At 61.5% G+C, this 40,828-nt stretch carries 39 protein-coding genes and 1 pseudogene (1 of these 40 running past the window's edge); 22 read left to right on the top strand and 18 right to left on the bottom strand.

The features are described 5' to 3' along the window. The coding region (locus tag HBJ59_RS31305; RefSeq protein WP_218585953.1) for a hypothetical protein at positions 1–235 on the top strand (235 nt) is incomplete at its 5' end. Positions 236–465: 230 nt separating this feature from the next. Here the strand turns inward: HBJ59_RS31305 and HBJ59_RS24540 are convergent. Then, positions 466–906 (bottom strand): hotdog fold domain-containing protein, encoded by a 441-nt coding sequence (locus HBJ59_RS24540; protein ID WP_076013837.1) that lies wholly within the window; start codon positions 904–906, stop codon positions 466–468. Positions 907–1,048: 142 nt separating this feature from the next. Here HBJ59_RS24540 and HBJ59_RS24535 point away from each other — a divergent pair, with 142 nt between their 5' ends. Next, positions 1,049–1,666, top strand: a complete 618-nt coding sequence (locus HBJ59_RS24535; RefSeq protein ID WP_167665029.1) for a TetR/AcrR family transcriptional regulator — start codon at positions 1,049–1,051, stop codon at positions 1,664–1,666. 13 nt (positions 1,667–1,679) lie between these two features. Here HBJ59_RS24535 and HBJ59_RS24530 read toward each other — a convergent pair whose 3' ends face one another. After that, positions 1,680–2,129, bottom strand: a complete 450-nt coding sequence (locus tag HBJ59_RS24530) for an Rrf2 family transcriptional regulator (protein ID WP_167665020.1) — start codon at positions 2,127–2,129, stop codon at positions 1,680–1,682. Positions 2,130–2,273: 144 nt separating this feature from the next. Between HBJ59_RS24530 and HBJ59_RS24525 the strand changes: the two genes are divergently transcribed. Next, the gene (locus tag HBJ59_RS24525) at positions 2,274–3,161 is read left to right on the top strand and encodes an NAD(P)/FAD-dependent oxidoreductase (protein ID WP_167665019.1); all 888 of its coding nucleotides are present in this window, start codon (positions 2,274–2,276) and stop codon (positions 3,159–3,161) included. 2 nt (positions 3,162–3,163) lie between these two features. Here the strand turns inward: HBJ59_RS24525 and gudD are convergent, their stop codons facing one another. Both gudD and HBJ59_RS24515 read right to left on the bottom strand, forming a co-directional pair. Continuing rightward, positions 3,164–4,513: a glucarate dehydratase gene (gudD, locus tag HBJ59_RS24520; protein WP_076013841.1), complete on the bottom strand. Its 1,350-nt coding sequence runs from the start codon at positions 4,511–4,513 to the stop codon at positions 3,164–3,166. A gap of 10 nt (positions 4,514–4,523) precedes the next feature. Beyond that, positions 4,524–5,873 (bottom strand): MFS transporter, encoded by a 1,350-nt coding sequence (locus tag HBJ59_RS24515; RefSeq protein WP_076013989.1) that lies wholly within the window; start codon positions 5,871–5,873, stop codon positions 4,524–4,526. A 288-nt stretch (positions 5,874–6,161) separates the two neighbouring features. Between HBJ59_RS24515 and HBJ59_RS24510 the strand changes: the two genes are divergently transcribed. Together HBJ59_RS24510 and HBJ59_RS24505 are read left to right on the top strand one after the other, a co-directional pair. Continuing rightward, the gene (locus HBJ59_RS24510) at positions 6,162–6,872 is read left to right on the top strand and encodes a FadR/GntR family transcriptional regulator (RefSeq protein ID WP_167665018.1); all 711 of its coding nucleotides are present in this window, start codon (positions 6,162–6,164) and stop codon (positions 6,870–6,872) included. A gap of 85 nt (positions 6,873–6,957) precedes the next feature. Next, entirely contained in the window at positions 6,958–7,545 is a 588-nt protein-coding gene (locus tag HBJ59_RS24505) for a LysE family translocator (protein ID WP_076013843.1), read from the top strand. A gap of 1 nt (position 7,546) precedes the next feature. Here HBJ59_RS24505 and HBJ59_RS24500 read toward each other — a convergent pair whose 3' ends face one another. The 5 genes from HBJ59_RS24500 to HBJ59_RS24480 all read right to left on the bottom strand — a co-directional run bounded on the left by HBJ59_RS24500 (position 7,547) and on the right by HBJ59_RS24480 (position 13,515). Next, positions 7,547–8,380, bottom strand: a complete 834-nt coding sequence (locus tag HBJ59_RS24500) for an AraC family transcriptional regulator (RefSeq protein WP_167665017.1) — start codon at positions 8,378–8,380, stop codon at positions 7,547–7,549. A gap of 75 nt (positions 8,381–8,455) precedes the next feature. Further along, the gene (locus HBJ59_RS24495; protein ID WP_167665016.1) at positions 8,456–10,924 is read right to left on the bottom strand and encodes a TonB-dependent receptor; all 2,469 of its coding nucleotides are present in this window, start codon (positions 10,922–10,924) and stop codon (positions 8,456–8,458) included. 96 nt (positions 10,925–11,020) lie between these two features. Beyond that, the gene (locus tag HBJ59_RS24490; protein WP_167665015.1) at positions 11,021–11,980 is read right to left on the bottom strand and encodes a FecR domain-containing protein; all 960 of its coding nucleotides are present in this window, start codon (positions 11,978–11,980) and stop codon (positions 11,021–11,023) included. Then, positions 11,977–12,507 carry a sigma-70 family RNA polymerase sigma factor gene (locus tag HBJ59_RS24485; RefSeq protein ID WP_167665014.1) on the bottom strand — a complete coding sequence of 177 codons (531 nt, stop codon included), beginning with the start codon at positions 12,505–12,507 and terminating at the stop codon, positions 11,977–11,979. Before HBJ59_RS24485 ends, HBJ59_RS24490 begins: the two co-directional genes overlap by 4 nt. Positions 12,508–12,603: 96 nt before the next feature. Further along, positions 12,604–13,515 (bottom strand): LysR family transcriptional regulator, encoded by a 912-nt coding sequence (locus HBJ59_RS24480; protein ID WP_076013847.1) that lies wholly within the window; start codon positions 13,513–13,515, stop codon positions 12,604–12,606. Between the two features lie 110 nt (positions 13,516–13,625). Between HBJ59_RS24480 and HBJ59_RS24475 the strand changes: the two genes are divergently transcribed. Next, on the top strand, positions 13,626–14,471 hold the full coding sequence (locus HBJ59_RS24475) for an oxidoreductase (RefSeq protein ID WP_167665013.1): 846 nt from the start codon (positions 13,626–13,628) through the stop codon (positions 14,469–14,471). A gap of 27 nt (positions 14,472–14,498) precedes the next feature. Here HBJ59_RS24475 and HBJ59_RS24470 read toward each other — a convergent pair whose 3' ends face one another. The 7 genes from HBJ59_RS24470 to gloB form a co-directional block, all read right to left on the bottom strand. Beyond that, positions 14,499–16,103, bottom strand: a complete 1,605-nt coding sequence (locus HBJ59_RS24470; RefSeq protein WP_076013849.1) for an ABC transporter ATP-binding protein — start codon at positions 16,101–16,103, stop codon at positions 14,499–14,501. A gap of 1 nt (position 16,104) precedes the next feature. Next, on the bottom strand, positions 16,105–17,124 hold the full coding sequence (locus tag HBJ59_RS24465; protein ID WP_076013850.1) for an ABC transporter permease: 1,020 nt from the start codon (positions 17,122–17,124) through the stop codon (positions 16,105–16,107). Position 17,125: 1 nt separating this feature from the next. Then, positions 17,126–18,199 (bottom strand): microcin C ABC transporter permease YejB, encoded by a 1,074-nt coding sequence (locus tag HBJ59_RS24460; protein ID WP_017477557.1) that lies wholly within the window; start codon positions 18,197–18,199, stop codon positions 17,126–17,128. Between the two features lies 1 nt (position 18,200). After that, positions 18,201–20,039, bottom strand: a complete 1,839-nt coding sequence (locus HBJ59_RS24455) for an extracellular solute-binding protein (protein WP_167665012.1) — start codon at positions 20,037–20,039, stop codon at positions 18,201–18,203. Beyond that, positions 20,036–21,865: an extracellular solute-binding protein gene (locus HBJ59_RS24450; RefSeq protein WP_167665011.1), complete on the bottom strand. Its 1,830-nt coding sequence runs from the start codon at positions 21,863–21,865 to the stop codon at positions 20,036–20,038. The genes HBJ59_RS24455 and HBJ59_RS24450 overlap by 4 nt, the downstream gene beginning before the upstream one ends. Positions 21,866–22,074: 209 nt before the next feature. Beyond that, positions 22,075–23,487, bottom strand: coding sequence for a lytic transglycosylase domain-containing protein (locus tag HBJ59_RS24445; protein WP_076013853.1), 1,413 nt, complete (start codon positions 23,485–23,487; stop codon positions 22,075–22,077). A gap of 98 nt (positions 23,488–23,585) precedes the next feature. Then, positions 23,586–24,353, bottom strand: coding sequence for a hydroxyacylglutathione hydrolase (gene gloB / locus HBJ59_RS24440; protein WP_167665010.1), 768 nt, complete (start codon positions 24,351–24,353; stop codon positions 23,586–23,588). Positions 24,354–24,418: 65 nt separating this feature from the next. Here gloB and HBJ59_RS24435 point away from each other — a divergent pair, with 65 nt between their 5' ends. From HBJ59_RS24435 to dnaQ, 3 genes are all read left to right on the top strand, one after another. After that, the gene (locus HBJ59_RS24435) at positions 24,419–25,177 is read left to right on the top strand and encodes a methyltransferase domain-containing protein (RefSeq protein ID WP_076013855.1); all 759 of its coding nucleotides are present in this window, start codon (positions 24,419–24,421) and stop codon (positions 25,175–25,177) included. A 101-nt stretch (positions 25,178–25,278) separates the two neighbouring features. Continuing rightward, entirely contained in the window at positions 25,279–25,731 is a 453-nt protein-coding gene (gene rnhA, locus HBJ59_RS24430; protein ID WP_053255695.1) for a ribonuclease HI, read from the top strand. Positions 25,732–25,801: 70 nt separating this feature from the next. Continuing rightward, entirely contained in the window at positions 25,802–26,542 is a 741-nt protein-coding gene (gene dnaQ, locus HBJ59_RS24425) for a DNA polymerase III subunit epsilon (RefSeq protein WP_167665028.1), read from the top strand. A 10-nt stretch (positions 26,543–26,552) separates the two neighbouring features. Here dnaQ and HBJ59_RS31700 read toward each other — a convergent pair. Both HBJ59_RS31700 and HBJ59_RS24420 read right to left on the bottom strand, forming a co-directional pair. Next, a pseudogene (locus HBJ59_RS31700) lies at positions 26,553–26,666 on the bottom strand (outer membrane lipoprotein carrier protein LolA); the annotation flags it as partial. Continuing rightward, positions 26,663–27,523 carry a LysR substrate-binding domain-containing protein gene (locus tag HBJ59_RS24420; protein ID WP_371916612.1) on the bottom strand — a complete coding sequence of 287 codons (861 nt, stop codon included), beginning with the start codon at positions 27,521–27,523 and terminating at the stop codon, positions 26,663–26,665. The gene HBJ59_RS24420 and the pseudogene HBJ59_RS31700, both read right to left, overlap by 4 nt. Before the next feature lie 240 nt (positions 27,524–27,763). Here HBJ59_RS24420 and HBJ59_RS24415 point away from each other — a divergent pair, with 240 nt between their 5' ends. The 13 genes from HBJ59_RS24415 to HBJ59_RS24355 all read left to right on the top strand — a co-directional run. Beyond that, positions 27,764–28,600: a transporter substrate-binding domain-containing protein gene (locus HBJ59_RS24415; RefSeq protein ID WP_167665009.1), complete on the top strand. Its 837-nt coding sequence runs from the start codon at positions 27,764–27,766 to the stop codon at positions 28,598–28,600. Positions 28,601–28,603: 3 nt separating this feature from the next. Continuing rightward, positions 28,604–29,410 carry a transporter substrate-binding domain-containing protein gene (locus HBJ59_RS24410; RefSeq protein ID WP_167665008.1) on the top strand — a complete coding sequence of 269 codons (807 nt, stop codon included), beginning with the start codon at positions 28,604–28,606 and terminating at the stop codon, positions 29,408–29,410. Then, positions 29,403–30,824, top strand: coding sequence for an FAD-binding oxidoreductase (locus tag HBJ59_RS24405; protein WP_167665007.1), 1,422 nt, complete (start codon positions 29,403–29,405; stop codon positions 30,822–30,824). Before HBJ59_RS24410 ends, HBJ59_RS24405 begins: the two co-directional genes overlap by 8 nt. Further along, positions 30,821–32,032: an aminotransferase class I/II-fold pyridoxal phosphate-dependent enzyme gene (locus HBJ59_RS24400; RefSeq protein WP_167665006.1), complete on the top strand. Its 1,212-nt coding sequence runs from the start codon at positions 30,821–30,823 to the stop codon at positions 32,030–32,032. The genes HBJ59_RS24405 and HBJ59_RS24400 overlap by 4 nt, the downstream gene beginning before the upstream one ends. After that, positions 32,029–32,763 (top strand): amino acid ABC transporter permease, encoded by a 735-nt coding sequence (locus tag HBJ59_RS24395; RefSeq protein ID WP_076013862.1) that lies wholly within the window; start codon positions 32,029–32,031, stop codon positions 32,761–32,763. Before HBJ59_RS24400 ends, HBJ59_RS24395 begins: the two co-directional genes overlap by 4 nt. Further along, entirely contained in the window at positions 32,753–33,445 is a 693-nt protein-coding gene (locus HBJ59_RS24390) for an amino acid ABC transporter permease (RefSeq protein WP_167665005.1), read from the top strand. Before HBJ59_RS24395 ends, HBJ59_RS24390 begins: the two co-directional genes overlap by 11 nt. Next, entirely contained in the window at positions 33,432–34,256 is an 825-nt protein-coding gene (locus tag HBJ59_RS24385) for an amino acid ABC transporter ATP-binding protein (protein ID WP_076013864.1), read from the top strand. The genes HBJ59_RS24390 and HBJ59_RS24385 overlap by 14 nt, the downstream gene beginning before the upstream one ends. A gap of 16 nt (positions 34,257–34,272) precedes the next feature. Next, on the top strand, positions 34,273–34,869 hold the full coding sequence (locus HBJ59_RS24380) for a cysteine dioxygenase (RefSeq protein WP_167665004.1): 597 nt from the start codon (positions 34,273–34,275) through the stop codon (positions 34,867–34,869). A gap of 135 nt (positions 34,870–35,004) precedes the next feature. Continuing rightward, positions 35,005–35,652 carry a glutathione S-transferase family protein gene (locus HBJ59_RS24375; protein ID WP_167665003.1) on the top strand — a complete coding sequence of 216 codons (648 nt, stop codon included), beginning with the start codon at positions 35,005–35,007 and terminating at the stop codon, positions 35,650–35,652. A 25-nt stretch (positions 35,653–35,677) separates the two neighbouring features. After that, positions 35,678–38,392 carry a cystathionine beta-lyase gene (gene metC, locus HBJ59_RS24370; protein WP_167665002.1) on the top strand — a complete coding sequence of 905 codons (2,715 nt, stop codon included), beginning with the start codon at positions 35,678–35,680 and terminating at the stop codon, positions 38,390–38,392. Between the two features lie 108 nt (positions 38,393–38,500). Then, the gene (tpx, locus tag HBJ59_RS24365; RefSeq protein WP_003207496.1) at positions 38,501–39,001 is read left to right on the top strand and encodes a thiol peroxidase; all 501 of its coding nucleotides are present in this window, start codon (positions 38,501–38,503) and stop codon (positions 38,999–39,001) included. Between the two features lie 231 nt (positions 39,002–39,232). Further along, positions 39,233–40,540, top strand: a complete 1,308-nt coding sequence (locus tag HBJ59_RS24360; RefSeq protein WP_167665001.1) for an MdtA/MuxA family multidrug efflux RND transporter periplasmic adaptor subunit — start codon at positions 39,233–39,235, stop codon at positions 40,538–40,540. Beyond that, a protein-coding gene (locus HBJ59_RS24355) for an MdtB/MuxB family multidrug efflux RND transporter permease subunit (protein WP_167665000.1) crosses the window boundary here: on the top strand, positions 40,537–40,828 show its start. The gene runs 2,810 nt beyond the window's last position; only the first 292 of its 3,102 coding nucleotides appear in the window; the start codon lies at positions 40,537–40,539; the stop codon falls past the right edge of the window. The genes HBJ59_RS24360 and HBJ59_RS24355 overlap by 4 nt, the downstream gene beginning before the upstream one ends.

Genomic DNA, 40,828 nt, shown 5'->3' with positions numbered 1-40,828 from the left:
ACCTGAGAACGCCGTGTTGAATCAGGATGCCCGCGTCATCGTTAACGACCTTCGCGAGCAAGCCCGCTCCCACATTTGGACCGTGCCCGCTTTAGCTTCTGATCTTGCTGTTGCTGTTGCTTCACCACACTTAAGCCGGCCTGTAGGCCGCTGTGCCCTTGATCTGCTTTTGATCTTGATCTTAGGCGCCCCGTTAAACCACGCTGGCCGAACGCAGGCTTTGGAGCGTGGGTAACCCGGCAGGACGCCGGGTTAGCCGCGCTGGGCCAAGGATGGCCCATCGCGGCGGCCCACGCTCCAAAGCCGGAGTGAGGGCACACCGAGCCCAAGCGAGGTGCCGAGTGGTGGGGCAAGAGCGTTTTGCTTACTTTTGCGCTGTTCAAAAGTGAGCCGCTGTAAGAGCGGAACCCATATCAGCCATAACCGAAGAAACGGATATGCCCCCCGTCCCAACCACCAACACCATCACCCCAATTTCACGTTCATGATAATCCGCGCGGTAAACACCAATTTCCCCTCCGCATCCAGCATCTCCACCGGCACTACCTTGTCACCCGCCGTTTGCCAGTCAATCCCCTCACCACTGGCCGTCGCCGTCACGCTGCTTTTAGCCTTGGCCAAGTACTCCACCGTCATCCCCTTGGGAATCCACCGCGCACCCGGCGGCACGGATACGTCGGTCATCGTCCCCGCCGCCAGTTCCGCAGCGTTGCACATGGCAATCGCATGCACTGTTCCCAGGTGATTAGTGATTGCCTTGCTGAACGGCACCTCCACCGAAGCAAACCCCGGACGCAACTGGGTCATCAACGGATTGATCGTGCTGAAGTAGGGCGCCATCTGGCACGCCAGTTTGCTGAACGCTTCGGGACCGACACTATTGAACATGCTAAGAGCCTGACTCATGGTGCTGCCTCATTCTGGTAAGGTTACGGAATATTGTTCCAATACAGAATAATGTTCTGTAACGGAACAGTATTCTGCCCATGGGAAATCTGTCAAGCTGCCCAGGCTTATCCTTTCTTCAACGATTGAGTTCGTGTTCAGCATGCAAACCCCGGATCTGCTCCAGCGTTGCTTCCCTGGTCGAAGGGCCGAATTGAAGCGCGATATATTCAAGTCAGCCCTCGACCTGTTCAACGAACAGGGCCTTGAAGCCACCACCATCGAGATGATCCGCGCACGCTGCGACACCAGCGTCGGCGCGATCTATCACCACTTCGGCAACAAGGAAGGCCTGGTCGCCGCGCTGTTTTTTACCGCGCTGGAAGATCAAGCCGAATTGCGTGGGCGCTATCTTGAATCGGCCGAAACGGCAAAGGAGGGCGTGTATGCGCTGGTCCACAGCTATGTCGATTGGGTGGACAGCGAACCGCAATGGGCGCGTTTCCAGTACCACGCGCATTTCGCCGTGACCAAGGGGCCATTCGCCGCCGAGCTGGAAAGCCGCAACCAGGCGCGCAATGCAGTGCTGAAGGATTGGATGGGGCTACCTGGGCGTGCTGATCAGCTTAATCAGGTACCGGCCGAGCTGCTGCCGGCACTGATCATCGGCCAGGCCGATACCTACTGCCGCGCCTGGCTGGCCGGGCGGGCGACCAGCAGCCCGCGACTCTATCGCGAGACCCTGGCCGAGGCCGCGTGGCGTTCGGTGGGCGGCGCTTAGGGCGCCGAAGGCATTACGCGCACGGCGCTGGTGTCATCGCTACCTTGTAGCGCTCGTCAAAATCATCCGCCAACTGCGCCAGCGTCACCTCTCCCAAACGCTGCAGCAGCAACGCCTGGGCGTCATCAAACGCCTGGTTCAGCGCCGCGTTGACGGCCTGTTCTACCAGGCATTGCGGGTGATCAGTGGATAAGCCGACGGCAAAGATCGACGACGTGCCGAGGGCGTTGTGGATGTCCAGCAACGTGATCTCACTCAAGGGTTTGCCCAGGCTCCAGCCGCCCTGATGGCCTTTTTCAGAACGCACATAACCCTTCTCCTTGAGCAGGCCGAGGGTGCGGCGCACCACCACCGCGTTGGTGCCGAGCATCTGCGCGATGGTCTCCGAGGTGGCGCGTTCCTCGTGGCGGCCCATGTGGATCAGCACGTGGAGCATGCGCGAAAGTCGGGTGTCGTTTCTCATCTGCAAGCCTCTGGATTTCCTGCCCGAAAGTATCGTTCGTAACGATTAGAGTTGCGAGACTCTTGACGAGGTATTTTTACGTAACTTATGGTGTGTCGTGAGTGCCCGGCAATCGATGCAAGGGCCACCAGAGAGGTCATCTTCATGGTTTACGACGTGATTATCGTGGGCGGCAGCTACGCCGCAATGTCTGCCGGCCTGCAACTCGTGCGGGCTCGGCGCAAGGTGCTGGTGATTGACGCCGGGCAGCGGCGCAATCGGTTTGCGGCCACCTCCCATGGTTTCCTCGGCCAGGATGGTCAGCCGCCGGAGCTGATCGCCGCCGAAGGGCGAGGGCAGTTGATGGAGTATCCGACGGTGACCTGGGTGCAGGACACGGCCCTTGAAGCGATTCAAAACCAGGGCGGTTTCGTGGTGCAAACCCGCTGCAACGGTGATTTCAACGCTAAGCGCCTGATTCTCGCCACCGGCGTGGTGGATGAGTTGCCCGAGGTCGAGGGGCTGAAAGAGCGCTGGGGCAAGCAGGTGTTCCATTGCCCGTATTGCCACGGCTATGAGTTGAATCAAGGCCGCATCGGCGTGCTGGCGACGTCACCGCTGGCGATGCATCACGCCATGATGCTGCCGGACTGGGGCACCACCACGCTATTTACCAACGGCGTGTTTGTGCCGGATGCCGAACAGCAGGCGCAACTGGATCGGCGCGGGGTCAGCGTCGAAAGCCAGGCGGTGCGGCGGATTGTCGGTGAGCGGGCGGATGTGGAGTTGGCAGACGGCCGGGTGATCGCCCTGGACGGTATGTTCACCATGTCCCGAACGCGCATGGCCAGCCCGCTGGCCGAGCAGTTGGGGTGTGAGTTTGTCGAAGGACCGACCGGACCTTATCTGCTGACCAACGAGACGCGCCAGACCACGGTGCCCGGCGTGTTTGCCTGTGGTGACGCCAACCTGGCCGGCGGTTCGGTAGCGCTGGCAGTAGGCGAGGGCGTGCGCGCCGGGGTGGGCGCGCACTTTTCGATGATCTTCAACTGAGGTCAGCGCACCAGGCACGGCCGCTTGTTATCGAACGTCCAGCCCTGAATCATGAACTGCATCGCCACGCTGTCATTACGCGCACCCAAACCCATGCCTTTGTACAGTTCGTGGGCGTGGGCCACGGCGTCCATGTCGATGTCTATGCCCAGGCCCGGTTTGGCCGGGACCTTGATATGCCCGTCGACGATCTTCAATGGAGCCTTGGTCAACCGCTGGCCGTCCTGCCAGATCCAGTGGGTGTCGATGGCAGTGATTTCCCCCGGCGCGGCGGCGGCCACCTGGGTGAACATCGCCAGGGAAATATCGAAGTGGTTGTTGGAATGCGAGCCCCAGGTCAGGCCCCATTCGTGGCACATCTGCGCCACGCGCACGGAGCCTTGCATGGTCCAGAAGTGTGGATCGGCCAGCGGAATGTCCACGGACTGCAACTGGATCGCGTGCCCCATTTCCCGCCAGTCGGTGGCGATCATGTTGGTGGCGGTCGGCAGCCCGGTGGCACGGCGGAATTCGGCCATGACTTCACGCCCGGAGTAACCGTTTTCCGCACCACAAGGGTCTTCGGCGTAGGCCAGCACATGGTGCTGGTCGCGGCACAGCGCAATGGCCTCTTTCAGCGACCAGGCGCCGTTGGGGTCCAGGGTGATGCGCGCATCGGGGAAGCGTTCGGCCAGCGCCGTGACCGCTTCGATTTCTTCGGCGCCGCGCAGTACGCCGCCCTTGAGTTTGAAGTCATTGAAACCGTATTGCGCCTTGGCCGCCTCAGCCAGGCGCACGATGGCTTCGGGGGTCATGGCCTGTTCGTGCCGCAGGCGGAACCAGTCCTCGGCATTGTCTTCACTGCGATAGGCCAGGTCGGTTTGCTGGCGATCACCGATGTAGAACAGGTAGCCGAGCATCTTCACCGCATCGCGCTGCTGGCCTTCACCCAAGAGTGCAGCGACCGGGACTTCGAGGAATTGGCCGAGCAAATCCAGGAGCGCGGCTTCCATCGCCGTGACGGCATGGATGGTGACGCGCAGGTCAAACGTCTGCAAACCCCGGCCCGCCGAATCCCGCGCGGCGAAGGTCTGGCGCATGGCATTGAGGATGCTCTGGTACTGGCCGATGGGCTTGCCGATCACCAGGCTGCGGGCGTCTTCGAGGGTTTCGCGGATGCGTTCTCCACCCGGTACTTCACCGACGCCGGTACGGCCGGCGCTGTCGGTAAGGATCACGATATTGCGCGTGAAAAACGGCCCGTGGGCGCCGCTGAGGTTGAGCAGCATGCTGTCGTGGCCGGCCACCGGGATGACTTGCAGGCCGGTAACGACCGGGGCGCCGTTGGCGTGGTGCTGGTGTTCTGTGTTCATCGTGTAGTCCTTATTTGCTCAAGACGGGGGCGGGTTGCAGCACGCTGCTGGTGGTCGGTGCAGGCAGTGTCCTGGCAAAAAACACCAGGATCGCCGCAAGGATCGAAGTGCCCGCCAGGCCATACAAACCGCCCTGGATCGAACCGGTGGTCTGTTCCAGGAAACCAAAGGTGGTGGGTGCGACAAACCCGCCGAGGTTGCCGATGGAGTTGATCAACGCAATCACTGCCGCCGCGATCCGCGCATCCAGGTAACCCTGGGGAATTGGCCAGAACAGCGAGGACGCCGACTTGAAGCCAATCGCCGCAAAGCAGATCGCGATAAAGGCAAAGATCGGCCCGCCGGTGGTGGACAGGAACATCCCGACGGCAGCGATCAACAGTGCCGCCGCGACCCACGCTTGCTGGAACTTGAACTTGCCCGCCAAGGCAGCGAAGGCATACATCGCGATGATGGAAATCAACCACGGGATCGAGTTGTAGAAGCCCACCTGAATGTCGCTCAGGTCGCCCATCTTTTTGATGATGCTCGGCAGCCAGAAAGTGGCGGCGTAGATGGTGAGCTGGATGCAGAAGTACAGGGCACAGAACAGCATGATCTGGCGGTCCTTGAGCAGCTTGCCCAGGGTCGGCTTGACCGTGGTGGCGGCGTCACGCTCGCGCTGTTCGCGGTCGATCTCGCCCACCAGCGCATCCTTTTCTTCAAGGCTGAGCCATTTGGCGTCGTGGGGCTTGGAGTCGAGCCAGAACCACACGAAAAAGCACAGCAGCACCGAGGCCATGCCTTCGATGATGTACATCCACTGCCAGCCGTGCAGACCAAGGCCGGTGATTTGCAACAGCACGCCCGACAAGGGGCCGGAGATCAGCGAGGCGAGGGCCGAGCCGCTGAGGAAAATCGCAATCGCCTTGCCGCGTTCGACACCGGGCAACCAGCGGGTGAAATAGTAGATCACCCCGGGGAAGAAGCCGGCTTCGGCCACGCCCAGCAGGAAGCGCAGGATGTAGAAGTGGGTTTCATTCTGGATGAAGGCCATCAACGTCGCGGTGATGCCCCAGGTGAACATGATGCGTGTCAGCCAGATGCGCGCGCCGACTTTTTGCAGGAGCATGTTGGACGGCACTTCGAACAGCGCGTAGCCGATGAAAAACAACCCGGCGCCGAAGCCGTAGGCGGCCGCACCGATGCCCAGGTCGTGTTCCATATGGGTACGCACAAAGCCGATGTTGACGCGGTCGATGTAGTTGACGATGAACATGATCACGAAGAGCGGGAGCACGTGGCTCTTCACTTTCTTGATCGCGCGGGCCAGGACCGGGTCGGTGGCAGGCGCAGCTGTCGCAGGGCTGGAAGAGGTCACGAGGTAAAACTCCCACTGATTATTGTTGTGCGGGGAACTGCTTGGGTTACCAGAGATGTCTGACAACTTGATAGACATCATACAACTGCAATTTCAGAGATGGCAACACTTTGTAGGAGCGAGCTTGCTCGCGAAAATCCTCAACGATTACGCGGTAATGTTGAAGGTTTGCGGTGTGGCTGGCTTTTTCGCGAGCAAGCTCGCTCCTACAGGTATTTGTTTGTTGTCATACAAGTTAGGGCTTATAAGAATGCTAGTATTGCCAGGCGCCCCTGAACGGAATTCCTGATGCAAAACCCCACCTCGGCACTTAATCGCAAGCGCTCCCCGGGCCTTGCCCACGATATCGTCACCGCATTGACCCAGCAGATTCTCCTGGGCCAGATGGCGCCGGGTGAGAAGCTGCCGTCCGAGTCCGCTATCGTGGGTGAGTACGGTGTCAGCCGCACGGTGGTACGCGAAGCACTCTCCAAATTGCAGGCCGCCGGGCTGGTGGAAACCCGCCACGGTGTCGGCACCTTTGTGCTGGAGCGCGACGAACGCCAAGGCCTGCACCTGACCCACGACACCGCGGCCAGCGTGCGCGGCATTCTTGAGCTGCGCATGGGCCTGGAAACCCAGGCAGCGGCGTTGGCAGCCCTTCGCCGTACCGACGAACAACTGCAGCAGATGCGCCAGGCACTGGATGATTACCAGGACTCACTGGCCAATAACGACAGCGCCGTTGAACCCGACGTGCGCTTCCATCGCCTGATCGCCCAGGCCACCGGCAACACCTATTTCACCGACGTGATTTATCACCTGGGCAACTCGGTAATTCCGCGCACCCGAATCAACGCCGAAGAGCGCGGCGACGCGGACCTGATGGAGTTGGGGCGCCTGGCGAACCTTGAGCACGAGGCGATCCTGAAAGCCATTCGCCGCCAGGACCCGGATGCCGCCAGAGCCGCCATGCTGCTGCACTTGAGCAACAGCATGGAGCGGATGACAGGGGAGTAGGCTCGCCAGGGGCATTTTCTTCAATACCGCGATCCGTCTTCCCCTTAAGGTTCAGCTCATACCTGCATAACAACAAGGAACTGCAATGAGCTTGATCATTTCCATGGCCGCCTTCGCCCTGGCCACTTCCATCACGCCGGGACCGGTGAATGTCGTGGCCATCAGCTCCGGGGCGCGCTTTGGGTTTGCCGCCAGCCAAAAACACGTGGCCGGGGCGGCGCTGGGATTCACCTTGCTGTTGGTATTGATTGGCCTGGGGCTGCACGAGGTGCTGGTGCGCTGGCCGCTGCTGACCCAGTTGATTCAATGGGGCGGGGTGGCTTTCCTGTTGTACATGGCCTGGAAGCTGGCGGTGGACGATGGGCGACTGGACGCTGAAGGCACGGCCACGGCGCCCTCGATGCTCTACGGCGCGATCATGCAGTGGCTCAACCCCAAGGCCTGGTTGGCGTGCGTGGCAGGCATGGGGCTGTTTGTCGCCGATGGCGATGCACAGCAAGTCTGGCTGTTTGCGGCGATCTACCTGGTGATTTGCTACCTGTCGGTGGCGTGCTGGGCCTACGCCGGGACCTTCCTGCGACGCTACCTGAGTAACCCCCAGGGCATGCGCCTGTTCAATCGCTCGATGGCGGCGTTGCTGGTGGCCAGCGTGGGGTATTTGCTGCTGGCGTAAGTCAGCCGCGGTATTGCCCGGGCGTGGCCGCCAGATGTTGTTTGAAGGTGCGTTGGAAATGCGCCTGATCGGCGAAACCGGCGGCCAGTGCCACGTCGGCAATCAGCTCGCCATTGCGCAGTTGTGCGCGCGCAAACTGGATGCGGCGGTTGACCAGGAACGCATGGGGCGTCATGCCGTAATACTGCTTGAATGCGCGGATCAGGTACGACGGCGACAGCTCGGCGACTTGGCAGATAGCCTCCAGTTTCAGGGCCTCGGTGCAGTGCTCACGAATGTACTCGGCCGCCCGTTCCAGCTTTTGATTCACCTCACGCAACGGTGTCGTCGAGGGGTTGAGCCGTTGCTGGACCTCGGTAAAGAAACTCACCGCGGCGCTCTGCTTGTGCAGGTGTTCCGCTTGCTCGTCCACCAATACCTCATACAGCTCGATCAAACCGCTATACAGCACGACGTCGCGAGTATGAGTGGCAGTGAACGGGCGAAAACCCAGCTCGGTACTGAAGCCCAACTGGTGCTGCAGGTCCGTCAGCCAGGCCGTGTCGATGTACAGCATGTGATACGACCAGGGCTGGTCGTAGAGAGGATTGCAGGCGTGGACATCGCCAGGGTTCATCAGCACTACGGTGCCGGCGCTGATCTGGAAGGTGGACACACCATGGAGGTACAGGCTCTTGCCGGCGGTGATTGCGCCGATGGAAAAATGCTCATGGGAATGCCGGGTATAGCAGACTTTGCGCCCGTCAGAGATGGTCCGCGCCTCGATAAAGGACAGGGTTTCGTCGCGCCAGAAGCGCGGTGCCCGTGACAGTTGATCAGTGGCGTTCAGCGACATGTCTGCAGCTCCATCTCGAACAAGATCGAGCGCAGATCATTACACAGGCATCGACTGAGCCGCCACGATCGCAGGTCAGAAATCCCAGCGGGTCGCCAATTGCAGGCTGCGCGGCTCGCCGTAGAAACCGGTGCCGAAGTTGCCCAGGCCGGTGTAGTACTTTTTATCGAACAGATTCTTCACGTTCAACGTGGTGCTCAAGTGCTCGTTGAAGCGGTAGCGCGCCATCACGTCCACCAGGAAGTAGCTGTCCTGGGTGATGCGTGAGTTGTGGCCGAAATTCATCGAGTCGTTGGGGTCCGGCTGGAACACATTGCCGAAGAACTCGCTCTGCCAGTTCACGCCGCCACCCACCGTCAGGTTCTCCAGGGCTCCGGGCAGGCGATAGGTGTTGAACAACCGCACCACTTGCTGCGGCGTGGTGGTTTGCAGTACGGAGCCGTAGACGTAATCGCCATTGGCATCGCGGGAGTGCTGGTAGGTGTAGCCCGCCGAAACGTTCCAGCCATCCAGCACTTCACCGGCCAGTTCGACTTCAAAGCCCTTGGTGGTGGCACCGGCAATCGGGCGATACACCGAGTCGGTCTCAAACCCGGAAACGTACTGCGCAACGTTGTCCTGTTCGATGCGGAATACGGCGAAGCTGGCGTTCAGGCGGCCGTCGAAAAACGCTGCCTTGAGCCCGGCTTCGTAGGTGTCGCCTTCAATCGGATCGAGCAACTTGCGGTCGGCGTCCTTGCTGTTCTGCGGCTTGTAGATCTTGGTGTAGCTGGTGTAGACCGACCAGACGTCATTGAGGTCGTAGACGATCCCGGCATAGGGCGTGACCACGCCCGACTGGCGATAGGTCATGCGGTTGTCGGCCTTGGTCGGGTCATAGAAGTCGGTGTTGTCGGTGCCGCTGAAGTTACTGACGCGGGTGCCCAGGATCACCGACAGGTCATCGGTGGGTTTCAAGCGCGTGGCGAGGTACGCGCCGGTCTGGCGTTGCACGATGTCGTTCTGGCCGCTGCGGGGGATATCGGGTTTCGGGTATTCGCCACGCCAGTCATAAATGCTGCCGCCCACGGGCGGGTAGACCGAACCGTACACCGGCACGTCCTGTTTGGAGCGGGTGGCCATGAAGCCCATGATCAATTCATGCTCGCGCCCGAACAGGCTGAAGGGGCCATTGAGGTTGATGTCCAGGGTGTTTTGCACCTGGTCACCCTTGTACTTACCCATGAACATGTACATCCCATCGCCCGTGACCGGGTCCGGGTTGCCGCCGCTGGCGGAGGCGAGCAGGGTGTCGTGCTGGCTGCGCTTGCGATCGAGGCTGACTTTCAGCGACCAGTCGTTCGCCAGCTTTTGTTGCACCGAGGCAAACAGGGTCTGGTTCTGGAAGTCGCGGCGGCTCCAGTCGGCGGCCGGGTTGAAGGAACGCGAGAAGTCGGTGCGTGCACCGTTGCTGAAGTACATCGGGAAACCGGTCCAGCTGGCGCCACGGGAGCGGGTGTCTTGTTGGTCGATGCCAAAGGTCAGCAGGGTGTCCGGCGTCAGGTCCGCTTCGAGAATGCCGTAGGCGATGTCCTTGGTGTTCTGGTAGTGGTCCAGGTACGACTGGCGATCCTGGTACACGCCGACAAAACGCCCGCGCACATTACCGGAGTCGGTCAGCGGCCCGGAAATATCGCCTTCGGTGCGGTAGTTGTCCCACGAGCCGAAGGTCTGCGTGACGGAGGCCTTGAAGTCCCGGGTAGGCTTTTTGCGAATCAGGTTGACCGTGGCCGAGGGGTCGCCCGAACCGGACATCAGGCCCGCCGAACCCTTGATGATTTCCAGTCGGTCATACACCGCCATGTCGGTGCTGGTGGTGCCGTAGTCATACACGCCGTCGTAGGTGGAGTTGACGCCGTCGTACTGGAAATTGGTGATCGGCAGGCCGCGGCTGGAAAACTCCCAGCGTTCGCTGTCGTAGTTCTGCACGCTCACGCCCGGTGCGCGGCGCAGGGTGTCGGCGATGCTGGTGGAGCCCTGGTCGTCCATTTGCTGGCGGGTGATCACCGTCACCGACTGCGGCGTCTCGCGCATCGACAGCGCCAGGCCGGTGGCCGAGGCCATGGCGCCGGTGGTGTAAGAATGAGTGTCTTCGGTGGTGGCGCCGAGGCCTTCGCCGGAGATGGTGGTGGCGCCCAGTTCCAGGGCGCCGGTGTTGGCCGGAATCAACTCCAGCACGTAGCCGTTGTTGCCCTGGGGCTGGGCCTGCAAGCCGCTGCCCTGTAACAGGCGCTGCAAACCGCTGGCCGGGGTGTAGCTGCCTGTCAGGCCCGGGCTGGTCTTGCCGGAGGCCAGGCCGTTGTGGCCGGCGATAAAGATCCCGGACTGCTCGGCGAAGCTGTTCAACACATTGACCAGCGAGCCGGCGGCGATGCTGTAGTTGCGGGCCGTTTCCTGGGTCGACGGCGACTCGGCGGCTTGCGCGTCGAGCGCGCCCAGGCACAGCAAGGTAGCGGTAACGGCCAGCGCCAGCGGGCGCAAAGTGAAGCGAGCGGGTTGCGACATGAACATTCCCTTTGGATCAAATCGATCGGCGAATTAAAAGCATCTGCAGGGTTAACCGAACGAGTTTTGAAAAAGGGAACTGACGGCTGAAAGTTTTTATGCGCCTGGATGTTTGGGCCTGACCGTGACCCACCACGGCATGAGTGTGTCGACCTGAATCGGCAGCGCGGCCTGTAGCAGGCGCAGTGCGTGGTCGCTGTCTTTGAGGGGGAACGAGCCCATCACCGGCAATTGCGCCACGGCCGGATCACAGCCCAGGTGGCCGGGTCGATAGCGGTTGAGCTCGGCGACCAGTTGGCCAAGCGGCAGGTTGTCAGCCAGCAACACGCCACGGCTCCAGGCTTCACGGGTGGCGGATGCGGGTGAATCAAGGTTGAACCCGTCGCGGGTGAAGGTCACTTGTTGCCCGGCCTCGATGATTCGTTGTTGCTGGCTGGCGGCGGTGCGCACTTCGACCCGGCCTTCAAACACATTGAGCAAGGTGCTGTCGCCGTCCTGCAACACGCTGAAGCGGGTCCCGAGTGCCCGCAGGCGACCCTGTTGAGTCTCCACCAGGAACGGGCGGTTCGGGTCCTTGGCGGTCTCGACCAGCACTTCGCCGAAGCGCAGGTGCAGCAAGCGCTGGACCCGGTCAAAACGTACATCCAGAGCGCTCAAGGCGTTCAGCCACAGGCGGCTGCCATCGTCCAGCAGCGCTTCGCGGGTTTCACCGCTGGCGGTTGCGTAATCCGCACTCCAGCCCCCCACCAGCCGGGGCAAGGCAGTGTTGCGCCAAGTGCCCCAGGCCAGCGTTGACCCGGCGCACAGCACCAGCAGGGTCTTGAGGGTCTGGCGCCGAGAGGTGCGCAGGGCGCGGCTGGCGCCCTGGGGTTGCTCGGCCAGCGGCGCAAAGCGTTGGCTGACCCGCTCTACATAACCCCAGGCAGCCTGGTGTTCCGGACTTTGTCCGAGCCATGCCTGCCAGTGCTGGGCAGCCTCTGGCTGATCCTGCAGGCGCACGTACCATTGGGCAGCCTGTTCCAGGCTGGCATGGCTGAGTTTTCCAGGGTTGGTCACTCCACGAGCATCCCGTCCAGTTCCGCTTCGAGCACCGCGCAATGCAACAGCGCCTGGGCCAGGTATTTTTTCACCATCCGTTCGCCCACCCCGAGCTGTTCGCCGATCTGCTTGTAGGGCATGCCGTGCAACTGCGCCAGCAGGAACGCTTCGCGCACCTTGTGGGGCAGGCGGGCGAGCATGGCGTCCACTTCGTAGAGGGTTTCGACGATGATCGCCCGCTGCTCCGGCGACGGTTGCAGCGCTTGCGGCCGATCCGCGAGGCTTTGCAGCCAGGCTTGCTCCAGTTGGCGACGGCGCCAGTGGTCGATGCACAGACCCCGGGCGATGGTCGCCAGATAGGAGCGCTCCTGCGTCTCATCGGCTTCGGCCGGCGGGCGCTTGAGTACCCGGATGAAGGTGTCGTGGGCCAGGTCCGCCGCGTCCCAGCGATTGCTCAGGCGCCTGCGCAGCAGCCCCAGCAGCCAGGCGTGGTGATTGCCGTAGAGGTCGCTGAACGAGGTGGGCGAGGTCGACACAGTATCCATGTGGCGTGGAAGCCTTGGCGTAAATAAGAATTGGTCGCGATTAAACCAAAGGGCCGGGCACTGCGCAAATGATATTGGTTTGCTTTTGCAGCAATGTCAGCGCCCACGCTTCTCAGCAATCCACGCGGTGGCCAAGTCGATAAAGGCCCGCAGTTTCGGCTGGCTCTGGGTTCGGGCGGGGAAATACAGGTACAGCCCGCTGCTTGGCGGGACGAAAGATTGGAGCACTTGTTCCAGTGCGCCTGAAGCCAGGTCCTCCATCACTTCAAAATCACTCACGTACGCCAGGCCCTGGCCTGCTCTCGCGGCGGCGATCATCAGGTTACGGTCATTGACGATCAGTGCGCCTTGAACACCGACCGTGAATTCCCGGCCCGCCCGCTCGAATTCCCAGCGGTGTGCCACGCCCGAGGTCAGGAAGCGATAGCCGATGGTTTGATGGGCGGTGAGTGCTTCCGGGGTTTGCGGCTTGCCGGCCTTGGCGAAGTAGCCGGGGGAGCCCACCACCGACCACTTCAAGTCCGGTGTCAGGCGTACGGCGACCATATCCTTGTCGATGGATTCCCCCAGGCGAATACCGGCGTCGAAGCCCTGGGTCACCAGGTCCACGGCGGCATCGTCGAGGGAAATGTCGAGCACCACATCCGGAAACGCCTCGCGAAAGAGTGGGATCAACGGCTCGATCAGCAGCTTGCCGGACAACCTCGGCACCGTCAGGCGCAAGGTACCCATCGGCCGGTCGCGGTAGCCAATGAGGGCCGCCAGCGCGTCGTCGATCTCCCCGGCGGCGGGGCGCAGGCGGCTGTAAAGCGTCATCCCGGCCTCGGTCAGCGCCACTCGCCGCGTGGTGCGTTGGAACAGCACTACACCCGTGCGCTTCTCCAGGGTTTTTACCGCATGGCTGACGGCCGTCGGCGTTACGCCGAGACGTGCAGCGGCTTGGGTGAAGTTCTTCAGCTCGGCCACGGCCAGGAACTCGGTCAAGCCATTGAAGGGATCAAGGTTCATCGGCGCGCCATTATGAAAGAGAGTTTCATAGTGCTTGTAGCACGAGACGATTTTTCCGGCTAATGCCACGGCGTACCTTTACTTCACTTTCACTCCATCAGGTACGGATCATGACAACGGCACATTCCTTCAAGCGTGTTTGGCTGGTAACCGGGGCTTCCCGAGGCATCGGCGCGAAAATCGTCGCGGCAGCGCTGGCCCACGGCGATGCGGTGGTGGCGACAGCCCGAAATGCCCAGGCAGTCATCGAGCGTTTCGGCGCGCAGCCTGGCCTGCTGGCCGTACAGTTGGATGTGACCGACGAAACCCAGGCAGCCGACGTTGCCCGCGCCGCCGTCGAGCACTTCGGGCGCATCGATGTATTGGTCAACAATGCCGGTTTTGGCTTGCTGGGTGCGGTGGAGGAGGCGTCTGCCGATGAGGTTCGCCGCTTGTACGAAACCAATGTCTTCGGCCTGCTCAATGTCACCCGCGGTGTATTGCCGTTCATGCGCCAGGCGCGCAGTGGGCATGTGATCAATATTTCGTCGGTAGGCGGCTTCCGTTCGGGGGCGGGATTCGGCACGTATTGCTCGACCAAGTTTGCCGTTGAAGGTTTAAGCGAAGCGCTGCACGCAGAACTCGCCCCCTTGGGCGTCAAGGTGACGGTGGTTGAGCCGGGTTATTTCCGTACTGACTTCCTGGACGGCAACTCCCTGGTGGAGTCGCCGTTGATCATTGGCGACTACGCCGCCACGTCCGGCGAGGTGCGTAAGCTGGCCAAGGTCTACAACCAGCAGCAACCGGGTAATCCGGAGCTACTGGCAGTGGCCATGATCAAATTGGTGGAAGCGCCGTATCCACCGATGCGCCTGGCCTTGGGCACCGACACGTTGCAGGCGATCGAGGACAAACTGGCTTACGTCAAGGAGGAGACCGCCGCCTGGCGTGAGCTGTCGGCCTCAACCGATTTCTGACACCCAGCTGCTACGGTGGTTCTACTACTAGGGGCCGGGCACCAAAAACGCCGCCTCCAGCAGTTGCCGGGTGTAGGCATGCTGGGGGTTGGCGAAGATCGCAGATGCCTCCCCTTGTTCAACCGCCTGCCCGTGCTTGACCACCATCAACTGGTGACTCAAGGCCTTGACCACGGCCAGGTCGTGGCTGATGAACAGGTAGGTCAGGTTGTACTTGGCCTGCAGGTTGCGCAGCAGTTCCACCACTTGCCGTTGCACGGTGCGGTCGAGGGCCGAGGTCGGTTCATCCAGCAAAATCAGCCGGGGCTTGAGCACCAGCGCGCGGGCGATTGCGATGCGCTGGCGTTGCCCACCAGAGAATTCGTGGGGGTAGCGATTGCGGGTTTCCGGGTCCAGGCCTACTTCCTTGAGCGCGGCAATAATCGCTGCTTCCTGCTCGGCCGCGGTGCCCATTTTGTGGATACGCAGGCCTTCGCCGACGATCTCGCTCACGCACATGCGCGGGCTCAGGCTGCCGAACGGGTCCTGGAACACCACCTGCATTTCCCGGCGCAGCGGTCGCACCTGTTGCTGGCTCAGCTTATCCATCTGATGGCCTTCGAAGCGGATGCCGCCCTTGCTCGCAATCAGCCGCAAAATTGCCAGGCCCAGGGTGGATTTGCCCGAGCCGCTTTCACCAACGATGCCCAACGTCTGGCCCTGTGGCAGGCTGAAGTTGATGCCGTCTACCGCCTTGACGTAATCGATGGTGTTGCGCAGGAAGCCTTTCTTGATCGGGAACCAGACTTTCAGGTCGTCGACTTCCAGCAGCGGAGGGCCAATTTCATTGGTGGCAGGGCCGCCGCTGGGTTCAGCTGCAAGCAGCTCCTGGGTGTACGGATGCTGCGGCGACTGGAACAGGGTTTCGCACTCGGCCTGCTCGACGATGCAGCCTTTTTGCATCACGCATACCCGGTGGGCGATGCGCCTGACCAGGTTCAAGTCATGGCTGATCAAGAGCAAGGCCATGCCCAGGCGCGCCTGCAATTCCTTGAGCAGCTCCAGGATCTTCAACTGCACGGTGACGTCGAGTGCCGTGGTCGGTTCGTCGGCAATCAGCAGCTCAGGCTCGTTGGCCAGGGCCATGGCGATCATCACCCGCTGGCGCTGGCCACCGGACAGCTCGTGGGGCAGGGCCTTGAGACGCTTGTGGGGCTCGGGGATGCCTACCAGCTCCAGCAACTCCAGGGTGCGTTTGGTGGCGATCTTGCCGGTCAATCCCTTGTGCAGGCCGAGCACTTCGTTGATCTGCTTCTCGATCGAGTGCAGCGGGTTCAGCGAGGTCATCGGCTCCTGGAAGATCATCGCAATCCGGTTGCCGCGAATATGCCGGATGGTCTTTTCTTTCAGGGTCAGCAAGTCGTGGTTGGCGTACTGAATCGTCCCCGAAGGATGGCGCGCCAGCGGGTAGGGCAGCAGGCGCAGGATCGAATGCGCCGTGACCGACTTGCCGGAACCGCTTTCGCCCACCAGGGCCAGGGTTTCGCCGCGCTTGATATCGAAGCTGACGTTGTTCACCACACGCTGGTGGCTGTTGCCTACGACGAACTCGACGGAGAGGTCGCGGACTTCGATCAGATTGTCCTGATTCATCTCATTTCCTCGGGTCGAAGGCATCGCGAGCGGACTCGCCGATAAACACCAGCAGACTCAACATGATCGCCAGCACGGCAAACGCACTCATGCCCAGCCACGGCGCCTGCAGGTTGGATTTGCCCTGGGCCACCAGCTCACCCAGGGACGGCGAGCCGGCCGGAAGGCCAAAGCCCAGGAAGTCCAGGGCGGTGAGGGTGCCGATGGCGCCGGTCAGGATGAACGGCATGAAGGTCATGGTGGAGACCATGGCGTTGGGCAGGATATGGCGGAACATGATCGCGCCGTTCTGCATCCCCAGCGCCCGCGCCGCCCGCACGTATTCCAGGTTACGCCCGCGCAGGAATTCGGCGCGCACCACGTCCACCAGGCTCATCCAGGAAAACAGCAGCATGATCCCCAGCAGCCACCAGAAATTGGGCTGCACGAAACTGGCGAGGATGATCAGCAAATACAGCACCGGCAAGCCAGACCAGATCTCCAGGAAGCGCTGCCCGGCCAGGTCGACCCAGCCACCGTAGAAACCCTGCAAGGCCCCGGCGATCACGCCGATGATCGAACTGAGTACAGTCAACGTCAGGGCAAACAGCACGGAAATCCTGAACCCGTAGATCACTCGCGCCAGCACATCGCGGCCCTGGTCATCGGTGCCCAACAGGTTGTCCCGTGACGGCGGGGCCGGTGCCGGAACTTTCAGGTCGTAGTTGATGCTCTGGTAGCTGTACGGAATCGGCGCCCACAAGGTCCAGGCATCCTTGGCCTTGAGCAGCTCCCGGATATACGGGCTCTTGTAGTTGGCTTCCAGCGGGAATTCGCCGCCGAAGGTGGTCTCGGGGTAGCGCTTGAGCGCCGGGAAATACCAGTCGCCGTCGTAATGCACCGCCAGTGGCTTGTCGTTGGCGATCAACTCGGCGCCCAGGCTCAGGCCGAACAGGATCAGGAACAACCACAGCGACCACCAGCCACGCTTGTTGGCCTTGAAGCGCTCGAACCGGCGACGATTGAGGGGGGATAGATTCATCTCAATGCTCCCGGCTGGCGAAGTCGATGCGCGGATCGACCAGGGTGTAGGTGAGGTCACCGATCAGTTTCACCACCAGCCCCAGCAGGGTGAAGATAAACAGCGTGCCAAACACCACCGGGTAGTCGCGGTTGATCGCCGCTTCGAAGCTCATCAGGCCCAGGCCGTCGAGGGAGAAGATCACTTCCACCAGCAACGAGCCGGTAAAGAAGATGCCGATAAAGGCCGACGGGAAGCCGGCAATCACCAGCAGCATTGCGTTGCGGAACACGTGGCCGTAGAGCACGCGGTGATTGGTCAGGCCCTTGGCCTTGGCGGTGACCACGTACTGCTTGTTGATCTCGTCCAGGAAGCTGTTTTTGGTGAGCAGGGTCATGGTCGCGAAGTTGCCGATCACCAACGCGGTCACGGGCAGGGCGAGGTGCCAGAAGTAATCGAGGATCTTGCCGCCCCAGCTCAACTCGTCGAAGTTGTTGGACGTCAGCCCGCGTAACGGAAACCAGTCGAAGTAACTGCCGCCGGCGAACACCACGATCAGCAGGATCGCAAACAGGAACGCCGGGATCGCGTAGCCGACGATGATCGCCGAACTGGTCCACACGTCAAAATGGCTGCCGTGTCGCGTGGCCTTGGCGATTCCCAGGGGGATCGACACCAGGTACATGATCAGGGTGCTCCACAACCCGAGGGAGATGGACACCGGCATCTTTTCCTTGATCAGGTCGATGACCTTGGCGTCGCGAAAGAAGCTGTCGCCAAAATCCAGCCGGGCGTAGTTCTTGACCATGATCCACAAGCGTTCCGGCGCCGACTTGTCGAAGCCGTACATTTTCTCGATTTCCTTCACCAGTGCCGGGTCCAGGCCCTGGGCGCCGCGATAGCTGGAGCCGGCCACCGAGACTTCGGCACCGCCGCCGGCAATCCGGCTGGTGGCACCTTCAAAGCCTTCGAGCTTGGCGATCATCTGTTCCACCGGGCCACCGGGGGCGGCCTGGATGATCACAAAGTTGATCAGCAAAATGCCGAACAGGGTCGGGATGATCAGCAGCAGTCGACGAACAATATAGGCCAGCATCTCAGTCGCCCCCGCTCGCCGGATCGGCGCTCTGGTTGGTGTCCACGGTTATTGCCGGTTTCGCGTCGGGTTTGCTCCACCAGGTGGCGGTGCCGACGTCATAGCGTGGTGAGACTTTCGGATGGCCGAGGTGGTCCCAATACGCCACGCGGAAGGTCTTGATGTGCCAGTTGGGGATCACGTAGTAGCCGAACTGCAGCACGCGATCGAGGGCCTTGGCGTGGGCCACCAGGCTCTTGCGCGAGTCGGAGTCGATGAGTTCTTCCACCAACTGGTCGATGGCCGGGTCTTTCAGGCCGATGTAGTTGCGGCTGCCGGGCTTGTCGGCGCTGGACGACTTCCAGAACTCGCGCTGTTCGTTACCCGGCGAGGAGGACTGCGGGAAGCTGCCCACCACCATGTCGAAATCCCGCGAGCGGATGCGGTTGATGTACTGCGAGATGTCGACCCGGCGAATCACCAGGTCGATCCCCAAGTCCGCCAGGTTGCGCTTGAACGGTAACAGGATGCGTTCGAACTCGGTTTGGGCCAGCAGGAACTCGATGGTCACCGGTTTGCCGGTGGTGTCGACCATCTTGTCGTCGACGATCTTCCAGCCGGCCTCTTGCAGCAACTGATAGGCCTCGCGCTGCTGGGTGCGGATCATGCCGCTGGCGTCGGTCTTGGAAGGCTCGAAGGCGTCGGTGAATACCTGAGGCGGGACCTTGTCTCGCAGCGGTTCCAGAATCGCCAGCTCAGCCGGGCCGGGCAGGCCGGTGGCGGCCATCTCGGAGTTTTCGAAATAGCTGCGGCTGCGGGTGTAGGCGCCACTGAACAGTTGTTTGTTGCTCCATTCAAAGTCCAGCAGCAGGCTGATGGCCTTGCGTACCCGTACGTCCTGGAACATCGGTTTACGGATGTTGAACACGAAGCCCTGCATGCCGGTGGGGTTGCCGTTGGGAATTTCTTCCTTGATCAGGCGACCCTGGGTGACGGCGGGGGTGTTGTAGGCGTTGGCCCAGTTTTTCGCGCTGATTTCCAGCCAGTAATCGAACTGCCCGGCCTTGAGTGCTTCGAGGGCCACGGTGTTGTCGCGGTAGTAATCGGTGACGCGGTAATCGAAGTTGTAGAAGCCCTTGTTGATGGGCAGGTCCTTGGCCCAGTAGTTCTTGACCCGCTCGTAGCGGATCGAACGCCCGGCCTTGACCTCGGCCACCTTGTACGGGCCGCTGCCCAGCGGAATCTCCAGGTTGCCCTTGGAGAAGTCGCGCCCCTCCCAGTAATGCTTGGGCAATACCGTCAATTGCCCGAGGATCAGCGGCAGTTCGCGGTTGTTGGTGCGCTTGAACTTGAACAGCACCCGCAGCGGGTCTTCAGCGACCACTTCGTCGACGTCGGCGTAGTAGGTCTTGTAGATCGGCGAGCCGTCCTTCATCAGCGTCTGGAAGCTGAACACCACGTCTTCGGCACGGATCGGGTGGCCGTCGTGGAAGCGCGCTTCGGGGCGAATGTAGAAACGCACCCAGCTGTTGTCCGGGGCCTTTTCGATCTTGCCGGCCACCAGGCCGTATTCGGTGATGGGTTCGTCCAGGCTTTGCTGGGCGAGGGTGTCGTAGATCAGGCCGATATTGTCCGCCGGCACGCCCTTGCTGATGAAGGGGTTGAGGCTGTCGAAGCCGCCCATGCTGGACTCGCGAAAGGTACCGCCCTTGGGTGCGTCGGGATTTACATAATCGACATGCTTGAAATCGGCGGGGTACTTCGGTGGTTCGTTGTACAGGGTCAGCGCATGTTGTGGGGCCGCAGTGGCTGCGCCGCACAACAACAGGCTGCCAAGGATCGCAGTACGCAAAGGCATCATTGGGCTTTCTCCGAAGCTTTCAGCCACCATGCGCTCAGGCCCAGGCTGTAGGGCGGCGTGGTGACGAAGGCGAACCGGTTGCGGTACGCCAGGCGATGATAGTTGAGGTACCAGTTGGGAATACTGTAGTGCTGCCACAGCAGGACGCGGTCGAGCGCTCGCCCGGCTGCCAATTGTTCTTCACGGGTTTGCGCCGCCAGCAACTGTTCCAGCAGATGGTCGACCACCGGGTTGGCGATGCCTGCGTAATTCTTGCTGCCCTTGATCCCCGCCTGGCTGGAGTGGAAATACTGCCACTGCTCAAGGCCGGGGCTGAGGGTCTGGTTGAGGGTCATCAGAATCATGTCGAAGTCGAATTGATCGAGGCGTTGTTTGTACTGTGCGCGGTCTACCGTGCGCAAGCGGGCTTCGACGCCGATGCTTGTCAGGTTTTCGACATAGGGCTGCAGGATGCGCTCCAGGTTCGGATTCACCAGCAGGATTTCCAGGCGCAGCGGCAGCCCGTCACGGTTGAGCAAACGTTGCCCGGACAGCTTCCAGCCGGCTTCGGCGAGCAACGCGAGGGCGCGGCGCATGGTGTCCCGGGGGATGCCGCGACCGTCGGTCTGGGGCAGGCTGAACGGCTGGGTAAACAGGTTGGCCGGCAGTTGATCGCGATAGGGCGAGAGCATCAGCCATTCATGGCCGGTCGGCACGCCGGTGGCGGAGAATTCGCTGTTGGGGTAGTAGCTGAGGGTGCGTTTATAGGCGCCGCTGAACAGGGTGCGGTTGGTCCACTCGAAATCGAACATCAAGCCCAGGGCTTCGCGCACCTTGGCCTGGCTGAAGGCCGGGCGCCGGCTGTTCATGAACAGGCCCTGGCTTTGGGTCGGGATCTGGTGGGCGATCTGCGCCTTGATCACCTCCCCACGGTTGACCGCCGGGAAGTTGTAGCCGTTGGCCCAGTTCTTCGCCTGGTGCTCGATATAGATATCGAACTCGCCGGCCTTGAAGGCTTCGAAGGCTACGTCGCTGTCGCGGTAAAACTCCACCTCGACCTTGTCGTAGTTATAGAAACCACGGTTGACCGCCAGGTCCTTGCCCCAGTAATCCTTCACCCGTTCGAACACCAGTTGCCGCCCCGGCGTGACCTTGCTGATGCGGTAAGGCCCGCTGCCCAGCGGCGGCTCGAAGGTGGTGGCCTTGAAGTCACGGTTTTTCCAGTAATGCTGGGGCAATACTGGCAGCTCCCCCAGACGCAGGATCAGCAACGGGTTGCCGGCGCGCTTGAACACAAAGCGAATGCGATGCCGGTTAAGGATGTCGACCCGGGCCACTTCCTGCAGGTTGGTGCGGTACTGCGGGTGGCCTTCGGTCAGCAGCGTGCGATAGGAAAACGCCACGTCGTAGGCGGTGATCGGTTTGCCATCGTGGAAGCGCGCTTCGGGGCGCAGGTTGAACACCACCCAGCTGCGGTCCTCGCTGTACTCCACCGATTGGGCAATCAGGCCGTAGCTGGAGGTCGGTTCATCGCCGGAAGGGGCGTACTGGCCGGTACCCACCATCAACGGCTCATTGAGTTCGTTGACCCCGTATTGCAGGAAGTTGGCGGTGGAAACCGGGCTGGAACCCTTGAAGGTATAAGGGTTGAGCGTATCGAAGGTGCCAAACGCCATGACCCGCAAAGTGCCGCCCTTGGGCGCTGCGGGGTTTACCCAGTCGAAGTGGGTGAATTTGGCCGGGTACTTGAGCGTGCCGAACTGCGCATAACCGTGGCTCTCGGTGATGGTCGCGTTCGCGGAAAAGCTCAAGGCCAGACTTATTAGTAGAAGGAGGGGACGCTTCAAGTCAGAGATCCGATCCAGGCGGCTTGGGCTTTATGATCGGTACAGTAACAGCTTGTTCCGAATGGAAAAAGGCTGGGGATCGAGGCGTTGTGAAACCTGTAGGAGCGAGCTTGCTCGCGAAGGACGCCGACGATAACGCTGGCATTCTGAATTAACGCGGTGTCCTTGCGTTATTCGCGAGCAAGCTCGCTCCTACAGGGGTTGCGGTGTTATCTGGGCCCGGAAACCACGAGCATCTGCCCCGGCTTCAGCGCCTGGCCAGTGCGCGGGTTCCAGCGCTTGAGATGTTGCATCTCAACGTTGAAGCGCTTGGCGACGATGTACAGCGAGTCGCCTTTCTTGACCTTGTATTGCACCGGCTTCTTGCCGCCGGCCTTGGCCACCAGCTTGCGGGTGTCCTGCATGACCAGGGTCTGGCCGACCTTGAGCGCCTGTCCATTGAGCTGGTTCCAGCGCTGCAGGTCATGCACATCAACCTTGTTGGCCTTGGCAATCAGGGTCAGGTTGTCGCCGCTGCGAACCTTGTAGCTACGGGTGCGACCGGCCACAGCCTTGTGTTCAACTTCGTCGAACACCTGCTTTTTCGGGCGCATGCTCAGCAACTCTTCGGGCTTCATCGCCGAAAGGCTGCTGGCCAGCAACTGCGCCTTGGACGTCGGCACCAGCAAATGCTGCGGGCCATCCAGGGTGGTACGTTGCTTCAAGGCGGGGTTGAGCTGGAACAGTTCGTCTTCGTCGATCTCGGCCAGCGCGGCAACCCGTGACAGGTCCATGCTCTGCTTGACTTCAACCACTTCGAAATACGGCGTGTTTGCAATCGGGTTCAGGTTGACGCCGTAGGCTTCGGGAGCCAGCACCACCTGGGACAGCGCCAGGAACTTGGGCACGTAGTCCTTGGTTTCCTGAGGCAGCGGCAGGTTCCAGTAGTCCGTCGGCAAGCCGAGCTTTTCGTTGCGCTCGATGGCCCGGCTGACCGTGCCTTCACCCGCGTTGTAGGCCGCCAACGCCAGCAACCAGTCACCGTTGAACATGTCATGCAGACGCGTCAGGTAGTCCAGGGCGGCGGTGGTGGAGGCGGTGATGTCGCGGCGGCCGTCGTAGGCGCGGGTCTGACGCAGGTTGAAGTAGCGCCCGGTGGAAGGAATGAATTGCCACAGGCCCACGGCATCGCTGCGTGAATAAGCCATTGGGTTGTAGGCGCTTTCAATCACTGGCAGCAGCGCCAGCTCCAGGGGCATGTTGCGTTCTTCAAGGCGTTCGACGATGTAATGAATGTAGAGACTGCCGCGTTCGCCGGCGTTCTCAAGAAAGGAAGGGTTACTGGCAAACCACAATCGTTGCTGTTCAATGCGCGGGTTGACGCCTAACCCGTCCTGCAATTGAAAGCCCCGGCGCATGCGTTCCCAGACATCCTGGGGCACTTCCGGGCTTGGCTTCTCTGATAGCCAAATGGGTTTTTGCTTGATCTTGGCGGTAAGGTTTGGCTTGGGTTGCACGGTGGATTGTGCGGCAAAATTGGTCGATTGGCAGCCCGCCAGAGTAGCGGACACAGCCACCGCCACGGCTTGAGCCAGGCGGGTCAATGCGTCTGAATGGTTGGTTTTACGAATAGATGACGACATTGGCTGGAAGTAAGTTCCGGGCAAAAATGTCGGGCGATTCTAGAAAGCGCTTTGGTTCCGGTCAACCATTCAGAAATTACGTATCAGAATCCTTCCACTTAGAACGTATCTTTCCAAGACCTCAAGCTAGCAAATACCTCACTCCCGGCCCGGTTATCCCGGCCATTCCGTTCGTCCGCTTTTTCTTTAACGGATGTTTCAGAGGTCCGCAGAAAAGGGTTAGTGAGTTTTTCCAGGGCCAGGGTCGAAGGCAATGTGATCTCGCCGTTGGCCCGCAGTTGCCGCACGTGTTCCACCCGTTTGGCGATATCCGTGTTATGCGGTTCCACGGCCTGGGCGAATTTCAGGTTACTTTGTGTGTATTCGTGGGTGCAGTACACCAGCGTGTTGGCTGGCAATGCCGCCAGGCGCTCCAGAGAGGTGTGCATTTGTTGCGGGGTGCCTTCGAACAGTCGGCCACAACCGGCGGCGAACAGGGTATCGCCACAGAACAGCACGCCTTGGTGATAAAAGGCGATATGGCCGAGGGTGTGACCGGGTACGGCAAACACCTCGAAGTCCCACCCCAGCACGTTGATGCGGTCGTTGTCCTGCAGGGCGATATCCCGCGCCGGGATCTTTTCATTGGCCGGGCCGTAGACCGTGGCGCCTGAAACACTTTTAAGTTGCTCGACGCCGCCGACATGATCATGGTGATGGTGAGTCACCAGGATGTCGCTGAGGGTCCAGTCGGGGTGCTGCTGGAGCCAGGCCAGCACGGGCGCGGCATCACCGGGATCGACTACCGCGCAGCGCTTGTTCGGCTGATCCTGTAACAGCCAGATGTAGTTATCGGTGAAGGCGGGCAGGGCACTGATCTGTATCATTCTTTGATTCGCCAAGCTGAACACATTGGTGCATCTTAGAGCTTCTTGGCGCGTTGGAGAATGCAATGACTGATAAAGCGTTCGCCCAGGCCGATCCCGAGTGGCTGGCACTGATCAGTGCCGCCCGTGAATGGCTGTCCGGGCCTGTCGGGCAATTTTTACTGGATGAAGAACGGCGCATGCTCGAAGACGAGCTTGGCCGGTTCTTTGGTGGCTACCTGGTGCATTACGGCCCCTCGGCGCAAACCCCGCCGTCGGCGCCGCAAGTGCAACGCAACGTGCGCCTGGGGGCGCCGTTGCCGGGTGTCGAGATTGTTTGCGAGGAGCAAGCCTGGCCGTTGAGCGAGCATGCTGCCGACGTGGTGGTGTTGCAGCATGGCCTGGATTTCTGTCTGTCGCCCCATGGCTTGCTGCGCGAAGCCGCCAGCAGCGTGCGCCCAGGTGGCCATTTGCTGATCATCGGCATCAACCCCTGGAGCAGTTGGGGCTTGCGGCATGTATTCGCCCATGATGCCTTGCGCAAGGCACGCTGCATCTCGCCGTCGCGCGTCGGTGACTGGTTGAACCTGCTGGGCTTTGCACTGGAGAAACGCCGCTTCGGGTGCTATCGTCCGCCGCTTGCGTCCGCCAAGTGGCAGGGCCGGTTGGCCGGCTGGGAGCGCAGGGCCGGAGCCTGGCAATTGTCTGGCGGTGGTTTCTACTTGTTGGTGGCGCGCAAGATCGTCGTAGGCCTGCGGCCGGTGCGCCAGGTACGCCGCGAACCGATGGGCAAGCTGGTACCGATGCCGATGGCCAAGGTCAATCGCAAGCAGAGCGAGCAGTAAAAAACCTTTTTTGATTTCAGGTCGAGTCTCTCGACCTCGGGCCTTTGTCGGTCGATTATCGGCAACCCGCTTTGATGGATCCCGCTTTAATGGACAGTGAAATGACCGATACCGTAGAACTCTTCACCGATGGCGCCTGCAAAGGCAATCCCGGCCCCGGCGGATGGGGCGCCTTGCTGGTGTGCAAAGGCGTGGAGAAGGAACTGTGGGGCGGCGAAGCCAACACCACCAACAATCGCATGGAGCTGATGGGGGCGATTCGCGGCCTTGAAGAGCTCAAGCGTCGTTGCGACGTGTTGCTGGTGACCGACTCCCAGTACGTGATGAAGGGCATCAACGAGTGGATGGTCAACTGGAAGAAGCGCGGCTGGAAGACTGCGGCCAAGGAACCGGTGAAAAACGCCGACCTGTGGCAGTTGCTCGATGAGCAATGCAATCGCCACAACATCACCTGGAAATGGGTGCGCGGGCACATCGGCCATCCCGGCAACGAGCGGGCCGACCAATTGGCCAATCGCGGTGTGGATGACGTGCGCGGCTACAAGCAGAGCTGATGCCGGTTGACGTGTTAAGATCCCGCCCCTTGAAATGTACCAAACCGTTGAGAGCTGAACCCTGATGGCCATCCGATCTGTTGTACTCGATACCGAAACCACCGGCATGCCGGTGACCGACGGCCACCGGATCATTGAAATCGGCTGCGTCGAACTGATGGGGCGCCGCCTCACTGGCCGGCACTTCCACGTCTACCTGCAACCGGACCGCGAAAGTGATGAAGGCGCCATCGGCGTCCACGGCATCACCAACGAATTCCTGGTAGGCAAGCCGCGGTTTGCCGAAGTGGCCGATGAGTTCTTCGAATTCATCAACGGCGCACAGCTGATCATCCATAACGCGGCGTTCGACGTTGGCTTCATCAACAACGAATTCGCGCTGATGGGCGCGACCGACCGGGCTGATATCACCCGGCACTGCTCGATCCTCGACACCTTGATGATGGCCCGTGAGCGTCACCCGGGCCAGCGCAACAGCCTCGATGCCTTGTGCAAACGCTATGGCGTCGACAACTCCGGCCGCGAACTCCACGGCGCCTTGCTCGACTCCGAGATCCTCGCCGACGTTTACCTGACCATGACCGGTGGCCAGACCAGCCTGTCCCTGGCCGGTAACGCTTCGGACGGCAATGGTTCGGCAGAAGGCTCGGGCAATCGCCCTTCGGAAATCCGCCGCTTGCCAGCAGATCGCCAGCCCACCGCGATTATTCGCGCCAGCGAGCAGGACATGGCCGAACACGCGGCCCGTCTTGAGGCAATCGCCAAGTCCGCCGGTGCACCCGCGTTGTGGACCCAATTGATCCAGCAATAAAACCGTCTGAAAAACCTGTAGGAGCGAGCTTGCTCGCGAAAAACCTGAGAGCGCCGTTGGGTGTCAGGTTTCCCGCGTCATCGTTAACGACCTTCGCGAGCAAGCTCGCTCCTACGGTTATCATCCAAGCGCCAATCCCTGGCTGGCCCTGATCAAGTCATAAGCCTTGCGTGCAATCGGGTTCGCCGTGTTCGGGCGAATCCACAGGTAATACGTCACCTCCGGCATCCTCGGCAGCCCGTCGTTCTCTCCCAATACCCGCATGTCCGGCCCGAGCATTTCCATGCTCCGTGGGGTCACGCCGAGCCCTGCGCGGGTTGCCGCCTTGATCCCGATCAGGTTCGATGCCAGGTACGCCTGCCTCCACGGGATGTTCGCCCGTTCCAGCGCCTCCAGGGCATAGCGCCGATAAATGCTCGGCTCATCCACCAGAATCAACGGCAGCGGCTCGCTCGGCGAGTGAATGTACTGCGCCGAACAAATCCACCACACCGGCGAGGTGCGTAACGCAAAGCCCTCCAGGTTGGCGTCGGCGCGGGTGGAGATCACCATGTCGACCTTGCCCCGATGCAAGTCATCCATCAGGAACGGGCTGCGACCCACGTCGATTTCCAGGCGCAGGCGCGGTGCCGAGCGGGCGATGTGGCTGAGGATCGGCGGCAGGATGGTGTCGGCGATGTCGTGGGGCGAGCCGATGCGCAGCACACCGCTGAGGCTGCTTTCCCGCAGGGAATTGAGTGCATCGTCATTCAGCGACAGCATCTGCCGCGCATGCCGCAATAGCTGCATTCCCGGCTCTGTCAGTTGCTTTTGCCGGCCGCGCTTTTCAAACAGGCTGACGCCCACTTGCTGTTCGAGGCGCTGCATATGCTGGGTGACGGAAGATTGCGTGCGGGCCAGGTGAGCACCGGCTTCGGCGAAGCTGTGGTGATCGACCACGGCGATAAAGGTGCGGAGCAGTTCGAGATCGAGGGTCGACATGGCCATTCCAGGGCATTTTTTATATCAAGGGCAGGAAGATAAACATTACATATTTTTATGTGTTATCACGCCGAATTTTTACAGGGGCTAATGATTACGAGTATATGGCCAAAAACAAGGTCGTCCATATACGGGAAGTTATAACGATATTAGATATTTGAATTTCCGTTCCCTCGGCACTCTCCCTAGCATGCCCCCACATCAGGTCGGGGTACGCCGATCGCTAATGAGGGGAGTTCCATGGGTTTTGTGCGCGCGGCGGTAAAACGAAGGTTGCCTGTGGTCCTGGGCGCATTGATCGCCCTGGGCGGCAGCGCGTTGGTGCAGGCCGACGCGACCCTGGACAAGATCCAGCAGCGCCATGTGCTGGTGGTCGGCGTGCTGCTTTCCGGCGGGCCGTTTGGCGGCATCGACCCCACCACTCAGAAACCCAAGGGTTTGAACGTCGAGCTGGCCAACGAGCTGGGCCGTCAGTTGGGCGCCGAGGTGCAACTGGTACCGGTATTGCCGGCAAACCGCGTGCAGTTCCTGCAGCAGGGCAAGGTCGACTTGCTGATCGCCAATATGGAATGGACCGCCGAGCGCGGCGAAATCCTCGGTTTCGTACCGACGCCGTTCTACAGGATTGGCGGCACCGCAGCGGTACTCAAGGACAGCAAGATCACCCACTGGGAAGACCTCAAAGGCCAGCCGGTGTGCACCTCCCAGGGCAGCAGCTACGTCAAGCCGCTGACCGAACTGGGCGCACAGATCAAAGGCTTCAAGAGCTCCTCCGAATCCCTGCTGGCCCTGCGCGGCAATAACTGCGTCGCGGCGGTGCATGACTCCACCCTGATCAACCCGCTGATCAACGACAGCGCCGAATGGAAGGACTACCGCGCCATCAGCCCCGAACTGAACCCGGCGCCGTCGGTGATCTGGACTCGCCGCGGCGAGAACGACACCCAGGCCAAACTCGACCCGATCATCAAGGAACTGCACCGCAGCGGCTGGCTGATCGATGCCCAGACCCGCAACCACATCACCCCGGCTTCCCCGGCGCTGGTGGAATTGCAGAAACAGTTCAAGGGCGCCTGACACATGACGTTGAAAACCCTGACTGCCTTGGGCCTGGCACTGTGCGCAAGCCTGGCCCACGCCGACGCCACCCTCGACAAGATCGAGCAACGCCACGCCATCAGCGTCGGCGTGATCCTCAGCGGCCCGCCGTTTGGCACCCTCGACCCCAAGACCGGCGAACACCTGGGCTACAACGTCGAACTGGCCAAGGGCCTCGGCCAGGCGCTGGGCGTTGAGACCAAGACCGTCTCGGTACTGGCGCCCAACCGGGTGCAGTTCCTGCAACAAGGCAAGGTCGATGTGCTGATCGCCAACATGCAGTACACCGACGAGCGCGCCGAGATTCTCGACTACGTGCCCACGCCTTATGAAGAAGTCGGCGGCGCGGCGTTGATCCGCAAAGGTGCCGAGATCACCCAGTGGGCCGACCTCAAGGACAAGCCAGTGTGCGTGTCCCAGGGCAGCAACTTCATCAAACCGTTGCAGGAAACCTACGGCGCACAGATCAAGGCGTTCCGCAGCCAGTCCGAATCCCTGCTGTCGTTGCGCGGCAATGGCTGCGTGGCGGCGGTGCACGTCAGCCCGACCATGCATGCGCTGCTGGAAGATGCCGAATGGTCCGGCTACGAGATCCCGTTGCCGGGGGATTTGATCCCGTCCAAATCCGTGATCTGGATCCGCAAAGGCGAGCACGACACCCAGGCCAAGCTCGACGCCATCGTGCGCGACTGGCATCGCAGCGGCTGGTTGATCGCCCTCGGCGAACGCACCGGCATGGCCCCGTCGCAGGCCCTGCGTGATCTGCACGAGCAGTACAGCCATGAGTGAACGGCTCTTCGCCACCCTGCAGCAATTGCTCGGCGCCGCCCATGTGCAGCGCAGTGAAGACGCCCCCCAGTACCTCACCGACAAACAGGGCCGCTACACCGGCCAGGTGATCGCCGTGGTACACCCGGCCAATACCGAGGAGGTCGCCGCCGTGGTGCGTGCCTGTGTGGCCCTGGAGGCGCCCATCGTGGTCCAGGGTGGCAACACCGGGCTGATGGCAGGCGCGACGCCGGACGCCAGTGGCCGTGCGGTGCTGCTGTTGCTTGACCGGATGAATCGGGTGCGCGTGATCGATACCGACAACGACACCCTGACCGTCGAAGCCGGCTGCATCCTGCAAAACATCCAGGACGTGGCCCGGGAGGCCGATCGCCTGTTTCCGCTGAGCCTCGGTGCCGAAGGCAGTTGCACCATTGGCGGCAACCTCGGCACCAATGCCGGCGGCACGGCGGTGCTGCGCTATGGCAACACCCGCGAGCTGACCCTGGGCCTGGAAGTGGTCACTGCCGAAGGCGAAATCTGGAACGGCCTGCGGGGTTTGCGCAAGGACAACACCGGCTACGACCTGCGGGATTTATACGTGGGCAGTGAAGGCACCCTCGGCATTATCACCGCCGCGACCCTGAAGCTGTTCCCGCTGCCCAAGGCCCAGGCCACCGCGTTGCTGGCGTTTGATGAGTTGGCTCAGGCCGTCGCTTTTCTGTCCCATGCCCGCGCCGGTTTTGGCGCAAATCTCACGGCATTCGAGTTACTTGGCGCCGATTGCCTGGCGTTGTTGCGCGAGCAGTTTCCCGAAGGCCCGCAACCGTTCCTCAAGGCCAGCCAACCCTGGTTCGCTTTGCTGGAACTCTCGGATAACCACGGCGAAACCCACGCCCGCGAAGCCTTCGAAAACGTCCTCGGTGAAGCCTTCGAGCAGTCATTGCTGGCCGACGCACTGATCGCTGAAAGCCTGGCGCAAAGCGAAGCCCTGTGGCTGCTACGGGAGAACATGAGCGAGGCGCAGAAGCGCGCCGGGCGCAATATGAAGCACGACATCTCGGTGCCGATCTCGCAAATCGTCGCCTTCGTGGCCCATACCGATGCGTTGTTGCAGGCGCATTTCCCCGGCGTTCGCAACTTTACGTTCGGGCACCTGGGGGACGGTAATCTGCATTACAACGTCGCCCATCCGCTGAGTTCCACGGTGGACGAGCACATGCGCAACTACGCCGAACTGAGCTTGCTGGTGCACGACAGCGCCCACGCTCACGGCGGTTCCATCAGTGCCGAGCACGGAATCGGCCAGCGCAAGGTCGGCATGCTGGGCCGCTACAAAAGCCCGGTAGAACTGGACCTGATGCGCCGCATCAAGCGTGCCCTCGACCCGAAAAACCTGCTCAACCCCGGCAAAGTCCTGGAGATGCAGCCATGACGATTCGCCTGTCCAAGCGGGTGCAGCGGGTGTCGCTGTCGGCCAACGCGGCGGCCAAGTCCCGCGCCACGGAACTGCGTGATGCCGGCCGCGACATTCTAGACCTGACCACCGGCGAGCCGGACTTCGATACGCCCGACCACATCAAGCAAGCGGCCTACGCCGCCATCGCCGCAGGCGCTACCAAATACACCCCGACACCTGGCGTAAAGGCCTTGCGCGTCGCGGTGCAGCGCAAGCTGGCCGAAGAAAACCACCTGGACTATTCGCTGCCGAATATCGTGATCGCGAACGGCGCGAAACAGATCATCTTCAACGCCTTCGCTGCCACCCTCGACGACGGCGATCAAGTGCTGGTGCCGACGCCGTACTGGCCGTCCTTCCCTGACAGCGTACGGTTCAACGGTGGCGAGCCGGTGTTTATCGAGTGCGGCCTGGAGCAGGGTTGCAAGCTGCTGCCGGCCCAACTGGAACAGCACATCAATGAACGCACCCGCTGGCTGATCCTTAATGGTCCGGGCAACCCGAGCGGTGCGGTGTATAGCGAGGCTGAACTACAGGCGCTGGCCGAGGTGCTGCGTCGCCATCCCCAGGTGATGGTGCTGCTGGATGAGCTCTACGAGCACATTCGTTTCGACGGTCGCCCGGCCCAGAGTCTGCTGAACCTCGCGCCGGATCTGCAGGACCGTTGCCTGCTGGTGGGCGGCGTGTCCAAGACCTACGCCATGACCGGCTGGCGCATCGGGTTCGGCGCCGGGCCGCAGACCCTGACCAATGCCATGGCGGTGGTGCAATCGCAATCCACCTCCGGCGCTTCTTCCGTCGGTCAAGCCGCTGCGTTGGCCGCATTCACCGGCGGGCTGGGTTTCCTCTTCGAGCAGGTGGCAGCCTATCAACTGCGCCGGGACCTGCTGATGATGGCCCTCGGCACCGTCGATGGCCTGGAAGTGCTCGAGCCCCAGGGTGGCTTTTTCGTGTTTGTGCGCTGCGCCGGTTTACTTGGCCGCTATCGCCCGGACGGTCAACAGCTGAACGACGACGGCGATGTCGTCGCCTACTTGCTGGAGGAGGGCGTGGCCGGTGTAGCCGGCAGCGCCTACGGCCTGTCGCCGTGGTTTCGCCTGTCCATTGCTACGGCGACCGACAGCGTGGCTGAAGCCGGCCGCCGTATCGCTGTCGCCTGCGGCAAGCTGCGGGGCACCGAATGAGCCATTGGCTGGAGATTTTTGTGCATTGGGCCGCCGGTATCGGCCTCAACTACAGCTTCCTGCTGGATGCCTATCAGCGCGGCACCCTGGAGCAGGGCGCGCTGACCACCGTGCTGTTGTGCCTGTTCACCATCGTCGGCAGCCTGCTGGCGGGGATCAGCCTCGCGGCGCTGCTGACTTCGGGCAATCCGTGGCTGGCCAAGCCGGCGCGGGTGTTTATCGAAGTGACCCGCAACACGCCTACGTTGGTTCAGCTGTACTGCGCGTTCCTGGTGTTGAACATGCTGCTGACCCAGGCCGTCGGCGCGGCCAACCCGCTGACGCCGTTTGCCTGGGTGGTGATCGTGATCTCGCTGCACAAGGGTGCGTTTCACGCAGAAGCCCTGCGCGCCGGCATCGAGGCGGTACCTTCCGTGACCCTGGAAGCCGCCAGCTCCCTGGCCTTTAGCAGCCGGCAACTGCTGTGGAATGTGCAGCTGCCGTTAGCCCTGCGCTTCGCGCTGCCGTCGCTGATCAACAACCTGATCGACCTGGTGAAAATGACCGCCGTGGCCTCGGCCATCGCCGTGGGCGATATCACCTACGCCTCGATCATGATCTGGACCCAGAGCGACAACGTGCTGGAGCTGATGATTTTGATCCTGAGCTTCTTCGGCTTGCTGAGTTTTACCGTCAATTGTGTGGGGCGCTGGCTGGAAGCGCGCCTGAGGATGCCCGGTTATGGCCATTGATTCATTCCCGGTGCTGTCGGCGTTGCTGCAATGGTCGCCAGCACTGGTCAGCGGTTTCGGCCAGAACATCCTGATCAGCCTGGTGGCGATTGGTCTCGGTTCGCTGCTGGGCCTGATAGTGGGCGCGCTGGCCATGTCGCCATTGCGGCTGCTGCGCTTGCCGGCACGCGTCTGGGTGCAGATTTTCCGCAATGCGCCGTGGCTGGTGCTGATCTATTTCACCACCTACGTGTTTCCGTTCGAGATCCATATCGGCAGTTCTTACGTGTCGTTCCCGGACTGGGTCAAGGTGACCATCGGCCTGGCGTTGCCGGCCAGCGCCAACGTGGCGGAGATCTTTCGCGGCGCCATCGGCTCGATCCCCAGCACCCAGTGGGAAGCCGCGCGGTCGCTGGCATTCACCCGTGGCCAGATCTTCCGTTCGATCATCCTGCCCCAGTGCTTCAAGCGCATGTTGCCGCCGTGGATGAACCTCTACGCGGTGGTCACCATGGGCACCGCCCTGGCGTCGCTGGTGGGCGTGCACGACGTGATCGATACCGCGCAGATTGCCAGCAACACCGTGAACATGACCGGCTTTACCGTGGTGATCTACCTGAGTTTGCTGGTGCTGTTCTTTGCCTATTGCTACCCGATTTCCCGTTTGACCCAACGCCTGGAGCGCCGTTATGCCTTCTATTGAACCCCTGGTCAGCCTGCGGGACTTGCAGCTGTCGTTCGGTGACAACCGGGTGCTCAAGGGCATCGACCTCGACGTGCATCGCGGCCAGGCGGTGTCGATCATCGGCCCGTCGGGCTCGGGCAAGTCGACCATCCTGCGTTGCATCACCGGGCTGTTGCAGCCCCAGCGCGGCACCATTCGCGTCGGCGAAACCCGGGTCGATACGCTGACCCAGGAAGCCCAGCGCATCGAGTTGCGCAAACGCGTCGGGTTTGTGTTCCAGCAATACAACCTGTTCCCGCATCTGTCCGTGCTGGAAAACCTGGTGATCGCCCCGCGTAAGGTGCTCGGTCGTAACCGCGCCGATGCCGAGAAGGACGCGCGGGCGCTGTTGGCCAAAGTGCGCATGGAGCACAAGGCGGATGCCTATCCCGGCCAATTGTCCGGCGGCCAGCAGCAGCGGGTGGCGATTGCCCGGGCGTTGGCGATGCGCCCGGAACTGATTCTGTTCGATGAAGTGACCTCGGCGCTGGACCCGGAAACTGTCGGTGAAGTGTTGACGGTGATTCGCGAGCTGACCGAAGAGGGCATGACCTGCGTGCTGGTGACCCATGAAATGCGCTTCGCCGAAGAGATCAGCGACATCGTCTACTTCACCGAAAACGGCGTGATCGTCGAGCACGGCAGCGCTGAACAGATCTTCCAGCACCCCACCAGTGACCGCACCCAGGAATTCCTGCGCCATGCATTGGGCGATCCCGGCCGTCGGCCACCGATCGCCAACGATCCGTACCTGTTGACCAACCTGAGCCGCTACACCCTGTCTGTCTAATAAGAGGAACCTCGTCATGAGTACCGCAAACCGTGCCGCCGTTATCGAAGACTTCCTGCAGCAGATCCGTGTCATCAACCAGCGTGGCGTAGACCGCGCGGCCCTGGTGGAAATTGTCGGGCTGCTGGAAACCCTGGCCGAGCGCCGGGACCTGTTCAACTTCAACGAATTCCCCGCGCCAGTGCCGGGGCAGGGCAGCACTGCTTTCCGCTATCGCCTGAATGACGATGGCGACACGCCGACCCTGTACCTGAATTCGCTGCTGCCGGGCAAAAGCACCCTCCCTCACAACCACGAAACCTGGGCGATCATCAGTGCCGTCGAAGGCCAGGAAATCAACTACGTGTATGGCCGCAACGATGAAGGGCGGGATGCAGGCTTCACCACCCTGACCCTTGAGAAAGAAGTCATTGTGCAACCGGGCACTTCCATCTCGTTCCTCGGTGAAGACCTGCACGGGATTCGTGTTGAAGGTGAGCAGGCGACCTTGCACTTCCACCTGTACGGCTTGCCGCTGGAGTCCCTCAATGGCCGTTATGGCGTTGAAGCAGACGGCCGAATTCTCAACTACAACGCCTCGCAGATGGCGCCTTCAATCCGGGCCTATTCCTGAGCACAACACACATCAAATGTGGGAGCGGGCTTGCTCGCGAATGCGGTTTTTCAGTCAATGGATGCGTTTCTGACCCACCGCATTCGCGAGCAAGCCCGCTCCCACAATTAGATCCGCGTTCATCCAGGGTTTTTTATGATTGATCTGTATTACTGGCCCACCGGCAATGGCCTGAAAGTCGGCATCCTGCTGGAAGAGCTGGAGGCGGAGTACCGTCTGATTCCGGTCAACATCCGCGAAGGCGCGCAGAAGCAGGAAAGCTTCCAGCGCATCAGTGCGAATGGGCGGATTCCGGCGATTGTCGACCACAGCCTTGAAGCACCCCTGAGCCTGTTCGAGTCCGGGGCGATCCTGAACTACCTGGCGGACAAGGCCGGGCGTTTCCTGCCGCCCGCTGGCACCGCCGAGCGCCAGAAGGTCCAGGAATGGCTGTTCTGGCAGGTGGGGCATATCACCCCGTACCTGAGCCAGTTGCAGCTGTTCAAGGAGAAGGCCCCGGAGCCGATTCCCTTCGCCCTCGACCTGCTTAACGCCGAAGCCACGCGCCTGTATCGGGTGCTGGAGCAGCGCTTGGCCGAGGTTCCGTATGTCGCAGGCGAATACTCGGTGGCCGACATGGCGATCTTCCCGTGGATCCAGCCCCTGCGCCAAGGCCAGGACCTGGCCGACTACCCGAACATCCAGGCCTGGCGTTTGCGCATCAAGGCGCGCCCGGCGGTCCAGCGGGCCTACGCCAAGGGACGCGAAGTCGCCGCCGGCGAGCGTTCGCTGGCCTTGCAGTAACTCATCTTTTTTTTGCGGGACTTCCATGAGCCAGACCATCACACCCGGGCAATTGCAACAATGGCTGTTCGACGGCCAGGAAATCGCCCTGTTCGACGTACGCGAGCACGGCCAATACGGCGAGGCCCATCTGTTTCACGGGGTAAACCTGCCCTATAGCCGCCTGGAACTGGAGGTGCAGCGCCTGGCGCCCAACCCTCAGGTGCGCCTGGTGATTTACGATCAGGACGGCGGCGATGTGGCTGCGCGCACGGCGCTGCGCTTGCAGGCGTTGGGCTACCGGCATGTGCATGTACTGGAAGGGGGTGCTGACGGTTGGGTGGCTGCCGGCCTGCAGCTGTTTGCCGGGGTGCATGTACCGTCAAAGGCTTTTGGCGAGTTGGTGGAAGAAGCCAGCCACACGCCCCACGTCACCGCGCAGCAACTGGCGGACTGGCAGGCCAAGGGCGAGCCGCTGGTGGTGCTGGACGGCAGGCCGTTTGATGAGTACCGCAAGATGACCATTCCTGGCTCCATCTGCTGCCCTAACGGTGAGCTGGGTTACCGCGTGCACGACCTGGTGCCGGATGAGACGACGCCGATCGTGGTCAATTGCGCCGGCCGTACCCGCAGCATTATCGGCGCCCAGACGTTGATCAACCTCGGCGTGAAGAACCCGGTTTATGCATTGGAAAACGGTACCCAGGGTTGGTACCTGGCGGATTTCAAACTGGAGCATGGCAGCACCCGCCGTTATGCCGATCAAGTCTCTACTGATCTGGTGCAGCAGCGCCAAGCCGCCCGGCAATTGGCGGAGCGGGCAGGGGTGGTCAGTGTCAAGGCGGAGCAGGTTCGCCAATGGGCAGCGGACCCGGCCCGCAGCCTGTTCCTGTGTGATGTGCGCACCGCTGAAGAGTTTGCCGCCGGCAGTTTGCCAGGGGCGCAACATGCGCCGGGCGGGCAGTTGATCCAGTCCACCGACCTGTACATCGGCGTGCGTCAGGCGCGGGTGGTGCTGCTGGACAGCGACGGCGTGCGTGCGCCGATTGTCGCCAGTTGGCTGCGCCAGTTGGGGCATGAGGCGTATGTGCTGGAGGGTGGAATCCACAGTGGATTGGCGTTGGAGGTAAAGGGGGCTGTCCCCTTTGAAGCGCTGCCGGTGATACCGGTGCAGGCGCTGGCTGACGCGTTGAAAGATGGCACCGTTGACCTGGTGGACCTGCGCCCGAGCATGACCCATCGCAAGGGCCGGATTGCCGGTTCGCGCTGGTCGATTCGTTCGCGGTTGACCGCCGGTGCGCGTCCGTTGGTGCTGGTGGCGGACGATCCGGCGCTGGCTGCTTTTGCTGCGCTGGAGTTGGGCGACGATGTGCGCTTGCTCGACGGCGGCTATGCCGCATGGGTGGCGGCAGGTTTGCCGGTGATCGAGGACGCGCAGACACCACCCGACGATCAATGCATCGACTTTTTGTTCTTTACCCACGACCGCCACAGCGGCAACAAGGACGCCGCCCGCCAGTACCTGGCCTGGGAAATCGGCCTGCTGGCACAAATGAGCGAAGCGGAAATCGCCAGTCTCAAACCCTTGTTGCCCGCGTCACGCGTGCGCACCCGGTTGATTCATGCCGCGCGTACTGAAGGGGGCAACGGTGGTCGGTCGGTCAACATACCGATCACCCGCCTGAGCACTGTGCTGTTCGACAACCTGGCCCAGATGCGTGACGCCCGCTCCCGACGCGACAGTGAGCGGGTCCTGAGCTACGGCGCACGTGGCAATCCCACTGCGTTTGCGCTGGAAGATCTGGTCACCGAACTGGAAGGCGGCTACCGCACCCGGTTATATGGCACGGGTCTCGCCGCAGCGGCGCAGACGTTGCTGGCCTACCTGCGGCCCGGCGACCATGTGTTGATCACCGACGCCGTGTATTCGCCGGTGCGCAAGCTGGCCCGCGAGTTCCTCCAGCCATTCGGCATCGAAGTCAGCTACTTCAGCCCGGACGGCAGCGGTCTGGAAGCGCAACTGCAAGCCAACACCAAAATGGTCTATGCAGAAGTCCCCGGTTCGCTGTTGTATGAACTGTGCGACCTGCCCGCGATAGCCGCACTGTGCAAGCCGCGCGGAATCTTGCTGGCGGTGGACAATACCTGGGGCGCAGCCTACCTGTACCGTCCGCTGGCGTTGGGCGCCGATATCTCCATCATGGCCCTGACCAAATACCTCGGCGGCCACAGCGACGTGATGATGGGCAGCGTCTGTACTACCGAAGCCGCATGGCCAGCCCTGGCGAAAATCAGCGATACCTTTGGCAATGCGGTGAGCGCCGACGATGCCTACCTGATCCTGCGTGGCGCACGCACCCTGGCTTCCCGGCTGGACGTGCACGAGCGCCAGGCGCTGGCGATTGCCCAATGGTTGCAGGTGCAGCCGCAGGTCAAGCGGGTGTTTCATCCGGCCTTGCCCGAGCATCCGGGGCATGCGCTGTGGAAGCGTGATTTCAGCGGCAGCAATGGCCTGCTTTCGTTCGAACTCAATAATCCCGATGCAGGCTATGTGGAGCGTTTTATCGACGGCCTGCAGCTGTTTGGCCTGGGTGCATCCTGGGGCGGCTATGAAAGCCTGGTGACCCTGGCCGACACGCAAGATCGCCAGAGCGCTGCCGACCGTGGCTTGAACCCGGTGGTGCGCCTGCACGTGGGGCTGGAGGATGTGGAGGCGTTGATCGAGGATCTGCAGCGCGGGTTCGTGGCAGCGGGGCGTTGAGCCTCGCACCATGACAATTTGCGTCCGACCATAGGTGCCCATCGAACTTTGTGTTTAACTTCGGCACCTGAAATTCGTTTCACTACCACCACTAGAAGGATTCCGTTCATGGCTCAAGTTACCCTCCGAGGCAACCCTGTCCAGGTCGAAGGCGATTTGCCGAAAGTCGGCGCCAAGGCGCCAGACTTCACCCTGACTGCTGGCGATCTGTCCGACGCGACCCTGGCGACCTTTGCCGGCAAGCGCAAAGTGCTGAACATCTTCCCAAGCGTTGATACCCCGACCTGCGCCACTTCGGTTCGCAAGTTCAACGCCCAGGTCAACGACGTGAACAACACCGTGGTGTTGTGCATCTCCACTGACCTGCCATTCGCCCAGGCGCGTTTCTGCGGTGCCGAAGGCCTGGAAAACGTGAAGAACCTGTCGGACTTCCGCGAGGCTGCATTCGCTGTCGACTACGGTGTTGCGATTGCTGATGGCCCGCTCAAAGGCCTGACCGCCCGCGCGGTCGTAGTGCTGGACGAGAACGACAACGTGCTGCACAGCGAACTGGTCAGCGAAATCGGCCAAGAGCCAAACTACGAAGCAGCCCTGGCTGTTTTGAAGTAACTGTAACTACGCGTGACTGTCGTTTTGCAGTAACACGTATGATGCAGTATTGCGGCCTGGCCTAGTCCAGGCCGTTTTTATTTGTGCTTCAGACGCTTAGCCGGATAGCCAATGGACTAAGCAAAGAAGTTAAAAGTTGTAAGTCCAAGGTAAATAGCCGGTAAAGGCGCTTTTCTTAACGCGCCCCAGTGCTTATCTTTCAGCCTCCCGAAGAAGAAGCTCTCGCACCCAATGGTTGATCACTCCATGCAATCCACCCCTCGTCACTCCCGCCGCTGGCTGTTCGGCCTGCTCGTGCTGCTGGTCATTGCCGGCTTGTGCTGGAAGTTCTGGCCCGGCAGCCACAAAGACAGCGCAGAGAAGAAGCCTGCCGGGCATGCCGGCAAGTCGGGCATGATGCGCCCGGGCTTTGGTGGTTCTACTGGCCCGGTGCCGGTGCGTGTGGCGCCTGCGGTGCAGGGGGAGTTCCCGGTGTACTACAAGGCACTGGGCACGGTCACGGCATTGAACACCATCAATGTGCGCAGCCGGGTAGGGGGAGAGCTGGTCAAGATCGCCTTTGAAGAAGGGCAGATGGTCAAGGCCGGTGACTTGCTGGCGGAAATCGACCCGCGCAGTTACCAGAATGCCTTGCTTCAGGCCCAGGGCACGTTGCTGCAGAACCAGGCCCAGTTGAAAAATGCCCAGGTCGACGTGCAGCGTTATCGCGACCTGTATGCGCAAGACAGTATCGCCAAGCAAACCCTGGACACCGCCGAAGCGCTGGTGTTGCAGTACCAGGGCACGGTCAAGACCAACCAGGGCGCGGTGGACGACGCCAAGCTCAACCTCGAATTCACCAAGATCCGCGCCCCGATTACCGGGCGTGTCGGCCTGCGTCAGGTAGACGTGGGTAACCTTGTCGCCGCCAACGACACCACCTTCCTGGCAGTGATTACCCAGACCCAACCCATCAGTGTGGCCTTCACGCTGCCGGAAAACACCCTGGAAACCGTGCTGGCGCGCTATCACGCCGGCAACAAGCTGCCGGTAGAAGCCTGGGACCGTGGCGATGTGGCGCTGAAGGCCAGCGGCGTGTTGCAGAGCCTGGACAACCAGATCGACGTCACCACCGGTACCCTCAAATTCAAGGCGCGGTTCGATAACAAGGACCAGGCGCTGTTCCCCAACCAGTTCGTGAATGTGCACCTGCTGGCCGACACCCTGCATAACGTGGTGCTGGCGCCGTCGGCAGCGATTCAGTTCGGCAACACCGGCACCTTTGTCTACGTGCTCGATGGCGACAAGAAGGTCAAGGTACGTCCACTGGTGATCGGTGATTCCGACGGCGACAACACCGTGATCAAGCAAGGCCTGGCCGCCGGCGATCGCGTCGTACTGGAAGGCACCGACCGCCTGAAGGACGGCAGCGACATCGAAGTGGTCAACGACAGCACTGAAGTGCCGACCACGCCGACCGAACACCTCCAGGGCCAGCCGGCAGCCAAGACGCAACAAGGCCCGGCTGATGCCGGCAAGGCGCAAAAGGGCGGCGCATGAACCTCTCGCGGCTGTTCATCCTTCGCCCGGTAGCCACTACCCTGAGCATGCTGGCCATTGTTCTGGCCGGTGCGATCGCTTATCGCCTGTTGCCGGTCTCGGCCTTGCCCCAGGTGGATTACCCGACCATCCGGGTGATGACGCTGTACCCCGGCGCCAGCCCGGACGTGATGACCAGCGCGGTGACGGCGCCCCTGGAACGTCAGTTCGGGCAAATGCCCGGCCTGACCCAGATGGCGTCCACCAGCTCCGGCGGCGCCTCGGTGCTGACCCTGCGTTTCAACCTCG

Source organism: Pseudomonas sp. AN3A02 (assembly GCF_011765255.1).
In the GTDB taxonomy this organism is placed as follows: domain Bacteria; phylum Pseudomonadota; class Gammaproteobacteria; order Pseudomonadales; family Pseudomonadaceae; genus Aquipseudomonas.
The sequence above is the reverse complement of the archived record's forward strand: the minus strand, read 5'-3'. Positions and strand labels throughout refer to the sequence as shown.

Coding starts and splice junctions, on each gene's coding strand:
- HBJ59_RS24540 (WP_076013837.1), bottom strand. CDS start 906: ATGAGTCAGGCTCTTAGCATGTTCAATAGTGTCGGTCCCGAAGCGTTC.
- HBJ59_RS24535 (WP_167665029.1), top strand. CDS start 1,049: ATGCAAACCCCGGATCTGCTCCAGCGTTGCTTCCCTGGTCGAAGGGCC.
- HBJ59_RS24530 (WP_167665020.1), bottom strand. CDS start 2,129: ATGAGAAACGACACCCGACTTTCGCGCATGCTCCACGTGCTGATCCAC.
- HBJ59_RS24525 (WP_167665019.1), top strand. CDS start 2,274: ATGGTTTACGACGTGATTATCGTGGGCGGCAGCTACGCCGCAATGTCT.
- gudD (WP_076013841.1), bottom strand. CDS start 4,513: ATGAACACAGAACACCAGCACCACGCCAACGGCGCCCCGGTCGTTACC.
- HBJ59_RS24510 (WP_167665018.1), top strand. CDS start 6,162: ATGCAAAACCCCACCTCGGCACTTAATCGCAAGCGCTCCCCGGGCCTT.
- HBJ59_RS24505 (WP_076013843.1), top strand. CDS start 6,958: ATGAGCTTGATCATTTCCATGGCCGCCTTCGCCCTGGCCACTTCCATC.
- HBJ59_RS24500 (WP_167665017.1), bottom strand. CDS start 8,380: ATGTCGCTGAACGCCACTGATCAACTGTCACGGGCACCGCGCTTCTGG.
- HBJ59_RS24495 (WP_167665016.1), bottom strand. CDS start 10,924: ATGTCGCAACCCGCTCGCTTCACTTTGCGCCCGCTGGCGCTGGCCGTT.
- HBJ59_RS24485 (WP_167665014.1), bottom strand. CDS start 12,507: ATGGATACTGTGTCGACCTCGCCCACCTCGTTCAGCGACCTCTACGGC.
- HBJ59_RS24480 (WP_076013847.1), bottom strand. CDS start 13,515: ATGAACCTTGATCCCTTCAATGGCTTGACCGAGTTCCTGGCCGTGGCC.
- HBJ59_RS24475 (WP_167665013.1), top strand. CDS start 13,626: ATGACAACGGCACATTCCTTCAAGCGTGTTTGGCTGGTAACCGGGGCT.
- HBJ59_RS24470 (WP_076013849.1), bottom strand. CDS start 16,103: ATGAATCAGGACAATCTGATCGAAGTCCGCGACCTCTCCGTCGAGTTC.
- HBJ59_RS24465 (WP_076013850.1), bottom strand. CDS start 17,124: ATGAATCTATCCCCCCTCAATCGTCGCCGGTTCGAGCGCTTCAAGGCC.
- HBJ59_RS24460 (WP_017477557.1), bottom strand. CDS start 18,199: ATGCTGGCCTATATTGTTCGTCGACTGCTGCTGATCATCCCGACCCTG.
- HBJ59_RS24455 (WP_167665012.1), bottom strand. CDS start 20,039: ATGATGCCTTTGCGTACTGCGATCCTTGGCAGCCTGTTGTTGTGCGGC.
- HBJ59_RS24445 (WP_076013853.1), bottom strand. CDS start 23,487: ATGTCGTCATCTATTCGTAAAACCAACCATTCAGACGCATTGACCCGC.
- gloB (WP_167665010.1), bottom strand. CDS start 24,353: ATGATACAGATCAGTGCCCTGCCCGCCTTCACCGATAACTACATCTGG.
- HBJ59_RS24435 (WP_076013855.1), top strand. CDS start 24,419: ATGACTGATAAAGCGTTCGCCCAGGCCGATCCCGAGTGGCTGGCACTG.
- rnhA (WP_053255695.1), top strand. CDS start 25,279: ATGACCGATACCGTAGAACTCTTCACCGATGGCGCCTGCAAAGGCAAT.
- HBJ59_RS24420 (WP_371916612.1), bottom strand. CDS start 27,523: ATGTCGACCCTCGATCTCGAACTGCTCCGCACCTTTATCGCCGTGGTC.
- HBJ59_RS24415 (WP_167665009.1), top strand. CDS start 27,764: ATGGGTTTTGTGCGCGCGGCGGTAAAACGAAGGTTGCCTGTGGTCCTG.
- HBJ59_RS24410 (WP_167665008.1), top strand. CDS start 28,604: ATGACGTTGAAAACCCTGACTGCCTTGGGCCTGGCACTGTGCGCAAGC.
- HBJ59_RS24405 (WP_167665007.1), top strand. CDS start 29,403: ATGAGTGAACGGCTCTTCGCCACCCTGCAGCAATTGCTCGGCGCCGCC.
- HBJ59_RS24400 (WP_167665006.1), top strand. CDS start 30,821: ATGACGATTCGCCTGTCCAAGCGGGTGCAGCGGGTGTCGCTGTCGGCC.
- HBJ59_RS24395 (WP_076013862.1), top strand. CDS start 32,029: ATGAGCCATTGGCTGGAGATTTTTGTGCATTGGGCCGCCGGTATCGGC.
- HBJ59_RS24390 (WP_167665005.1), top strand. CDS start 32,753: ATGGCCATTGATTCATTCCCGGTGCTGTCGGCGTTGCTGCAATGGTCG.
- HBJ59_RS24385 (WP_076013864.1), top strand. CDS start 33,432: ATGCCTTCTATTGAACCCCTGGTCAGCCTGCGGGACTTGCAGCTGTCG.
- HBJ59_RS24380 (WP_167665004.1), top strand. CDS start 34,273: ATGAGTACCGCAAACCGTGCCGCCGTTATCGAAGACTTCCTGCAGCAG.
- HBJ59_RS24375 (WP_167665003.1), top strand. CDS start 35,005: ATGATTGATCTGTATTACTGGCCCACCGGCAATGGCCTGAAAGTCGGC.
- metC (WP_167665002.1), top strand. CDS start 35,678: ATGAGCCAGACCATCACACCCGGGCAATTGCAACAATGGCTGTTCGAC.
- tpx (WP_003207496.1), top strand. CDS start 38,501: ATGGCTCAAGTTACCCTCCGAGGCAACCCTGTCCAGGTCGAAGGCGAT.
- HBJ59_RS24360 (WP_167665001.1), top strand. CDS start 39,233: ATGGTTGATCACTCCATGCAATCCACCCCTCGTCACTCCCGCCGCTGG.